Below are 55,084 nucleotides of genomic sequence, written 5' to 3' on the forward strand. Positions count from 1 at the left end.
AGCAGCGCCTGATAGTCGCTGGACAACGGCTGGGCGGCGGCCAAGGCATGGCTGGCTCGGCCGGCGTCGCGGCCCAGGCCGACCTGGATCTGCCGCACCAGGTACACCAGGCGTTGGCAATCTTCAGCGCAAGCATCGGGCGCAGTCACCAGCAGTTGCCAACGCGGGTCCTCGCCTGCAATGCCTATATCGGCGCGGCTCTCGCCATTGCCGATCATCGCGCCGTGGTAGCTGCGGCCTTCCGGCACCCAGAACTGGAGTTTGTACATGCAGGTGGCCAGGATCATTGGCCCGAGCACCACCAGCAGGATCAAGATCAGCTGCAAACGCCCGCGGGCTCTGGGCTTGCTACGTTCAGGCAGGTCCAGTGGAGTGGCGGTGGCCATGCTGTTTCTCCTTGTTGTTGTGCCAGCCGAAATAGAGGTAGAGCAGCACCAGAGCAATGGCCAGTGCGAACCACTGCACGGCGTAACCGAGGTGTTTTTCCGGGCCCATGGCGACAATCGGCCAGTCCAGCCGATACGTAGCCGGGCCGGGTTCCAGGCGTAACTCATGGGCAAAGCCTTCGCGATCGAGCTGCTGCCACACTTGAGCCGCGTCGATTGCATTGAGCAGGTGCGGCCATTGGCCCCCGACAGGGTCGGGGTGGAGCTGGAAACTGCTGCCTGGCGCCACATACACCGACGCGTTCAGCGCCAGGGCCTGCTCGGGGGTGTCGAAATGCACCGGCACGCGACGGTCCGGCCATGGCAACCAGCCACGGTTGACCAGCAGCCACAGACCACTGGCCTGGTCATGGAAGGGTTGCAACAGCTCGACGCCGGCCTGGCCGTCACGCATGCGGTTGTCCAGCAGCACGCTGTGCGCGGCGTCAAAACGGCCGTAGAGGTGGACCCGGCGGTAGGCCGAGTCAGGCGTCTGCAACAACTGGGTGGTGGCCAACGGGGCATCGACCTCACGCTGGGCATAGACCTCCAGCAGGACGCGCTTCTCTTCAGCCCGGCCAAGTTGCCAGCAGCCAAGCGCGATCAGCCCCGGCAGCAGCGCGAGCACTACCAGGGTCGGTATCCAGCCTGGGCGGAACCGCCTCATCGCAGCCTCGCCGGGCCAATCGCTATACTTATCCACATCACCGCATCCCCCCGGGAGTGTCGCCATGCTCAAGGCCGCGATTGTCCTGATGCTGTTGGCCACGGTCGCCAGTCTGTTCAGTGGCCTGGTGTTTCTGGTCAAGGACGACGAAAACTCGACCCGCTTGCTAAAAGCCCTGACCGTGCGAGTGACCCTCGCCACCCTGACCATCGGCCTGGTGGCCTGGGGCTTCATCAGTGGCCAGCTGGTGTCTCACGCACCGTTCTGATCACAGCACATACACAAAGATGAACAGCCCGACCCACACCACATCGACGAAGTGCCAGTACCAGCTCGCTGCCTCGAAACCGAAGTGTTTGTCGGGGTTGAAGTGCCCGCGCAGGATGCGCACGAACATCACGATCAGGATGATCGTGCCCAAGGTCACATGGGCCCCGTGGAAGCCGGTGAGCATGAAGAACGTCGCGCCATAGATGCCCGAGCCCAGGGTCAGCCCCAGCTTGGTGTAGGCCTCGTGGTACTCGTAGGCCTGCAGCGTGATGAAGCTGATACCCAGCAGGATGGTCAGCGCCATCCAGAATTTCAGCGGCCCACGATGGTCTCGGCGCAGGGCGTGGTGGGCGAGGGTAATGGTCACGCTGGAGCTGACCAGCAGGATGGTATTGATCAGCGGCAGGTGCCAGGGGTCGATCACTTCCTTGGGCGGCGGGAACAGTTTCGGGTCGGGCGTGTGCAACAGCGGCCAGGTAAACTCGAACGTCGGCCACAGCATGTGCGCAACCCCTTTGGCCCCATCACCCCCCAGCCACGGCCCGGCGAGCACCCGCACATAGAACAGGGCACCGAAGAAGGCCAGGAAGAACATCACTTCCGAGAAGATGAACCAGCTCATGCCCCAGCGGAACGAACGGTCCAGCTGCGGGCTGTACAGCCCGGCCCGGCTCTCGCGGACCACCGAGCCGAACCAGCCGAACAGCATGTAGGCCAGGAACAGCGCACCGACGAAGAAGATCAGCGGCCCGTGCGACGAGGGGTGGCCGGCCTTCATGTCGTTGAACCAGGTGCCAAGCCCGAACACCGTGATGAACATGCCGATGGTGGCGATGATCGGCCATTTGCTCTGCGCCGGAACGTAGTAGTGCTCATGACTTGCCATTGCTGTTCTCCTTCCCTCAACGGGCGCCCTGGACGTCCTGTACCGCGGCATGGGCGACCGGCGGGTGACGCGCAGTGATGTCGAACAAGGTGTAGGCCAGTGTCAGGTGTTTCACGCTGGTCGGCAGGTCGCGGTCGACGATGAAGCGCACCGGCATCTCGATGCGTTCGCCAGGCTGCAGCACCTGCTGGGTGAAGCAGAAGCACTCGGTCTTGTGGAAGTACGCCGCGGCCTCGGCCGGGGTGATGCTGGGTATCGCTTGCGCACTCATCGGCCGGTTGGTCGGGTTGTGCGCGATGAAGATCATCTGGTTCACCGCTCCCGGGTTCACCTCGAGCTCGTCAGCGGTGGAGTAGAAGTCCCAGACCATGTCGCTGGCGTTGGTCGACATGAACTGCACCCGCACCGAACGCGTCGGGTCGCTGACCTGGCTGCCCTCGTACTGCCCGCCCGTCTTGCCGTTGATGCCGAAGGCCTTGCACATCACGTCATACATCGGCACCAGGGCAAAGCCGAAGCCGAACATCACCACCGTCAGCAGCAGCAGGCGGGTGACCAGGCGCTTGAGCGACGAGCCCTTCATGGCGGCGCTCCTACTTCACGTCCGGCGGGGTCTGGAAGGTGTGGTATGGCGCTGGCGAGGGGATCGACCATTCCAGGCCCTCGGCGCCATCCCAGGGCTTGGCCGGGGCGGGTGCGCCGCCACGGATGCACTTGATGACGATGAACAGGAACAACAGCTGCGTAGTACCGAACAGGAAGGCGCCGATCGACGACACCATGTTGAAGTCGGCGAACTGCAGGTTGTAGTCGGGGATACGCCGCGGCATGCCGGCCAACCCCACGAAGTGCATGGGGAAGAAGGCCATGTTCATGCCGACGAACGAGAGCCAGAAGTGCAGCTTGCCGAGGGTTTCGTCATACATGTGGCCAGTCCATTTCGGCAGCCAGTAATAGGCCGAGGCAAAGATGCCGAAAATCGCCCCGGGCACCAGTACATAGTGGAAGTGCGCCACCACGAAATAGGTGTCGTGGTACTGGAAGTCCGCCGGGGCGATGGCCAGCATCAACCCCGAGAAGCCGCCGATGGTGAACAGGATGACGAAAGCGATGGCGAACAGCATCGGTGTCTCGAAGCTGAGCGAGCCCTCCCACATGGTGCTGACCCAGTTGAACACCTTCACCCCGGTGGGCACGGCGATGAGCATGGTGGCGTACATGAAGAACAGCTCGCCGACCACCGGGATGCCGACCACGAACATGTGGTGGGCCCAGACGATGAACGAGAGGAAGGCAATCGCGCCGGTGGCATAGACCATCGAGGTGTAGCCGAACAGTGGCTTGCGCGAGAACGCCGGGATGATCGAGCTTACCGCACCGAACGCCGGCAGGATCATGATGTACACCTCGGGGTGGCCGAAGAACCAGAACACATGCTGGAACAGCACCGGGTCACCGCCACCGGCGGCGCTGAAGAAGCTGGTGCCGAAATGGATGTCCATCAGCATCATGGTCACTACCCCGGCCAGCACCGGCATCACCGCGATCAGCAGGAATGCGGTGATCAGCCAGGTCCAGACGAACAGCGGCATTTTCATCAGGGTCATGCCCGGGGCGCGCAGGTTGAGGATGGTGGCGATCACGTTGATCGCGCCCATGATCGAGCTGATGCCCATCAGGTGGATGGCAAAGATGAAGAAGGTGACGCTGGCCGGCGCATAAGTGGTCGACAGCGGGGCGTAGAAGGTCCAGCCGAAGTTCGGCCCGCCGCCCGGGCTGAACAGGGTCGAGACCAGCAACAGGAAGGCCGCTGGCAATAGCCAGAAGCTGAAGTTGTTCATGCGCGGCAGGGCCATGTCTGGCGCGCCGATCATCAGCGGGATCATCCAGTTGGCCAGGCCGACGAACGCTGGCATCACCGCGCCGAAGACCATGATCAGGCCATGCATGGTGGTCATCTGGTTGAAGAACGCCGGCTCGACGATCTGCAACCCGGGCTGGAACAGCTCGGCGCGAATCACCATGGCGAACGAGCCGCCGAGCAGGAACATCATGAAGGCGAACCACAGGTACATCGTGCCGATGTCTTTGTGGTTGGTGGTCAGCACCCAGCGCATCAGGCCCTTGGCCGGGCCGTGGGCGTGGTCATGGCCGTGGGCGTGGTCGTCGATCACTGCACTCATGTCCTGTCTCCTGCAATCCACTGATTGCCGCGCAAAACCCGGTTCACTTGGCTTCTGCCTGCTTGAGCGCCAGCACGTCCTTCGGCGTGACCATGTCGCCCTTGTTGTTGCCCCAGGCGTTACGCTCGTAGGTGACCACGGCGGCGATGTCGACTTCCGAGAGCTGCTTGCCGAACGCGGCCATTGCGGTGCCGGGGCGGCCATGGAACACCACGCCCAGATGGTCTTCCTTCGGCCCGGTGGCCACTTTCGATCCCTTGAGCGCCGGGAACATCGGTGGCAGGCCCTGGCCCTCGGCCTGGTGACAGGCCACGCAGGTAGTGTGGTAGACCTTGTCGCCACGCTCGACCAGTTCTTCGAGGGTCCAGTCCTTGCTGGTCAGCTCCTTGAGCTTGGCCGCCTCGGCCTTGCGCTCGCCGAGCCAGGTGTCGTAGTCAGCCTTGGTCTTGACTTCGACCACCACCGGCATGAAGCCGTGGTCCTTGCCGCACAGCTCGGTGCACTGGCCACGGTAGATGCCGGGCTTTTCGATACGGGTCCAGGCTTCGTTGACGAAGCCAGGGATGGCGTCGCGCTTGACCGCGAAGGCCGGCACCCACCAGGAGTGGATGACGTCGGCGGCGGTCACCAGGAAGCGCACCTTGGCCCCCACCGGCAGTACCAGCGGCTGGTCGACTTCGAGCAGGTAGTGCTCGTCCTTGGGTGCCGTGTTGTGGATCTGATCAGCCGGCGTGGCCAGGTTGCTGAAGAACTCCACGTCCTGGCCCAGGTATTTGTAGTGCCACTTCCACTGGTAGCCGGTGACCTGGATATCGATGTCCGATTCGCTGGCGTCGTAAATGTCGATCAGGGTCTTGGTGGCCGGAATGGCCATGGCTACCAGAATCAGGAAGGGGACGATGGTCCAGAGGATTTCTACCCAGGTGTGCTCGTGGAAATGAGCTGGCTGCTGGCCGGTGGAGCGGCGGTGGATGACCATCGACCAGAACATCGCGCCGAAAACCACGACGCCGATGATCACGCAGATCCAGAAGATCGTCATGTGCAGGTCGAACACGGCGTTGGAGACTTCCGTCGCCCCCGGGTGCATGTTCACGGTCCAGGCGGCGTTGGCCTGACCAAGAACCGACCACAACAGCAGGCCCATCCAGACAGGTGGATGTCGCATCATTGCGGGTTCCCCTTCTCGTTCTTGTAGTCCCGGAGGCATGGCCTGCGGCAAGAGGGAACGGCGGTCAAGACTGCCTGGCTTCGACGACCGAGCCCCTGCAAAAAGCAGTCGGGCCTCATCAACGAATCACGTTCAACCGGAGTATAGACAGCGACCAATGGCACGCAACGACGCGGGTGAAATCAACCTCAAGAAACGCTGAAACGCGAGCAAAAGCCCGAGCTTGAGCGGCCATGGCAAAATAGTGGCGACCGCATATGCCGAACTGCGCACACGTTTGCGGAATTTATAACAAATGCGTCTTAGGTATTCTGTATACCGAGCTAACTTAGTGTCTTCCGTTTGAAACGTCTTGTCCCTGGAGTTGTCATGAACATCGCTGCTGTACGCGAGCAGATTAGCCAAGCCCACGATCACGAACGCCGCACCGGCCAACTGAAAGAGCGTCTCGAGCTGCAACTGCCTCACCTGCACCCCTCGATCCAACTGCCTGAGCAGGACGCCCAGGGTACTTTGGCGCGCTTCGTCAGCGCTTATATCGATCAGGTCCCGGAGCTGCTGGAGGCCGCCCACACTGTGGCGCGCGAAGCCGGGATCGAATCGCAGATCAAACCTGTACTGAAAATTGCAGAAGCCTATTTCCTGCAGCCACCGAACGTGATGCAAGGGCACGTAGGCCTCGACTGTCTGCTGGATGAGGCCTATCTGGCACACCGCCTGGTGGAGGAGGTCAACGACCTGTATATCCGCCACTTCCAGCAACCGCTGATCCCCGTCGATACCACGGTGGCCAACCTGATCGCCCACCAGCTGATCGGCGAAACCTTCGCCAACCAGCTGGATGAGGTGGTGCACCATTCGGTGGACGAGATGCTCGACGACGAGAGCTTTGCCGCAGAGTCGGTGGAAGCCTACCGCGAAACCCTCAGCAGCCCGCAGACCGGTGAGGCGTGGAAGCGCTGGCCGTGCCTGTCGCGCCAGCTGAACGTGGAGTTCGGTCAGGCCAGCGCCTGACCTGCAGCGCGGGCGAGGAAAACGCTCCCGCTGCTGCGCGCCGCCTTCGATCATTACTGTCATCGGGCCGCCTCAGGGCGGCCCTCTTCCATTTAGGTGATGACAATGACGATCAGAAGAAACAGGATTTTTACGGACCTGCTGCGAGGAACCTATCCAACGATATGGGGCAACTGGGGCCTCAATGCGTCCATCAAGCCAGGCGCGGTCGGCATCATCGACGCCGACACCGGCGATTTCAAGCTGGCCGTCGATTGCCTCCCCGGCGTCGAGATCAGCAAGAGTCAGCAAAGCCGCAAGTGGGATTTCAAATCGTCTGGCGTGACGTGCAACCGCATCAACGCCGATGTCAGCGGGATGATCTTGGACCCGAACACAGGTGCCGAAGTCAAACCCGAGGCCGCGCTTGAATGGACGTTCGACAAGGAGAATTCCATTACCTCGGAGTTCGCGATCAGCGGCGAGCACGCCATCAGCAACCTTGCCATCCTTGCCGATCAGTACGATTGGCTGCTCGGCCAGGCGCGCAAGTTGAACATGGCGACCAGCACTGGCATCTCCGAAGGTTTCGGCGTGGTGACCTCGGTCATCTACGCCAGCAGTGGCCTGAATGCGGTGGCAAAGAAGGGCAAAGCCAGCTTCACCGTCTCCGGTAGCGCAAGCGGGCTCAACCGCCTGCTGGGTGAAGACGGCATCAACGGCAGTGGCAAGGCGAGCTATGTGTTCACCAGCAACTCCAGTGAAGTCGAGATGCATACCTTGCCGGCAAAAAGCGGTGAGGTGGCAACCGAACCACTGCCTGTCGCCTATACCTTTGCCTCGTTCGCAGGCAGCCGAGTATTGATACCCAGCTGGGTCGGCAAGGTCGGTGTGCTGAACCTGCTGGTGGATAGCAAGGCGTCATCCTTTACCACCTACACCACCAAGGTCACACTGTCCTACCAGACCCCCGAAGGCCCGATCGAAGAGTCCAGGACGGTAATCGGCGGAAGCTCGACCAGCTTCGGGGAAATTCCCCTGACCGCCACCCAGATGGTATTGACGGCGGAATTCATCAACATCGGCTCCAATACCCGCAAGTCGATGACGTGGAACACGCCCGTCAGCGAGTGGCTGGGCGGCACCCGCACCGTGAACCTGACAGGAACATGGCCGGGTGCGCCGGAGATGATCGAGGTCAAGCGCTGACCTCAGGTGCCAGCAACGCTGCGCAAACGGCCCTCCACCCTGCGCTTGAGGCCTCGCTGCTCGATACGCAGGGTAGAGCCGCTGGTCTTGCTCCAATCCTCCAGCAGTTCCAGGCACGAATGGTCGATGTAGGTCAGGTTGGCCAGCGGAACATGCAGGGTGGTGCCGGCAGGCACGCTATCAAGTACCTGGGTCAGTGCCGGTACCTTGAGGAACGTAGCCGACCCGCTCAGGCGCAACTCCATATGGCCGCAGGGCTCGAGCTGGACGAGGGAGATTTTCAGGCGCGCGGCCTTGAACGCCAGCTTCAGCAATGTCAGGGCGAAGCCCAGCAGTACCCCCGTCAACAGGTCGGTGAAGATGATCGCCATGGCAGTCGCCACGTAGGTGAACATCGGCATCCGACCATAGCGGCTCAGGCCTCGCAGCGCCTTGAAATCGACCAGTTTGATGCCGGTGTACACCAGCACACCCGCCAGGCTCGCCACCGGAATCTGCTGCAGCACGCTGCTCAGCACCACCACGAACGCCAGCAACCACAGGCCATGCAGGATCGCCGAGGCACGGGTTTGCGCGCCTGCCTGGACGTTGGCCGAACTGCGCACGATCACGCCGGTCATCGGCAGGGCGCCGAGTACACCACAGAGCATGTTGCCGATACCCTGCGCCGACAGTTCACGGTCGAAGTCCGAGCGTTGGCCGCTGTGCATGCGGTCTACAGCGGCTGCCGACAGCAGCGTCTCGGCACTGGCGATGAAGGCCAAGGCGAATGCCGCCACCAGCAAAGTCGGATCAGCAAGCTTCAGCAGGTCGTCCGGACGTATCCAGTCGATGGCTTCGGACAGGTCTGCCGGTACTTGCACCCGATTCACCGGCAGCGCCAGCCACATGGCAATCGCGGTCATCGCCGTCACGCCCAGCAAGGCACCCGGCACGAAGCGCAACTTCTGCGGTCGCAGGCGCTCCCATCCCCACATGATGGCAATCGTGCCCAACCCCAGCGCGCCAGCCATCCAGCCGGAGCCGGCGCTTTCCTTGGGCAGGGCCGCAGCCACGGTGGATGGGAACTCCAGGAGATTCTGCAGGCCCGACGGCTGTGGCGCCGTGTCGAACATCACATGCACCTGCGACAATACGATCAGTACTCCAATACCGGCGAGCATGCCGTACACCACGGCGGGCGCCGTGACACGGAACCAGCACCCCAGGCGCAATCGCCCAGCCAGCAATTGCAGAATCCCCGCGAGTAGCAGGATAGGCCCGAGCATCGCCATGCCATGTTGACGCACCAGCTCGAACACCAGCACCGCCAGGCCGGCTGCCGGGCCGCTGACTTGCAGCGGCGAACCCGCCAGGAAGCCGACCACAACGCCGCCGATGATACCGGTGATCAGCCCCTTGGCCGGCGGCATGCCCGAGGCGATCGCAATGCCCATGCACAACGGCAGGGCGACCAGGAAGACCACCACCGATGCCAGCAACTCACGCGGCAGGGCCGCTTTCAACTGTGTAATGTTCACCGTGTTTCTCCTTTCTCTGACGCACGGCCATTCCCCTGGCCGTGGGCACATGTGGCCCCTGACGAGCGCGCAGGCGCGAGCCGCCAGCGGGGATCGCCGGCAGGGTAGTCAGGGCATTTTCAAGGCAGCCGAAGGCCGCGCCGCACCCGCGTTGGGTGCAGCCGGCTATTCAAGGTTCAGCTGTGGACGGGTCGCTTAGTAGCGGCCTCTCGGAGTGGCGCAGGGCACGGGCTCGCCTGCGGTCAGTGGCATGAAGCTGTCACTGGCGGCATCGTAGGCCTCGATCTTGCTGGTCTCGATGTCATAGACCCAGCCATGGATGAACAACTCACCCGCCGCCAGGCGCGAAGCCACCGAGGGGTGGGTGCGCAGGTGATGCAGCTGGGCGATGACGTTTTCCTTGGTCAGCACCTGCATGGTTTCGTGCTCGCTGCCGCAGGAGCAATTGTTCTCGACCACGGTGCGAGCCACTTCGGCATGACGCAACCAGGCGGAAACGGTCGGCATCTTGGTCAGCGATTGCGGGTTCAGCACGGCACGCATGGCACCGCAGTCGGAGTGGCCGCAGACGATGATGTGGTGCACCTTCAGCGCCAGCACCGCGTACTCGATGGCGCTGGAAACGCCGCCGTTCATCTGGCCGTAAGGCGGCACTACGTTACCGACGTTACGGGTCACGAACAGGTCGCCCGGCGAGCTCTGGGTAATCAGCTCGGGAACGATACGCGAGTCGGCACAGGTGATGAACATGGCGCGCGGGGTTTGCGCGGTGGCGAGCTTCTTGAACAGCTCCTGCTGCTCAGGGAAGACGTCATGGTGAAAGCGCAGGAAGCCGTCGACGATGTGCTTCAGGGCGGCATCGGCGCTCTCCGCTGGAGCTGGCGGAACGACCTTGGATGGGTCCTTTACGGGCATGATTCATCCTCTTGACGGTGTGTAGGTAAATCCATTTTACCGGTGAAAGATTCTGGCTATGCGCAGATTTAGATGACACGCACGGGCGATAAATCACAGTCTTCGTTGACTGGACTCCTACGCTAGCGAGGAAAACTTAACTGAAACTTAATTCGGAGGCTCTAGAACGGGTGTTCCAGATCGAAAAGGCGGGACCTGAATAATAGCAAAAAAGCATCAACTGCCAAGAGCCATTAGCACAATTATCATCTCGGATTAGTTGAGCTGGGGATGGCCCCGTTCATCAGAACAGCGCCATTTGCCCGCCCGGCGGGCAGAAGGCCGAGCAGTCAAGGGCCTGTGCCTCGCGCCCGGCAAAGTCCAGGCGCTTCATCGCCTTGGCAAAACGTTGTGCGAGCAATTCGGCAAAGACCCCTTCGCCACGCATCCGCGCACCAAAGCGGCTGTCATACAACTCGCCACCTCGGCTCTGGCGTATCAGGCTCAGCACATGGGCTGCCCGTTGCGGGTAATGGTCCTGCAACCACTGTTCGAACAATGGCGCCACTTCCAGCGGCAAGCGCAGCATCATGTAGGCGGCGCTCTGTGCACCCGCCTCCTTGGCGGCCTCCAGCAGCTGCTCCAGTTCGCTGTCGTTGATCATCGGAATCATCGGCGAACACAAGACGCCTACCGGCACGCCGGCTTCGCGCAAGACGCGAATGGCCCGCAACCTCGCCTTGGGTGAGGCCGCGCGCGGCTCGAGCACCCGCTTGAGATCATCGTCCAGGGTGGTGAGGCTGATCATCACCCGTGCCAGGCGCTGACTGGCCATCTCGGCCAGCAGGTCGAGGTCGCGCAAAACCAGCGCGCCCTTGGTGACGATGGTCACCGGATGGCGAAAACGCAACAGCACTTCCAGCACCTTTCGTGTCAGCTGTTGCTCACGCTCGATGGGCTGATAGGGGTCGGTGTTGGAGCCGAGGTTGATCGGCGCACAGACGTAGCCCGGTTTGCTCAACTGCTGTGCAAGCACCTCGGCGGCATTGGTCTTGGCTATCAGCTTGGTCTCGAAATCCAGGCCCGGGGAGAGATCCCAGTAGGCATGCGAAGGGCGGGCATAGCAGTAGATGCAGCCATGCTCGCAACCTCGGTAAGGATTGATGGAACGGTCGAAGGGCAGGTCCGGTGAGGTATTGCGGCTGATGACCGACTTTGCTGTTTCAATCCGCACCTCGGTACCCTGTGTCTGCGGAACTTCTTGATACCAACCGTCATCCTCGGCCACCGAATGGCTCGGCGCGAAGCGGTTGTGCGGATTGTGCGCCGTGCCACGGCCCTTTTGCGGTGCTGGAGGAATCATGGCCTACCCCGATACTGTATTCATATACAGTATCGGGTGCGCAACGATCTTTCCAGCACCTCCGGTCAGCGCATCCTCCTCAGGCCAAACCATGCCAGTGCAGGTAGGGCCCGAGGTCTACCGCTCGCCCGAGAAACGCTTCAATGCCTGTCAACAATGGACGCGCCGAGCCATGGGCGAGTAATTCTTCTTGCAGCGCCCGCCCCGTTGCACGGTCCAGCAAGCCGTTTGCCCTGAACCGCGAGAACAGATCGAAAGCATGCACATCGGACCACACGTACGCGTAGTAGCCGGCATCGTAGTGGTTAACCAGGTAATCGAATGCATGCGCCGGGCGCTCGAAATCCTCCAGAGGCCAGTAGCCACAAAGCTCCCGGGCAGCATCCAGCCTCTGCTGCAGGCTCTTGCCGTCATCCGGAGAGGCATGCAGGTCCAGGTCGAACAACGCCATCAGCAGATTCTGCGCGGCGCCTTCGACCTCTTCTCGTTGCAATGCAGCCAGCAGCGTCCTGGTTTCTTCCAGGCCCAGTTTCTCGCCGGAATCCTTGTGTGACGAGATATCGACCAGATAATCCGGCTCCCACGCCCAACGTTCCAGCAGCTTGCCGTACAGTTCCACACCATCGGTGCCCAACAGGCTCACCGCAGAGCCGACGTGGGTCGTGGTACGCACCAGCAGATGGTGCAAGGCGTGCCCGAATTCGTGATGGATCTTGCGCAGTGCGAGGTGGTCGAGCAGTGGCGACTCTTGGCCGAGACCAGCAGGCACATCGGTAAACACCATCACCACCGCCGCCTGATAGACACCTTCGGCATCGACCCGGCGATTGCGCACATAGCGGGTCTCGACCAGATCGGCCTGTTTACCAGGGTACTGAACGGCATCCAGATACAGCAGCCCAAGGTAGGCATGGTCTTGCCAGACTTCAAAAGCCATCACGCTCTCGTGCCAGGTCGCGATCGGGCTGGCGTCGTTACCAGCCTTGAGCGTCAAGCCAAACACCTGCTGCGCCATGTGTGCCAGGCTGGCGACCACATTGGCCAGCGGGAAATACTCGCGAAACGTTGCCATTGGCAGCGACGCCTGCGCGGTGTCGCCAGCCCTGTGTAAATACAGCCGATCCCAGGGCCGCACCTGGTCGATCCCGAGACCCTCGGCGCGAGCATCCAGCAGCTGGCGCAACTGGCCCATGGCGGGTTTGATGTTGCCGGCCAAGGTCTGCAGGAACCTTTGTACCTGATCAAGGCTGCCGGCACTTTTCTCGCGCAGGCTCAGCGATGCGTGATCGGAAAAGCCCAGCAATTTCGCTTTCTCTGCGCGAACGGTTGCCAGCTCTGCAAGGATTTTCCCGTTGTCCTGCGAATCGTCCGCGCTGACTCCACGCGTGTGATATCGGCGATAAACGGCCTCACGCAGTTCCCGATTGCTGGCCACGGCCATTACGTCACGGGTCCAGTGGTCGTCCGCCGGGATCAGCCAGCCTGGCATACCGGAAGCTTCGGCGTTGGCGCGCAGTTCTTCGCGCATGCGCGGGCTGAACCCACCCAGCAGTTGCTCATCCGACACATGGACGCCGTCCCGGGCGATGTTGGCCCGATAACGAGCTTCCAGATCCTGGATCCTGGCTTGCGCAGCCGCCAGCACTTGCAACTCGGCCTCATCGAGCAAGGCGCCCTTGAGCGTGAATTGCCTGATGTACCACTGGATGACTGCGCGTTCATGCGCATCCAGGTTCTGGCCCTGGGGGCTCTGCGCCAACTTCACGTAGCAAGCCCGCAGCGCCTTGTTCGACAGTTTCTGTTCATAGCGAAGTATCAGCTTGCCATACAGCTCACCCAGCAGCCCAGCCCAGGTGTCACCTTTGAAGGTAAGCGGGGAGGCAGCGAACAGCACAGCCTGCAGTTGCGCATCCAATGCATCCACCGCCAGCACCAGATCGTCCCAGGTCGGCAATGTTTGTTGTGCGGCGATGATCCGCTCGATGCCCTGCTGATGGGCATCGAGCGCCAAATCGAATGCAGCGCGCAGGTTATCCAGCGTCACCGCCGCATAATCGACCGGTGTACCGCTGCCTTGCAGCAATGGATTGGAGTTTTGCATGGCACATCACCTTGTTCTGTTCGAGGAACAAGCGAGTTTGCTATGCAGGAAAAAAGCGGGGGGCTGACTATCTAACACCCCGAGCACATGCCTGCCCGGGCACCAGGCCCGGGCAGCACGACGGCTTCACTCAGCCGGTTTCTTCAGCTTCGGGTTGGGGAAGAACTGCACGGTCTGGACCTTGGCCGGCGCAGCCTTGGGCGCCAGCTGGTTGACCCGCGTACCGAGCTCCTTGGGCACCGACAGGCCCTGCTCGTTGAGGGTGTCGGTGAAGCCGCAAGCCACGCACTCGCGATGCGGCACGTCGTCTTCGCTCCACATCATCAGCTTGTCGGGCTCGCTGCACGCCGGGCACACAGCCCCGGCGATGAAGCGCTTCTTGGTCTTGTTCACGGCTACCTCGCTCATGCTGCCGCGTCCTCGGTGAGGCCACTATGGCGCAGCAATGCATCAATGGAAGGCTCGCGCCCACGGAAGTCCACGAACAGCTCCATCGGTTCGCGCGAACCGCCGCGGGCCAGGATCGCTTCACGGAACGCGCGGCCGGTCTCGGCATTGAGCACGCCTTCTTCCTCGAAACGCGAGAAGGCATCGGCCGACAGCACTTCAGCCCACTTGTAGCTGTAGTAGCCCGCCGCGTAACCGCCCGCGAAGATGTGCGCGAAGCTATTGGGGAAACGGTTGTAGGCCGGTGGGCGCATCACCGAAACCTCGTCGCGTACGCCTTCAAGTACCTGCAGCACGCTGCGGCCATCACCGTGGCTGGCGTGCAGCTCGAAGTCGAACAGCGAGAACTCCAGCTGGCGCACCATCATCATGCCCGATTGGAAGTTTTTCGCGGCGAGCATCTTGTCCAGCAGGTCCTGAGGCAGGGCCGCGCCGGTTTCGTAGTGGCTGGAGATCAATGCCAGGCCTTCCGGCTCCCAGCACCAGTTTTCCATGAACTGGCTTGGCAGCTCGACCGCGTCCCAGGCCACGCCATTGATGCCGGACACACCGGCATGCTCGATGCGGGTCAGCATGTGGTGCAGGCCGTGACCGAACTCGTGGAACAGCGTGGTGACCTCATCATGGGTCAGCAGCGCAGGCTTGCCAGGCGCGGCCGGGGTGAAGTTGCACACCAGGTTGGCCACCGGGCTCTGCAGCTCGCCGCCTGCTGTACGGCGACGGTCACGGGCGCCGTCCATCCAGGCACCGCCACGCTTGTTGGCGCGGGCATAGAGGTCGAAGAAGAAGCGGCCGACGTGCTGGCCGTTTTCCTTGATCTCGAACAGGCGCACGTCCGGGTGCCAGCTGTCGAAGCCTTTCAGTTCAGCGATTTCAATGCCGTACAGGCGCTGGACGATGCTGAAGAGGCCGCTGAGCACCTTGTCGATCGGGAAGTAGGCACGCAGGGTCTCCTGCGACACGCTGTAACGCTGCTCGCGCAGCTTCTCGCCGAAATAACCGGCGTCCCAGCTGGCCAGTTCAGGGCAGCCCTGCTCGGCGGCGTAGGCCTTGAGCTGCTCCAGGTCCTGGGCGGCAAACGGCTTGGAACGCTTGGCCAGGTCGCGCAGGAAGCTCAGCACCTGGTCGCTGGACTCGGCCATCTTGGTCGCCAGGCTCAGTTCGGCGTAATTCTTGTAGCCCAGCAGCCCGGCCAGTTCCTGGCGCAGGTCGAGGATCTGCTGCATCACCGGGCCGTTGTCGAACTGGCCGGCGTTCGGGCCTTGGTCCGAGGCACGGGTGCAGTAGGCCGCGTACAGCTCTTCACGCAGGGCGCGGTCGCTGGCGTAGGTCATCACCGCATAGTAGCTGGGGAATTCAAGGGTGATCAGCCAGCCGTCGAGGCCCTTGGCCTGGGCGGCAGCGGCCATCTGCGCCTTGGCAGAGTCAGTCAGACCGGCCAGTGCGGCTTCATCGGTGACGTGCTTGGTCCAGGCCTGGGTGGCGTCAAGCAGCTGGTTGGAGAAGCGGCTGCCCAGCTCGCTCAGCTTGCTCTGCACCTCGGCATAACGCTGCTGCTGGTCAGCCGGCAGATCGATACCCGACAGGCGGAAGTCACGCAGAGCGTGGTCGAGGATAGTCTTCTGCGCCACGTCGAAGCCAGCAGCTTCCGGGCTGTTGGCCAGTGCCTGATAGGCATCGAACAGCGCACGGTTCTGGCCCAGTTCGGTAGAGTAGGCGCTCAGCGCTGGCAGGCAGGACTCGTAGGCCTCGCGCAGCTCTTGGCTGTTGCACACCGCATTGAGGTGACTGACCGGGCTCCAGGCGGCAGCCAGGCGGTCGTTCAGTTCGTCCATGGCCAGCACCAGGCCGGCCCAGGTCGGTTTGTCGCCCTGCTGTTCGAGGATCTCGGCAATGGCTTTACGGTTGTCGGCCAGGATCGCTTCGATCGCCGGCAACACGTGTTCGGCACGGATTTGCGAGAAGGGCGGCAGATCGTAGGACTGCAGAAGTGGGTTGTTCGCACTCACGGTTTGGATACCTTGGCAGAAGAAACACTGCCCCATCTTAATTACAATCGACGCCGACCGCAGCAGGCAGCCAGCCTATCGGCACAGATGAGAGACGCTATCATGGCCATCCGCAGCTTCCAGCAACACACTCCGAAAGTGGGACCCAGGGCGTTTGTCGACCGTTCGGCGGTGGTCCTGGGCGACGTCGAGATCGGCGAGGACAGCTCTGTCTGGCCGCTGACGGTGATCCGCGGCGACATGCACCGCATCCGCATCGGCGCGCGCACCAGCGTGCAGGACGGCAGCGTGCTGCACATCACCCACGCAGGCCCGTTCAACCCCGACGGCTTCCCGCTGATCATCGGCGACGAGGTGACCATTGGTCACAAGGTCATGCTGCATGGCTGCACCCTGGGCAACCGCATCCTGGTCGGCATGGGCAGCACGATCATGGATGGCGCCATCGTCGAAGACGAGGTGATCATCGGTGCCGGCAGCCTGGTGCCGCCCGGCAAGCGCCTGGTCAGCGGTTACCTGTACATGGGCAGCCCGGTGAAGCAGGTGCGCCCGTTGAACGATCAGGAGCATGCCTTCCTCCCCTACAGTGCCGGCAACTACGTCAAGCTCAAGGACCAGCACCTGGCCGAAGGCTACGACCAACCTGAATGACCCTCTTCGCGGTAAACCCGCGAACACGGCCACGCACGATTCAAGTGGAACCCATTACATGCACCAGCAGAATATCCTCTTCGACCTCGACGGCACCTTGACCGACCCGCGCCTGGGCATCACCCGCTCGATCCAGTACGCCTTGGCCAAGCTGGGCATCGACGAGCCTGACCTGACCCGCCTGGAACACTTCATCGGCCCGCCACTGCTACAGGCCTTCATGCAGTTCTACAGCTTCGATGAAGCCAAGGCGTGGGAAGCGGTGAACTTCTACCGGGAGCGTTTCCGCGTCACTGGCTTGTACGAGAACCTGGTGTTCGAAGGCGTGCCTGAGCTGCTCGAAGCCCTGAATGGCCAAGGCCGGACGCTGTATATCGCCACTTCCAAACCCTGGGAATTCGCACGGGAAATTGCCCGGCATTTCGCGTTCGATCACCATTTCAAGGTGATCTATGGCAGCGAACTGGATGGCACGCGGACCAACAAGGTCGAGCTGATCCGCCACCTGCTGAATGAGGAAGGGCTGGATCCGGCACAGACGCTGATGATCGGCGACCGTAAACATGACCTGATCGGTGCGCGCAGCAATGGTGTGCAGGCAGTGGCGGTGGGGTATGGGTTCGGTAGCCGGGAAGAGCTGGTGGCCGAAGCCCCGGCCTTCCACTTCGCGACAGTTGCAGAACTTCATCACGCCTTCTGCAACATCTGAGGGCCAGGGGGCTGCTCTGCAGCCCCGACGTTTCACAGATCACATCAACCGCTGCAATGCGGCCTTCCTGTCAGCAGCCGGCAACCGTCCAAGCTGCTCGACCCGCTCGTAAAACCGCCGCCAATCCCCGCCTGCTTCGCGGAACAGCGCAGCAAACGCCGGCACCCACTGGTCATAAAGCCCGAACGGCAGCAGCTTGGCATTGCTCAAGGGCGCATAGATCCAGGCGTCATAGCGCTTGTCCCCGTTCCACTGGCTGTCCCTCAGCTGCTTGTACTCACTGCGCAAGCGCTCGAACTCAGCCTGCTTGGCCGCCCGTTTGTGCGCATCGTCCAAGGGCCCTGCATAAATCGCCTGCAACCGCTCGCGGCTGGCCAGCACCAACCGGGTGAACTGTTCGCTCTGCTGCGACTGATGCTCGCCCACTACCGCAAGCCCACGGGCTGCGCGCCATTGCCGCGTGCCCTCCTGCTCGACGAAGGTGGCAAACGACTCGTTGAATTCGGTGTCGTCCTGCACGTAAAAACGCTGATGAGCCAACTCATGGAAGATCAGCGTGGCCAGCCGCTCATCCCCCCAGCCGACCATCGAAGACAGAATCGGGTCATCGAACCAGCCCAGCGTCGAATAGGCTTCGACACCGCTCACGTAGACGTCCAGGCCTTGCTGACGCATCAACGCCGCCGCACCACGGGCCGCACCCTGGCGGTAGTAGCCGCGGTAAGCGACGCAGCCGGCAATGGGGAAACAGTGCGTCACCGGCTGCAGCGACAGCTCAGGAGTGGCGAACACATTCCACACCACGTAAGGGCGGTGCAGATCAGCGTAGAGCCGATAGCTTCGGTTATCAGGCAGTTTCAGCTGATCGCTGGCAAAAACCCGCGCTGCTTCGGCATGGGCGAGACGGGCGCGCAGTTGCGGGCTGCTGGCCGGGTCGGCGATCACTTTGTCCACAGGCTGGCGCGCCCGCAGCAGCTGCAATTGGCCTTCGGCCAGTTGGCCGTAATAGCCCACGGTGCTGCAACCGTTCAGCAGAAAGGCGCACAGCAGGGGAACCAAACGCCTGAAAACGCAGTCGAGTGGCCCAGGGCCTGAGCGCTTGAGAAGAACAAAGAGATCCATCTGGGGCTATCCAACCTGCTCATGGCCAATGCGCTCCAAGACTATCTCGCCGAGGGGGAGTTTCGCCATGCGTGCACTGTTGGTCGCCGGCTCACTGCTGCTGGTTTCTGCCTGTTCAACCCTGCCGGACCCAGACCCGAATCTGGCCTGGGTCGATCTGACCCCCTATGACGAAGCTTCGCTGGACGCCAAGCAGGTGGACGAGCGCGACTGGGCTGACACTCGCTATTTCGAGGTGCCGCCCGGCAGCCACGAGCTGACCGTGCGCTATCAGTTCCCGGTCGCGCCGAGCAACATCGGCCCGGTTGACGCGCCATTGTGGCGTGATTGCCAGGTCAAGCTGACCTTCAAGGACTTCAGCGCCGGGCAGCGCTACCAGCTGCAAGCCGGCAGCATCGGCTTCCGCCCCTGGATCAAGCTGTACGACCACCAGCAGAAACTGCTCGGCCAGGGCCTGCCAGCGGGTTGCCAACGCACCTGAAACGCACAAACGGCGCTATGCTTGTAACTCGTGTATCGCGAGTGGGAGTTTTGCCATGCGCCAGCCCATGATGCTGATCGCTCTCAGTGCCCTGGGGGCCTGCGCCAGCCCCTTGCCACCCGTCGACCCCGCCAAGGCCTGGGTCGATCTCTACACTGTCACCCCTGGCCGCATACTCATGGCCGACCGCCTTGACGGCCAGCGCCTGGACGACGGCCGCTACTTCCAGCTGACCCCAGGCAAGCATGAACTGGTGGTGCGGTTCGACTATGAAATCTATGCCGGCGGCATGCTGACCAGCCCCAAGGAGCGGACCTGCTACCTGACGGTGCGCTTCGACGACTTCAAGGCCGGTGAGCGTTATCGCCTGGAGGCGCGGGCACCGGTGATGGACCCGCAGGTGCTGCTCTACGACGCAAGCCGCAAGGTGGTGGTGAACGAGCCGAGCGACGTGTTCTGCATCCCGTAAGCATTGGGGCCGCATCGCGGCCCCAATCATTTATCGATCATTCTTCTGGTAAATGATCTTCTTCGTCCCGGCATCACAGCTGCCGACGATCATGTTCTGATCCTTGACCTCACTGTTGGGCACGATTTCCAGCGTGTAGGACGTCACACCCTGGGCCTGGATCTTGGCTTCGATCTCCGCCTTGAGTTCTTCGCACGGTTTTACCGCCGCCAATGCAGAAGTGGCCACAAGTGAAGCCAGCATGGCGATTGCTACGCGAATCATGGAACGGCTCCTGGTAGGGCAGCAGCGCTGCCGACGCTGTTTAGACTACAGCAAACCGCCGCCGTTGCGCCGCCTAGCCCACCAATGCAGCGTCCAGGCTGATCTTCGCATTGAGCACTTTCGACACCGGGCAACCCGCCTTGGCCTTGTTGGCGATTTCGAGGAACTGCGCCTCATCGGCACCCGGCACCTTGGCCTTGAGGATCAGGTGCACGGCGGTGATGGCAAAGCCGTCGGGTTGTTTGTCCAACGTGACTTCGGCGGTGGTGTCGATGCGTTCGGCGGTGAACCCTGCCTCGCCGAGCATCATCGACAGCGCCATCGAGAAGCAACCGGCATGGGCTGCGCCGATCAGCTCTTCCGGGTTGGTCCCCGGCGCGCCCTCGAAACGGGTGTTGAAACCATAAGGGTTCTGCTTGAGTGCGCCGCTTTCGGTAGAAAGCAGGCCTTTGCCATCCTTCAGACCGCCTTGCCAGATCGCCGATGCTGTCTTTTTCATGATGCCTCCGGGTCATAGGGTGATTTACCTAGGTTTTCGAGGCCAGCGTCCTACATCAAGTTCAGAGCAATCGCACTGTGAGCATTGAATCCGGCGAATGTGCCCATACAGAGTCTGAAAGGCCTCCGGGCCAACCACTCTTGCGGAGGCTCCAATGACGCAGCTGCGTGACCTGAAGATATCCACCCTCGACCTGGTGCCGGTGCGCGCCGACCAAGGCCCGGCGCAATCGCTGCACAACTCGCTGGACCTGGCCCGGCATGTCGAGCGGTTCGGCTACAACCGCTTCTGGGTGGCCGAACACCACAACATGGACGGCATCGCCAGCTCGGCCACCTCGGTACTGATCGGCTACCTTGCCGGCGGCACGTCGACCATTCGCGTAGGCTCCGGCGGCATCATGCTGCCCAACCATGCGCCGCTGGTGATCGCCGAGCAGTTCGGCACCTTGGCCAGCCTGTATCCGGGGCGAATCGACCTGGGCCTGGGCCGGGCGCCAGGTTCCGACCAGATGACCGCCTACGCCCTGCGCCGTGACCGCGCCGGCAGCGCCGATGACTTCCCGGATGATGTCGAGGAGCTCTCGCGTTACCTTGGCCCGCGCACCGATGATCAGAAGGTGATCGCTGTGCCCGGCCATGACACCGACGTGCCCCTGTGGCTGCTCGGTTCGAGCCTGTTCAGCGCCCAGCTGGCCGGCATGCGCGGCATGCCGTACGCCTTTGCCTCGCATTTCGCGCCGCGCTACATGCACGAGGCGATCCGCATCTATCGCGACCACTTCAAGCCGTCGACCACGCTGGACAAGCCCTATGTGATGCTGGGGATTCCGATGGTGGTGGCGGAAACCGACGAAAAGGCCGAATACCTGGCTACCTCGGTGTATCAGCGCATCCTGGCGCTGATCCGTGGCCAGAGCCTGATGCAGAAACCGCCTGTACCGAGCATGGACGGGCTATGGCTGCCCCATGAGCGCGATGCCGTGGCAAGTTTCCTGGGCCTGGCGATGATCGGCAGCCCGCAGAAGGTGCGGGCCAAGGTCGAAGTGCTCCTGGAGCAGACCGGGGCGGATGAGCTGATCTTTACCTGTGATTTGTATGAGCACGCGGACCGGATTCGGTCCTATGAGCTGATGGCGCAGGCCCTCAAGTCCGAGTGAGCTTCTTCGCGGGCATGCCCGCTCCCACAGGCATAGCGTCGCCATCAAGGCCTGCGCAGCACCTGTGGGTGCGGGCGTGCCCGCGAAGAATCGAACGCATCAGCTACGGCGGTAGACGATTTCCTTGCGACCCGCTTCACAGCTGCCAACCACCTTGCCAGCCGGCTCGCCCTTGTTTACGATCTCCAGCTTGTAACCCTTCACACCCTTGGCATCGAGCTTCGAGGCGATCTCGGCCTTGAGTTCTTCACAGGGTTTGCCAGCGGCCATTGCCCCACCTGCCAGTACCATCAAACCCACCGCCAGCATCAGTTTCTTCATCGATCGCATTCCTTGTACAGATGAGAAAGACCAGAAGGGCGCCGCCAAGGCGCCCTCCGGTGTTATAACGCCATCACGCCGGGCTGTTCCAGCCCAGGAATGTTTCAGCTGTTGGCGATGCGGAAGCCAACCTTCAGCGTGACCTGGAAGTGCGCCGCCTTGTTGTCGCGGATGTGGCCACGGGTATCGACCACTTCGAACCATTCCAGGTGCTTGATGCTCTTGCCAGCTTCGGCCAATGCATTGTTGATCGCTTCTTCGATGCTGGTGGGCGACGAACCCACCAGCTCGATCTTCTTGTAAGTGTGATGATCGGTCATGAACGCTCTCCTGAGTGACAGTGATAATGAGCCTAGCAGCGCAAGCCCGGTTTACCTGCGAGCCGCTGCCGTTCGGTAAAGTTCGATCGCACTTTCCAGCCGCTCAGGAGTCGCAATCCTTACAGTCCATACTGCAAAGGAGAGTCAACATGCCCCGCAACTCGCTGCGTAAAACGTCCCTGGAGAGCATGGAAGCAGAGATTGAAAGCCTCCTGAAAAGCCTGGAGAACCTGAAGCACGATGCGTCCGAGGAAACCCAGAAGTCAGTGAAGGCGATGCGCAGCAATGCCGAAAGCGCGCTGCGTCATTCGCGCAGCCTGATCAGCGATGCCTATGAGGAAGTGAAGGAGCGCACCCGCCAGACCGGAATCGCCACCCGCGACTACGCCCAGGAGCACCCGTACACCACCGCAGGCGTTGCCATCGGTGCACTTGGCCTGTTGGCAGCGTACCTGCTGTGCAAGCGCAACTAAGCGCTCTGCCTGGCCAGCTCGGCACGTAGCCACTGCGCCAGTTGCTCGGCGCGCCCGTCCGCGGCGCGCCGAGGCACCCACAACGCCAACGCGGCCGGCGTCGGCGAAAAGCCCCACGGTGCGCTCAAACGCCCCGCTCGCAGATCGTCGGCAACCAGGGGCTGTGGGGCGATCGCCACCCCTAGGCCGGCAACTGCCGCTTCCAGCAAGTAATACAGGTGTTCGAACGCCTGACCATACTTCAAAGCCCCAACCTCGATGCCCTGCTCAGCAGCCCAGGTGGGCCAGGCCTGCGGGCGCGAGGTGGTGTGCAGCAGGGCTTCGTCCAGCAAGGCTTTGGCGGGTGCCGCTTGCAAGCGGTCGAAGCCGGCGAAGTGCGGGCTCAGCACCGGGCCGATACGCTCCTGTGCCAGCACGTGGACCTGCATGTCCGCTGGCCATGGCGGTTCGGCGTATACCAGCAACGCATCCAGCCCAGGGCGGCGCGGATCGAGGTCACCTTCACCCGCCGACAGATGCAGGCGCAGCTCGGGCAGGTCAGCCTTCAACCGCCCCAGGCGGGGGATGAACCAGCGCGCCAGCAGGCTGCCGGAACAGCCCAGCACGAACGGTGCCTCGCTCACATCCCGGCTCAACTCGGCGCATACGCTGCGCAAGCGGTCGAATGCCTCGCCGCTGGCATCGCGCAGGCGGATGCCGGCATCTGTGAGTTTGATGCCACGCCCGTCCTTGACGAACAGAGCCACGCCGAGGTGCTCTTCAAGCACCTTGATCTGCCGGCTGACAGCGCCATGGGTAACGTGCAGCGCCTCGGCCGCCTGGCTGACGCTGTTGAGCCTGGCAGTGGCCTCAAAGGCGCGCAGGGCGTTGAGGGGAGGGAGGTCGTGGGCCATTTTACCTGTGAGTTTTTTTGACAAGTTTGCGCAATCTTATCGGTTTTCAGCCGGGCTTGCCGTGGTTACAGTAAAGCCCATCACTCATTGATCACGCCCTGGAGCGCCCCATGACCCAGTCCCAATACCGCCCCGGCCCGGATGCCAACGGCCTGTTCGGCTCGTTCGGTGGCCGCTACGTGGCTGAAACGCTGATGCCGCTGGTGCTCGACCTGGCCCGTGAATACGAAGCGGCCAAGGCCGACCCGAAGTTCCTCGAGGAACTGGCCTACTTCCAACGCGACTACATCGGCCGACCGAACCCGCTGTATTTCGCCGAACGCCTGACCGAGCACTGTGGTGGCGCGAAGATCTTCTTCAAGCGTGAAGAACTCAACCACACCGGCGCGCACAAGGTGAACAACTGCATTGGCCAGGTGTTGCTGGCCAAGCGCATGGGCAAGAAGCGCCTGATCGCCGAAACCGGCGCTGGCATGCACGGCGTGGCCACCGCCACCGTGGCGGCGCGCTTCGGCCTGCCTTGCGTGATCTACATGGGCGCCACCGACATCGAGCGCCAGCAGGCCAACGTGTTCCGCATGAAGCTGCTGGGCGCCGAGATCGTCCCGGTGACTGCCGGCACCGGCACCCTGAAAGACGCCATGAACGAGGCCCTGCGCGACTGGGTCACCAACGTCGACGACACCTTCTACCTGATCGGCACCGTGGCCGGCCCGCACCCGTACCCGGCGATGGTCCGCGACTTCCAGTCGATCATCGGCAAGGAAACCCGCGCCCAGCTGCAAGAGAAGGAAGGCCGCCTGCCAGACAGCCTGATCGCCTGCGTCGGCGGTGGCTCCAACGCCATGGGCCTGTTCCATGAATTCCTCGAAGAACCGAGCGTGCAGATCATCGGCGTCGAAGCCGGCGGCCACGGCGTGCACACCGACAAGCACGCTGCCAGCCTGAACGGCGGCGTACCGGGTGTGCTGCACGGCAACCGCACCTACCTGCTGCAGGACGAGGACGGCCAGATCACCGACGCCCACTCGATTTCCGCCGGCCTCGACTACCCGGGCATCGGCCCTGAGCACGCCTACCTGCACGAAGTGAAGCGCGTCGAGTACGTCAGCATCACCGACGACGAAGCACTGGATGCGTTCCATGCCACCTGCCGCCTGGAAGGCATCATTCCGGCACTGGAAAGCTCCCATGCCCTGGCCGAAGCGATCAAGCGCGCACCGAAACTGCCCAAGGATCACCTGATGGTGATCTGCCTGTCCGGCCGCGGCGACAAAGACATGCAAACCGTGATGAACCACATGGCAGCCCAGGAGAAACAGGCATGAGCCGTCTTGAACAACGCTTCGCCGAGCTGAAGGCCGAAGGCCGCTCCGCGCTGGTCACCTTCGTCACGGCTGGCGACCCAGGTTATGAGGCTTCGCTGCAGATCCTCAAGGGCCTGCCGGCAGCGGGTGCCGATGTGATCGAACTGGGCATGCCTTTCACCGACCCGATGGCCGATGGCGTGGCCATCCAGCTCGCTACCCTGCGGGCCCTGGAAGCCGGCCAGACCCTGGCCAAGACCCTGCAGATGGTTCGCGAATTCCGTGTGGATAACCACACTACGCCGATCGTGCTGATGGGTTACTACAACCCGATCCACCGCTTCGGTGTGGCCAGGTTCGTCGCCGAAGCCAAGGAAGCCGGGGTAGATGGCCTGATCATCGTCGACCTGCCACCTGAGCACGACGCCGAACTGGCCACCCCGGCCCAGGCCGCAGGCATCGACTTCATCCGCCTGACCACCCCGACCACCGACGATGCACGCCTGCCACGCGTGCTGGAGCGCAGCTCCGGGTTTGTCTACTACGTGTCGGTGGCGGGTGTGACCGGTGCCGGTTCCGCGACTACCGAACACGTGACCGAGGCGATTGCCCGCCTGCGTCGGCATACCGACCTGCCGATCAGCGTTGGTTTCGGTATTCGTACACCGGAGCAGGCCGCTGCGATCGCACGCCTGGCCGATGGTGTGGTGGTAGGTTCGGCGCTGGTCGACAAGATTGCCCAGGCCAAAGCGCCAGCTCAGGCAGTGAACGATGTATTGAGCCTGTGCTCGGCACTGGCTGAAGGCGTGCGCTGCGCCCGTCGCTGAACCGCGTCGCCTGCTTCGCGGGTTCACCCGCTAAGCAGGCCGTTAAAGGCGATAGTGTCCTAGCCCCCGAAGATCGACAGATCCAGCGGCCGCACAGCGCCCATCCAGATCGCATGATCCCGGTGATCCGCCAGTTCATCCCCGGTCAGCGGATGCAGAAACACCACCAGGCCCTTCCGATACAGCGCCAGCCAAGGCAATATCACCCCCACGAACTCCGGCTCGAAAGCCAGCTGGCAGCTCCAGTCCGGGTGCGGGCCGACCGGTTTCTGGTGCATGCGCCCCATGGTCACGGGAAACAGCCGCGCTGCCTCCTCGCAGAGTTCACGGGCCTGCTCGATGGTCGAGGCGTCGTAATAAACGTGGGCGTGGTAGCCCTTGATCCGCTGCACGATAACTCCTGAATCCTGACAGTCCGCAAGACTATACGCCGAACGCGCCGCTATTGGCCTCGCTCCTGCTCCAGCCAATCAACAAACCGCTCGATCAACGCCCCACGCCGTTTACGCGGCGGCAGCACCGCGTAATAGCCCCGCGTCGAGCGCAAACTTCCCGCCAACGGCCGGCATAGCAACCCTTGCTCCACCAGCCCATCCACCAGGTGCCGCCAGCCAATCGCCACGCCTTGCCCGGCAATCGCCGCCTGGATCAGCAAGGTGTAGTTATCGAACCGCAACTGCCCCGGCGGTGCTGGGCTGGCCACGCCAAAGCCACGAAACACCCCCGCCCAGTCAAACCAGCGGCTGGCCTGCTCACCGCGCAAATGGAGCAGCGGCAATCGTTGCAAAGCCACGGCCGACAAGGGTTTGCCATGGATCAGCCGAGGGCTGCAGACCGGGAAAACTTCTTCATCGAACAACCAGCGGCTCTCGCCTTGATGGAAACGCCCATCACCAAACAGCACCGCCACATCGATATCCGGGCGCAGCATTCCCTGGCTGCGCTCACCGGTCACCAAACTCACGTCGACCTGTGGATAAGCTTCATGAAAGCGCTGCAGCCGGGGCATCAGCCAGAACGCCGCGAACGCAAAGTCGGTGGCCACTTGCAACACCTCACGCTGGCCGCGCCCGCTGGCCTGGGCAATGCCGTCATCCATCGCCTGCAGGCCCAGATGCACCTGCTCGAAAAGCAACTGGCCCGCTTCGGTCAGCTCAATACCGCGGTATATCCGGTCGAACAACCGTGTGCCCAGCTGTGCCTCCAGGCGCTTCACCTGCTGGCTCACCGCCGGCTGCGTAGTGCCCAGTTCCAGCGCCGCTGCGGTAAAGCCACGCAAGCGCGCCGCAGCCTCGAACACGCGCAAGGTATCCAGCGACAACTCGGCAAGGTGCTCAAACATAAGTTCAGCTAATCCCAGACATTGCCCGCCATGGGCTTTACCCATGTTATCCACAGTCGCATCTTGGTAGGCAAGCGGTTCGCATAACCCTGAACGATGGAAGCTACCATGACGCGCCCGAATATCCTGTTCATCATGGCCGACCAGATGGCCGCGCCCTTGCTGCCGATCTACGGCCCCTCGCCGATCCAGATGCCCCACCTCAAGCGCCTCGCCGAGCAGGCAGTGGTGTTCGACGCTGCCTACTGCAACAGCCCACTCTGTGCACCGTCACGCTTCACCCTGGTCAGCGGCCAGCTGCCGAGTCGCATTGGAGCCTACGACAACGCGGCCGATTTCCCTGCCGACGTGCCGACTTATGCACACTACCTGCGCCGCCTGGGCTATCGCACCGCATTGTCGGGCAAGATGCACTTCTGTGGTCCGGACCAGCTGCACGGCTACGAGGAGCGCCTGACCAGCGACATTTACCCCGCCGATTATGGCTGGGCGGTGAACTGGGATGAGCCAGACGTGCGCCCGAGCTGGTACCACAACATGTCCTCGGTGCTGCAAGCCGGGCCCTGCGTGCGTACCAACCAGCTGGATTTCGACGAGGAAGTCGTCTTCAAGGCGCGCCAGTACCTATACGATCATGTGCGCGAAAACGATGGCCGGCCGTTCTGCCTCACCGTGTCCATGACCCATCCGCACGACCCGTACACCATCCCCAAGCGCTACTGGGATCGCTACGAGGCTGTGGATATCCCGATGCCCCGCGCCGAATTCAGCCAGACCGAACTCGACCCGCATTCGCAACGCCTGCTCAAGGTCTACGACCTGTGGAACAAGCCGCTGCCTGTGGACAAGATCCGCGACGCCCGCCGCGCCTACTTCGGCGCCTGCAGCTACATCGATGACAACATCGGCCAGCTCTTGCAGACCTTGGAGGAGTGCAACCTGAGCGACAACACCCTGATCGTGTTCTCCGGCGACCATGGTGACATGCTCGGCGAGCGTGGGCTCTGGTACAAGATGCACTGGTTCGAGATGTCGGCGCGTGTCCCGCTACTGGTTCACGCCCCCAAACGCTTTGCACCGCGCCGGGTCGCAGCCTCGGTATCGACCTGCGACCTGCTGCCAACCCTGGTGGAACTGGCCGGTGGCGCTGTGGATAACCGCCTTGAACTGGATGGCCGTTCGTTGCTCGGCCACCTGCAAGGGCAGGGCGGCCACGATGAGGTGATCGGCGAGTACATGGCCGAAGGCACCGTCGGCCCACTGATGATGATCCGCCGTGGGCCGCACAAATTCGTGTACAGCGAAGATGACCCCTGCCTACTCTATGACCTGAGCCGCGACCCGCACGAGCGGGAGAACCTCACCGGCAGCCCGGACCACCAGGCGCTGCTGCAGGCATTTGTCGATGAAGCACGCCAGCGCTGGGATATCCCCGGCCTGCGCCAGCAAGTGCTGGCCAGCCAACGCCGCCGTCGCCTGGTGGCCGAGGCGCTGGCCATCGGCAAGCTGAACAGCTGGGACCACCAACCCTGGGTGGACGCCAGCCAACAGTACATGCGCAACCATATCGATCTCGACGACCTCGAGCGCAAGGCACGTTATCCACAGCCCGCACCCCTGGATTGAGAAGAGAGTCCGACATGCACAAGTTCTCCACCGTCGTATTCGCCCTGGCTCTGCCGTTGGGCCTGGCCACCGCCATGGCCCACGCCGCCGACAGCGACGCACAATGCAGCACCGTGAGGATGGCCGACCCCGGCTGGAGCGACATCGCCTCGACCAACGCCATCGCCCGGCTGTTGCTGGAAAGCCTGGGCTACCAGGTAAAGATCGACAGCCTGGCGGTGCCGATCATCTACGGCGGCCTCAAGGATGGCCGTGTAGATGCCTTTCTTGGCAACTGGATGCCGGCGCAGCAGGGCTTCCATGACAAGTTCATCGCCAATGGCGATGTGCAGCAACTGTCGCGCAACCTCGAAGGCACCGAATTCACCCTGGCCGTGCCGGATTACGTATGGAATGCCGGCGTGAAGGATTTTGCCGATTTGCACAAGCATGCCGATCATTTCGACAAGAAGCTCTACGGCATCGGCTCCGGCGCACCCGCCAACCTCTCGCTGAAAGAAATCATCGACAAGAACGAATTCAACCTGGGTCAGTGGAAGCTGGTGGAGTCCAGCGAGCAGGCGATGCTGGCGCAGGTTGACCGCGCGGTGAAAAAGCAGCAGTTCATCACCTTCCTCGGCTGGACGCCGCATCCGATGAACGTGAAGCTGAAGATGCATTACCTGACGGGCGGGGAAAAGTGGTTCGGCAGCAAGGGCGAGGTGTACACGCTGACCCGCAAAGGTTATCCACAAGCTTGCCCGAATGCGGCGAAGTTGCTGAGTAACCTGAATTTCACCCTGGACATGGAAAACACCATCATGGCCGAGGTTGTGGATAAGAAGATCAGCTTCGATGAAGCGGCCAAGGCGTGGGTGAAGCAGCATCCAGAACGGCTGGAAGAGTGGTTGGCGGGGGTGACTACCAAGGCCGATGGCAATGCACTGGAGGCCGTCAAAGCCAAGCTCTGATTACCGCCCCGGCACATTCCCCCCGCTCCCACAGGGGGTTTGTGCAACCTTGGGGAGTAATCAACCCCGAGCGAGTTGCCGGCGGAGCTCTGCAAGCACCGGCGCCGTATCCGGCCGTACGCCACGCCAGATCAAGAAGGCCTCCGCCGCCTGCTCAGCCAGCATTCCCAGGCCATCCAACACCTTGGCCGCCCCCAGCTTCTCAGCCCACTGACAGAACGGTGTCGGCGTCTTGCCATACATCATGTCGTAGCACACCGTGCGCCCCGCCTCGACCAGGCTGTCGGCAATCGGCGGCAGCTCACCGGCCAGGCTTGCCGAGGTGGCGTTGATGATCACGTCTACCGGCTCCTGCAACCAGGCAAACCCACTGGCCACCACCGGCCCCAGTTCATCGAACTCACGCGCCAGCTGCTCGGCCTTCTCCACGGTACGGTTGGCAATCACCAGCGACTGCGGCTGGTGCGCCAGGATCGGCTCCAGCACCCCGCGCACGGCACCGCCAGCCCCAAGGATGAGAATGCGCTTGCCGGCCAGTTCGACCCCGGCGTTCACCGTCAGGTCGCGCACCAGGCCAGCGCCGTCGGTGTTGTCGCCCAGCAGCGTGCCGTCGGCCAGCTTGCTCAGCGTATTCACCGCACCTGCACGTTGGGCTCGCGGAGTCAGGCTGTCGCACAGGCGGTAGGCCTCTTCCTTGAACGGCACGGTGACATTGCCGCCGCTGCCTTGCTTGAAGAAGCCGCGCGCGCAATCACTGAACTCGTCCAGCGGTGCCAGCAAGGTGGCGTATTCAAGATCCTGGCCGGTCTGTTCGGCAAACAGGCGGTGGATCAACGGCGACTTGCTGTGGCCGATGGGGTTTCCGAAAACGACGTACTGGTCCATGACGATTCCTTGTTTATCCACAGGCTTACTGTCCGAGCCAGTCGCGATCCTGCAGGAAGTATTCGGTCAGGCGTGCTTCCTCGCTGCCGGGCGCAGCTTTCCAGTCGTAGCCCCAGCGCACTTGTGGCGGCAGCGACATGAGGATCGACTCGGTGCGGCCACCGGACTGCAGGCCGAACAGGGTGCCACGGTCATAGACCAGGTTGAATTCCACGTAGCGGCCACGGCGGTATTCCTGGAACTCGCGCTGCTGCGGGGTGAAGGGGGTGTTCTTGCGGCGCTGGACAATCGGCAGGTAGGCCTCGACATAGGCATCGCCGATGGCGCGCAGGAAGGCGAAGCAGGTGTCGAAGTCCCACTCGTTCAGGTCGTCGAAGAACAGCCCGCCGATGCCACGCGGCTCGCCGCGGTGCTTGAGGTGGAAGTAGCGGTCGCACCAGGCCTTGTAGCGCGGGTAGACATCAGCGCCGAACGGCGCACAGGCCTGTTCGGCCACGCGGTGCCAGTGGATGCAGTCTTCCTCGACGCCATAGTAGGGGGTCAGGTCGAAGCCACCACCGAACCACCAGACTGCCTCTTCACCTTCCTTCTCAGCGATGAAGAAGCGCACATTGGCGTGGGACGTCGGCACATGCGGGTTGTGCGGGTGGATCACCAGCGACACGCCCAAGGCCTCGAAGCCTCGGCCCGCCAGCTCCGGCCGGTGGGCACTGGCCGACGGCGGCAAGCCGGCGCCGAACACGTGGGAAAAGTTTACCCCGCCTTTTTCGATCAGCTTGCCGTCGCCGATCACCCGCGTGCGGCCACCGCCACCGGCTTCGCGCACCCAGGCATCCTCGACGAAGCGAGCACCACCGTCTTCGGCTTCGAGGGCAGAGCAGATGCGGTCTTGCAGGTCGAGCAGGTAGGCTTTCACGGCCTCGGTGCGGCTAGTCATCGGGTCACCAGGAACGGGCATGGAAGAATTCGCCGCGTAGCATACCACCGCCGGCGCGTGCGCCGCAGTTGACGGCGATCAAGCAAAGGCGTCCGATAGAAGGCCTTTTCCCGATCCCGACAACAGGAGTGCGAGATGGCCAAGCGTATCCAGTTCAGCCAGCATGGCGGCCCGGAAGTGCTGCAGCTTGTGGAGTTCGAGCCTGCCCCACCGGGGCCGCAGCAGGTGCGTGTGCGTAACCATGCGATCGGCCTGAACTTCATCGACACTTATTTCCGCAGCGGGCTGTATGCACCGCCATCCCTGCCGTCTGGCCTGGGTACCGAAGCGGCGGGCGTGGTCGAAGCCGTGGGCGAGGGCGTGACCCGCCTGAAAGTCGGCGACCGCGTGGCCTATGGCACTGGCCCGCTGGGCGCGTACAGCGAGGTGCATACGCTGCCAGAGGCCAACCTGGTCAAGCTGCCCGACAACATCAGCTTCGAGCAGGCCGCAGCGGTGATGCTCAAGGGGCTGACCGTGCAGTACCTGCTGAAGCAGACCTATGAGGTAAAACCAGGTGACGTGATCTTGTTCCACGCCGCCGCGGGTGGCGTGGGGTCGCTGGCGTGCCAGTGGGCCAAGGCCCTGGGTGCCAAGCTGATCGGTACCGTCAGCTCCGCCGAAAAGGCTGAACGGGCCAAGGCGCTAGGGGCTTGGGCGACCATCGACTACAGCCGCGAGGACGTGGCCAAGCGGGTGCTGGAGCTGACCGATGGGCACAAGTGCCCGGTGGTGTATGACGGCGTTGGCGCTGACACCTGGCTGACCTCGCTGGACTGCCTGCGCCCACGTGGCTTGATGGTGAGCTTCGGTAATGCTTCGGGCGCGGTGAGTGGGGTGAATCTTGGGATCCTGGCGCAGAAGGGCTCGCTGTACGTGACCCGGCCGACGTTGGCGACCTATGCCAACAATGCCGAGAACACCCAGGCCATGGCGGATGACCTGTTTGCGATGATTGGCAGTGGCAAGCTGGTTGTGGATATCCAGCAGCGGTATCCGTTGAGCGAGGCGGCGAAAGCGCAGGCGGAATTGTCGGCGCGCAGGACTGTGGGGTCTACCGTTCTGCTGCCTTGATTAGTGCTTGCCATGAGGTTTTCAGCGCCTGTGAGATCGAGTGCCGCGCGGGCGGCGCTCGATCTGATAGGCGATAAATCACCATCGGCGAAAGCCTGGCAGCCCCAAATAATCACCAAGGACTGCCAGCGGGATCAACCCGGCCGAACAACCTCGCCAGTGGCCAGATTCCGAATCACGCTCGGATTCTTCCGCCCGCCCAGCGCCCCGCCGAGCACCAGGTCCAGCTGGCCATGGAAGTACTGCTCCACCCGCAACCGGCTCTTTGCCGCCGGGCGCCCGCCTGGGTTGCACGAGGTGGAAATCAAAGGCCCGACCAACGCGCACAGTTCACGCACCAGCGGATGATCGCTGACCCGCAATGCCACAGTGTCATGCTGCCCGGTCACCCACTCCGGCAGCAGGTCCTGGTGCGGCACCAGCCAGGTGTTCGGGCCGGGCCAGGTACTGCCCATGCGATCGATCCAGTCCTGGGGAAAATCTTCGAACAGGAAGTCGAACTGGCGGATGTTGTCGGCGATCAGGATCAAGCCCTTATCCACAGGCCGCGATTTCAGCGCCAGCAGGCGATACACCGCGTCCTCGTTCCATGGGTCGCAGCCCAGGCCCCAGACCGCTTCCGTCGGGTAGGCGATGACTGCGCCTGCCCGGATCTCACGTGCGGCTTGTTGCACACGAAAACTGCTCACCATTTACGTCTCTCCGCCTATTAACCTTAGCTTGCGCGCAGTTTACTTAGCCAGCGCGGGCAAACCAACGCCCGGCAACATTGCTGACCCGGCCTTCAAGCTCCAGTTCCGTCAGTTGCGCCAGCACCTCGGCCAGCGGCAGGTCGCCGAAATGGGCCAGATTCTCGCTAGTCTGTGGGGCGGCATGCAGCAGGGCAAGCAGCGGATGCTCTGGTTTATCCACAACCGCTGGCGGCAAATTCTGCCAACCGCGCAGGCTTTCCAGAATCTGCTCCACGCTTTCCACCAGCAGCGCGCCATCACGGATCAGCTGGTGGCAACCCTTGGCCGCCGGGTGGTGGATGGAACCAGGAATCGCGTAAACCTCGCGGCCTTGCTCCGCCGCCAGGCGGGCGGTGATAAGCGAGCCACTGGCAAGGCTGGCCTCGACCACCAGCACGCCAAGCGACAGGCCGCTGATAATGCGGTTGCGCCGCGGGAAGTTGCCAGGCAATGGCCCGGTGTCCAGCGGATACTCGGACACCAGTGCGCCGCCCCTGTCGATCATCATCCGGGCCAGGTCGCGATGGCGCTGTGGATAAAGTTTTTGCAAGCCTGTGCCGAGCACCGCGATCGTACCTCCTCCGACCTCCAGTGCCGCCCGATGAGCGGCACCATCGATGCCGAGGGCGAGCCCACTGGTGATGGTGAAGCCGGCCTGCGTCAGGCAGCGGGAAAATGCCCTGGCGGTGTCGAGCGCGGGAGGTGTGGCACGCCTGCTGCCCACGATGGCCAGTTGAGGTCGGTCGAGCAGGGCTGGATTGCCCGCCACGAAAAGCAGCGGTGGAGCATCGTCGATTTCTGCCAGCAGCGCCGGGTACTCAGGGCCGTCCCACATCAGTAAATACTGGCCCGGAACCTCTAGCCAGGCCATTGCAGCCAGTGCGCCCTCACGCACTTCGGCACTGCGCCGAGCATCGATGGTGGCTTGAGGAATGCCTAACGCGCGCCAGGCGGGGCCGGGTGCGCTGAGCGCAGAACTGGCGCTGCCAAATGCATCGATCAAGGTGCGAAAACGTCGCATCCCCGTCTCGGGCAGACGATGCAAGCGCAACCGTGCCTCCAGTTCGGCAGGTGGGTAATTCGACGAATGGTAAATCGGCATGGGATCATCCTTGATCGAAAAGCGGGCCATCTACGTGGCACAACCTGTGGATAAGTTTGTGAGTAACACTTTGAAAAGCTGTCCATGATTTGGCGGCTATCAGGCCTATAGAGACCCTAGCCGAGCTTTCACAGGTGCTGAAATCCCCGTTTCCCTTTATTATGTGTGCTCAGTTTTCAACCGACCGCACAGTGACTGCCTGACCTTATGGCCATCTTGAACATTCTCGAATTCCCGGACCCGCGCCTGCGCACCATTGCCAAACCGGTAACGGTGTTTGACGACGCCCTGCGTCAGCTGATCGACGACATGTTTGAAACCATGTACGAGGCCCCTGGTATCGGCCTGGCCGCCACCCAGGTCAACGTGCACCAGCAGGTCGTGGTCATGGACCTCAGCGAAGACCGCAGCGAGCCGCGCGTGTTCATCAACCCGACTGTCGAAGAACTGACCCACGACATGGGCCAGTACCAGGAAGGCTGCCTGTCGGTTCCTGGCTTCTACGAGAACGTCGACCGCCCCCTGCGCGTGCGGGTCAAGGCCCAGGACCGCGACGGCAAGCCGTTCGAGCTGGAATGCGAAGGCCTGCTGGCGGTGTGCGTGCAGCACGAATTCGATCACCTCAACGGCAAGCTTTTCGTCGACTACCTGTCGCAGCTCAAGCGCGACCGGATCAAGAAGAAGCTGGAAAAGCAGCACCGCCAGCAAGCCTGACCCCCACCTCCCAGAAGGCTTGCTCCGGCAAGCCTTTTTCTTTTTGCAAGCGAGAACTCCATGCGCATCGTCTTTGCAGGCACTCCAGAGTTTGCCGCCGAACACCTCAAGGCCCTGCTCGACAGCCCGTACGAGATCGTGGCCGTCTACACCCAGCCCGACCGCCCTGCCGGCCGGGGCCAGAAGCTCATGCCGAGCCCGGTCAAGCAGTTGGCCGTGGCCCATGACATTCCGGTATTCCAGCCGCCAACGCTGCGCAACGCCGAAGCCCAGGCCGAACTGGCCGCGCTGAAGCCAGACCTGATGGTGGTGGTCGCCTATGGCCTGATCCTGCCGCAAGTGGTCCTCGACATCCCGCGCCTGGGCTGTATCAACAGCCACGCCTCGCTGCTGCCACGCTGGCGCGGAGCGGCGCCTATCCAGCGCGCCGTAGAAGCCGGCGACGCCGAGAGCGGCGTGACGGTGATGCGCATGGAAGCCGGCCTGGACACTGGCCCGATGCTGCTCAAGGTGGTCACCCCGATCAGCGCCGACGACACCGGCGGCAGCCTGCACGACCGCCTCGCCGAAATGGGGCCTCCCGCTGTGGTCCAGGCCATTGCCGGCCTGGCCGACGGTTCGCTGCACGGTGAAGTCCAGGACGACGCCCTGGCCACCTATGCCCACAAGCTGAACAAGGACGAAGCGCGCATCGACTGGAGCCGCCCGGCCGTCGAGCTGGAGCGCCTGATCCGCGCCTTCAACCCGTGGCCGGTGTGCCACAGCACCCTGGATGGCGAAAGCGTCAAGGTGCTGGCCGCCAACTTGTCCACAGGCAAGGGCGCCCCCGGCGAGATCCTCTCCGCCAGCAAGGACGGGCTGGTGGTCGCTTGCGGTGACCAGGCTCTGAGCCTGACCCGCCTGCAGCTGCCCGGTGGCAAAGCGCTGAGCTTCAGCGACCTGTTCAACAGCCGCCGCGAGAAGTTCGCCGCCGGCAAGGTGCTGGGCCAATGAATCCACGCCTCGCCGCCGCCCGTGCCCTTGCCGCTGTGCTCAGCGGCAAGGCCTCACTGAACAGCTCGCTGCCAGCGCAGCTGGACAAGGTCGATGAACGCGACCGGGGCCTGACCCAGGACCTGGCGTTCGGTACCGCCCGCTGGCAGCCTCGCCTCGATCTGTTGGCGGCACAACTGCTGCAGAAGCCGTTCAAGGCCGCCGATGCCGATGTGCAGGCGCTGCTGCTGGTCGGTCTGTATCAACTGTTCTACACCCGCATTCCGGCCCACGCCGCTATCGGCGAGACCGTCGGCTGTGCCGACAAGCTGAAGAAGCCTTGGGCCAAAGGCCTGCTCAATGCCGTGCTGCGCCGCGCCCAGCGCGAAGGTGAACCATTGCTCGCCGGCATGGAGCGCGATCCGGTGGTGCGCACCGCGCACCCGCGCTGGTTGCAGAAATCGCTGAAGGCCTTCTGGCCGGAACAGTGGGAGGCCATCTGCGCCGCCAACAATGCCCACCCACCCATGATTCTGCGCGTCAACCGTCGCCACCACAGCCGTGACGCCTACCTGGCGCTGCTGGCCGAAGCCGGCGTCGCCGCCACCGCTTGCCAATACAGCCGTGACGGCATCGTCCTCGCCGAGGCCTGCGATGTGCGGGGGCTGCCAGGCTTCACCGAAGGCTGGGTCAGCGTACAGGACGAAGCGGCGCAGCTGTCCGCCGACCTGCTCGAACTGGCTCCCGGCCAGCGCGTGCTCGACGCCTGCTGCGCTCCAGGCGGCAAAACCTGCCACCTGCTCGAAGCAGAACCGGGCCTGGCCCACATGACGGCCATCGACCTCGAAGCCAAGCGCCTGACCCGCGTGCGCGAGAACCTGGACCGCCTGCAGTTGGACGCCGAGCTGATCGCCTGCGACGCCCGCGACACCGCCAACTGGTGGGACGGCAAACCGTTCCAGCGCATCCTGCTCGACGCACCGTGCTCGGCCACTGGTGTGATCCGCCGCCACCCGGACATCAAGCTGACCCGCCAGGCCGAGGACATTCCGGCCCTGGCCACACTGCAAGGCGAGCTGCTCGATGCCCTGTGGCCAACCCTGGAAGTGGGCGGCATGCTGCTGTATGCCACCTGCTCGAGCCTGCCGACCGAAAACACCGAAGTGATCGATGCCTTCCTCGCCCGCACCCCGGGCGCCCGTGAGCTGGACCTGGCAACCGAAGCCGGCCTGCGCCAGCCCCACGGCCGCCAGCTGCTGGCCCGGGAAGGCGGCCACGACGGTTTCTACTATGCCAAGCTGATCAAGATCGCCGCCTCGCGCGGGTAAAGCACACAGGGTAGGGAGTAGCGGATGAAGATCATCATCCTCGGCGCAGGGCAGGTGGGCGGCACGCTGGCTGAACACCTGGCCAGCGAAGCCAACGACATCACCGTGGTCGACACCGATGGCGACCGCTTGCGTGACCTCGGCGACCGTCTGGACATCCGTACCGTGCAGGGCCGCGGTTCGCTGCCGACGGTGCTGCGCCAGGCCGGTGCCGACGACGCCGACATGCTGGTGGCAGTGACCAACAGCGACGAAACCAACATGGTCGCCTGCCAGGTGGCCTACACGCTGTTCCACACCCCGACCAAGATCGCCCGGGTGCGCGAGTCGGCCTACCTGACCCGCGAGGAACTCTTCGACAACGACCATATCCCGGTCGATGTGCTGATCAGCCCCGAGCAGGTGGTGACCAACTACATCAAGCGCCTGATCGAGCACCCAGGCTCGCTGCAGGTGATCGACTTCGCCGAAGGCAAGGCCCAGCTGGTGGCGGTGAAGGCCTACTACGGCGGCCCGCTGGTGGGCCAGCAGCTGCGCCAGATCCGTGCACACATGCCCAACGTCGACACCCGCGTGGCAGCAATCTTCCGCCGTGACCGGCCGATCACCCCACGTGGCGACACCGTGATCGAAGCCGATGACGAAGTGTTCTTCATTGCCGCGAAAAAGGACATCCGCGCCGTGATGGGCGAGCTGCGCCGCATCGACGAGACCAACAAACGGATTGTCATCGCCGGCGGCGGGCAGATCGGCGAGCGTCTGGCCGAAGCCATCGAGAGCCGCTACCAGGTGAAGATCATCGAGATGAGTGCGGCCCGCTGCCGGCACCTCTCCGATACCCTAGAGAGCACCGTGGTACTGCAGGGCAGCGCTTCGGACAAAGACCTGATGCTGGAGGAGAACATCGCTGACGCCGATATCTTCCTGGCCCTGACCAACGACGACGAGGCCAACATCATGTCGTCGCTGCTGGCCAAGCGCCTTGGCGCGGGCAAGGTCATGACCATCATCAACAACCCTGCCTATGTCGACCTGGTGCAAGGCGGCGAAATCGACATTGCCATCAGCCCGCAGCTGGCCACCATCGGCACCTTGCTGGCGCACGTGCGCCGCGGCGATATCGTCAGTGTGCACTCGCTGCGACGCGGCGCGGCCGAAGCCATCGAGGCGGTGGCGCACGGTGATTCGAAATCGAGCAAGGTGGTCGGCAAGGCTGTGGAAAACATCGCCTTGCCCCCGGGTACTACCATCGGCGCCATCATCCGCGACGAGGAAGTGCTGATCGCCCATGACGACACGGTGATCGAGTCAGGTGACCATGTGATCCTGTTCGTTGTGGATAAAAAGCACATTCGGGATGTGGAGAAGCTGTTCCACGTCGGCTTGAGTTTCTTCTAGGAGAAGACGGCATGCGTGAATCGCTGGAGAAGATGCTGGCCAAGGGTGTGGATAACCCGCTGCTGAGGTTTGGCCTGGGCAAAGCCTGGCTGGACGAGGGCAATGGCGCGGAGGCGGCGGTGCACCTGGCGCGCTGCGTGGAGCAGGATCCGAAGTATTCGGCGGCCTGGAAGCTGCTGGGCAAGGCCTATCAGTTGGTCGGTGACCTGACAGCGGCGCGCAAGGCCTGGGAGGACGGGATCGTTGCGGCCCAGGCCCACGGGGACAAGCAAGCCGAGAAAGAGATGACCGTGTTCCTGAAGAAGCTCAACAAGGCATCGGGTTGACGCGGCCCTGTAGGAGCGGGTTTACCCGCGCCTACAGGGGACGGTGAAAGGCTCAATACCAGCGCGGTTCGCCAGCCGGGCGCTTCTTGAAGCGCTTCATGCTCCACATGTACTGGCTCGGGTACTCACGCACATACCGCTCGACCACCTTGCTCATGGCCGCCGCCGACACGTTCACGTCGGTGCTGTACATCGCTTCCGGAGCCGCTTCCAGGAACACCTTGAAGCCCGAACCGTCCGGCAGCCGCAGCGCATGCAGGAACACCCCGACCGCCTTGCCACCGGCCAGCATGTTCGGCACGAACTTGCTGGTCAGCGCCTGGGTCCCCAGGAACGGCACGAAAACCCCAGCCGACTCTGCCGGCTCCGGGTCGGCAGGGATACCCACTTGCCCACCGCGACGCACCTCCTTGATCACGCTGAGGATGCCTTCCTTGGTGGAAGGCGCCACACGGTTGCCCATCTGGACACGCTGCTCGCGCAGCAGATCATCCACCGCCTTGAGCTTCGGTGGCCGGTAGAAGATGATCGGTTTGCACTGGTTGCAGTAGAAGTGGTTGAGCACTTCCCAGTTGCCGAGGTGGCTGGTGATGCCGACCACGCCCTTGCCCGAGGCCAGGGCCTGCTCCAGCACTTCCAGCCCATGCACTTCCTTGACCAGCTCAAGCGAACGCTGCGGCGGCCAGATCCAGGCGCAGGCACTTTCGACGAAGGATTTACCGATATCCTTCAGCGCACGGCCGACCAACTGCTCGCGCTCGACCGGATCCATCTCCGGGAAGCACTTGGCCAGGTTGATGCGCACGACATTGCGCGAGCCGTTGGGGATTTTCCACATCAGCCAGCCGATACCGGCGCCAACGCGCTGCACAGCGCCCCAGGGCAGCTTGGCAAACAGACGCAGCACCCCGACCATCAGGGCGCCCTTGAACTTTTCCACAGGCAATTCCTTATTTCAGCAAGGCGCGCATTGTAACCCTTCAGCGCGACAAGGCGGCGTAGCGATCGCAATCGGTGGTGTGGTCCATGACCATGCCAGTGGCCTGCATGAAGGCGTAGCAGATGGTCGGGCCGACGAAGGTGAAACCCGCTTTCTGCAGGGCCTTGCTCATGGCCTTGGCTTCGTCGGTGACCGCTGGCACGTCGCCACGGCCCTGGAAGTGGTTGATCTTCGGCTCGCCGCCGACGAACGACCACAACCACTCGGCAGGGTTATCCACAGCCAGCCAGGCCTGCGCGTTACGCCGCGCAGCCTTGAGCTTGAGACGGTTGCGGATGATACCGGCGTCCAGCATCAGTGCCTCGATGCGTTCGTCGCTCATGGCCGCCAGCTTCACCGGATCGAAGCCGTGCATCACCTCGCGATAACGCTCGCGTTTGCGCAAAACGGTGATCCACGAAAGCCCCGCCTGGAACCCTTCGAGCAAAAGCATCTCGAACAGCAACGCCGGGTCACGCTGTGGCGTTCCCCACTCCTGGTCGTGGTAGGCCTGGTACAACGGATCGTCGGTACACCAAAAGCAGCGTGGCATAAGGCTCCAATGAGTAGAGGGCGAGGCGAATCAGGTTATACTCCCGCTCTTTACATCCGCATCCCCAGATACAGGTGAATTTCGTGAGCCAGCCTACGCCAGCCGTGCGTACCTTCCAAGACCTGATCCTCGCCCTGCAAAACTACTGGGCGGCTCAAGGTTGTGTGGTGCTTCAGCCCTACGATATGGAAGTAGGCGCCGGCACATTCCACACCGCTACATTCCTGCGCGCCGTGGGTCCAGAAACCTGGAACGCCGCCTATGTGCAGCCTAGCCGTCGCCCTGCCGACGGGCGGTATGGCGAAAACCCCAACCGTCTGCAGCACTACTACCAGTTCCAGGTGGTCCTCAAGCCGAACCCGGCCAACTTCCAGGAGCTGTACCTCGGCTCGCTGAAGGCCATTGGCCTGGACCCGCTGGTCCACGACATTCGCTTCGTCGAAGACAACTGGGAGTCGCCGACCCTGGGCGCCTGGGGCCTGGGCTGGGAAATCTGGCTGAACGGCATGGAAGTCACCCAGTTCACCTACTTCCAGCAGGTAGGTGGCATCGAGTGCTACCCGGTCACCGGTGAAATCACCTACGGCCTCGAGCGCCTGGCCATGTACATCCAGGGCGTCGACTCGGTCTACGACCTGGTGTGGGCCGACGGCCCGTTCGGCAAGGTCACCTATGGCGACGTGTTCCACCAGAACGAGGTGGAGCAGTCGACCTACAACTTCGAACATGCCAACGTCGACAAGCTGTTCGAGCTGTTCGATTTCTATGAAAGCGAAGCCAACCGCCTGATCAAGCTGGAGCTGCCGCTGCCGACCTATGAAATGGTCCTGAAGGCCTCGCACACCTTCAACCTGCTGGACGCCCGCCGCGCCATCTCGGTAACCGAGCGCCAGCGTTACATCCTGCGCGTACGTACCCTGGCCCGGGACGTGGCGCAAAGCTATCTGCAAGCTCGCGCACGCCTGGGCTTCCCGATGGCCACCCCTGAACTGCGTGACGAAGTGTTGGCTAAGCTGGAGGCTGCACAATGAGTGCTCAAGATTTCCTGGTAGAACTGGGCACCGAAGAGCTGCCACCAAAAGCCTTGGCCAGCCTCGGCGACGCTTTCCTGGCCGGCATCGAAAAAGGTCTGCAGGCCGCTGGCCTGAACTACACCGGCAAGCAGGTGTACGCCGCACCACGCCGTCTGGCCGTACTGATCCGCCAGCTCGACGTGCAGCAGCCTGACCGCAGCATCAACATCGACGGCCCCCCCCTGCAGGCGGCCTTCAAAGACGGCGAGCCGACCCAGGCAGCCCTGGGCTTTGCCAAGAAGTGCGGTGTAGAGCTGGCCGAAATCGACCAGAGCGGCGCCAAGCTGCGCTTCTCGCAGCACATTCCGGGCAAGGCCACCGCCAGCCTGTTGCCGACCATCGTCGAGGATTCGCTGAACGACCTGCCGATCCCCAAGCGCATGCGCTGGGCCGCCAGCCGTGAAGAGTTCGTGCGCCCGACCCAGTGGCTGGTGATGTTGCTCGGCGACCAGGTGGTCGACTGCACCATCCTGTCGCAGAAGGCCGGCCGTGAATCCCGTGGCCACCGCTTCCACCACCCACAGAACGTGGTCATCACCACGCCGGCCAACTACGTCGAAGACCTGCGCAAAGCTTATGTGCTGGCCGACTTCGCCGAGCGCCGCGAGCTGATCAGCAAGCGCACCGCCGAGCTGGCCATGCAACAGGAAGGCAGCGCCATCGTGCCGCCAGCGCTGCTGGACGAAGTGACTGCCCTGGTCGAGTGGCCGGTGCCGCTGGTGTGCTCGTTCGAGGAGCGTTTCCTCGAAGTGCCGCAAGAAGCCCTGATCACCACCATGCAGGACAATCAGAAGTACTTCTGCCTGCTGGACAGCGAAGGCAAGCTGCTGCCGCGCTTCATCACCGTGGCCAACGTCGAGAGCCGTGATCCCAAGCAGATCGTGCAGGGTAACGAGAAAGTCGTGCGCCCGCGCCTGACCGATGCCGAGTTCTTCTTCAAGCAAGACAAGAAGCAGCCGCTGGAAACCTTCAACGAGCGCCTCAAGAACGTGGTGTTCCAGGCGCAGCTGGGCACGGTCTACGACAAGGCAGAACGCGTTTCCAGGCTGGCAGCCTTCATCGCCCCGCTGATCGGCGGCAACGCCCAGCGCGCTGGCCGTGCCGGCTTGCTGTCGAAGTGCGACCTGGCCACCGAGATGGTGGGCGAATTCCCTGAAATGCAGGGGGTTGCCGGCTACTACTACGCGCTCAACGACGGTGAGCCGGAAGACGTTGCCCTGGCCCTGAACGAACAGTACATGCCGCGCGGTGCTGGCGCCGAGCTGCCGCAGACCCTCACCGGTGCCGCGGTGGCCATCGCCGACAAGCTCGACACCCTGGTCGGCATCTTCGGCATCGGCATGCTCCCCACCGGCAGCAAGGACCCGTACGCCCTGCGTCGTGCGGCCCTGGGCGTGCTGCGCATCCTGATCGAGAAGCAGCTGGACCTGGACCTGACCGCTGCGGTCGAGTTCGCGGTCAAGCAGTTCGGTGCCAAGGTCAAGGCCGCTGGCCTGGCCGAGCAGGTACTGGAGTTCATTTTCGATCGCCTGCGTGCACGCTATGAAGACGAAGGCATCGACGTTGCCACCTACCTGTCGGTACGTGCCCTGAAGCCGGCTTCGGCCTTGGACTTCGACCAGCGTGTGCAGGCTGTGCAGGCCTTCCGCAAACTGCCGGAAGCCGAAGCCCTGGCCGCGGTGAACAAGCGCGTGTCGAACCTGCTGAGCAGGGCCGAAGGCGCCATCGCCGACCAGGTCGAGCCGAAATACTTCGACAACGCCAACGAGTTCTCCCTGTACTCGGCCATCCAGCAGGCCGACCAGGCCGTGCAACCAATGGCAGCTGCCCGCCAGTACAGCGAATCGCTGGCCCGCCTGGCGGCCCTGCGCGACCCGGTCGACGCCTTCTTCGAGGCGGTGATGGTGAATGCCGAAGACGCCAAGGTGCGTGCCAACCGTTATGCCCTGCTCAGCCGCCTGCGCGGCCTGTTCCTGGGCGTGGCCGACATTTCGCTGCTGGGGTAAGCCTTGAAACTGCTGATTCTCGATCGTGACGGGGTCATCAACTACGACTCCGACGCCTACATCAAGACGCTGGAAGAGTGGATCCCGATCCCTGGCTCGGTCGAGGCCATCGCGCAGTTGAGCAAGGCGGGCTGGACGGTGGCTGTGGCCACCAACCAGTCCGGCATCGCCCGTGGCTACTACCCGCTGGCTACCCTCGAGGCCATGCATGCGCGCTTGCGCGAGCTGGTGGCCGAGCAGGGCGGCGAAGTCGGCCATATCGTGTATTGCCCGCACGGGCCTGACGAAGGCTGCGATTGCCGCAAGCCCAAGCCAGGCATGCTGCGGGCGATCGCCGAGCATTACCAGACGGGCCTTGAAAGCGTCTGGTTCGTCGGCGACAGCAAAGGTGACCTGGAGGCCGCCCTGGCCGTCGGTGCACAACCCGTGCTGGTGAAAACCGGCAAGGGCGAGCGGACTCTGGAAAAAGGCGTCCCGGAAACTACACTGATTTTCGACGATCTGGCAGCCATCGCCAGAGAACTAATTTAAACAGTGCGCCCCCAGGGGCGCATTTTTCCTAGGCGGGCACGCCCCGCAACGGTACTTGCCACTATGTCGATCCTGCAGGCGATCAGAATCGTTCTTTTTTACCTGCTGCTGGGCACCAGTTCGCTGCTGTGGTGTTCGCTGAGCTTTTTCGTCGCGCCATTCCTGTCGTTCCCCAAGCGCTACACGTTCATCAATGTGTACTGGTGCCGTTGCGCACTGTTCCTGGTGCGCACCATCCTAGGTATCGACTACAAAGTCACGGGTGCCGAGAACGTACCGGATGAGCCCTGCGTGATCCTGTCCAACCACCAGAGCACCTGGGAAACCTTCTTCCTTTCCCAGTACTTTTCGCCGCTGAGCCAGGTGCTCAAGCGCGAGCTGCTGTATGTGCCATTCTTTGGTTGGGCCATGGCCATGCTGCGGCCCATCGCGATCAACCGGGACAACCCCAAGGAAGCACTGCGTCAGGTGGCCAGCAAGGGTGACGAGTTGCTCAAGCAGAAAACCTGGGTGCTGATCTTCCCGGAAGGTACCCGTGTACCGTTCGGTACCGTGGGCAAATTCTCACGCGGCGGTACCGCGCTGGCGGTGAATGCGGGCTTGCCAGTGCTGCCGATTGCCCATAACGCTGGCAAATTCTGGCCGAAGACTGGCTGGGGCAAGCGCTCAGGCACCATCGAGGTAGTGATCGGCAAGCCGATGTACGCCGAGGGCTCCGGGCCGCGGGCCATTGCCGAGCTCAACGACCGTGCCGCCGCGTGGAACGAAGCCACCCAGCGGGCCATGGGATCGCTGCCGCCAGTGGATGAGAAACCGCAAGAGCAGATGGCTTGACGATCTGTGGATAACTTGTGAGCAATTTTTTGACCGAGTGCCTGAATTCAACGCTAAGTATATGAATTAGCTATTTATTTCTGCGCATGACATTTTTCTGGAAAACGTGCATAAGTTTTTTCGAGGCATAAAAAAACCGGCTTTTACAGCCGGTTTTTTTATGGCTCGGTGATAGCGTCAGACTTTGTCGATATCCACGTCCCTGGTTTCTTTCAAGCAGAACATTCCCACCACCAAGCTGATGCCGGTCACCAGCACCGGATACCACAATCCATAGAAGATATCCCCGGTATACACCACCAACGCGAACGACACGGTGGGCAGGAAGCCACCGAACCAGCCGTTGCCGATGTGGTAGGGCAGCGACATCGAGGTGTAGCGGATACGGGTCGGGAACAGCTCGACCATCACCGCCGCCAGCGGACCGTAGGTCATGGTCGCGATCAGGATCATTGCCACGATCAGCACCACGACCATCACTTGGTTGACTTGCGCCGGCTCGGCCTTGGCCGGGTAGCCCGCCTGCTCGATCGCCGTGCGCATGGCCGCTTCGTCGAAGCCGTTGATGGTCTTGTCGCCAATGTTCACCACCACATCACTGCCGGCCACGTTCACCGAGCTGTATGGCAGGCCCTGCTTGACCAGGAAGGTTTTGACCTTGTCGCAGGGGCTGTCGAAACGTGCCTTGCCAACCGGGTCGAACTGGAAGGTGCAGCCTTGCGGGTCAGCGGTCACCACGATGGGGGCCTGGCGGCTGGCGGCGTCGATCTGTGGGTTGGCGTAGTGGCTCAGGGCTTTGAACAACGGGAAGTACAGCACGGTGGCCAGCAGCAGGCCGAGCATCAGGATCGGTTTGCGCCCGATGCGGTCGGAAAGCCAACCGAAGAAAACGAAGAACGGTGCGCCGATCACCACGCTGATGATCAGCAGGGTATTGGCCTGAGCAGGGTCCATCTTGAGCATCTGGGTCATGAAGAACAGCACGTAGAACTGCGCCGTGTAGAAGGTCACAGCTTGCCCGGCGTTGATGCTGAACAGCGCGGTAAGCACGACTTTCAGGTTGGGCCAGGAAGTGAACGACTCACGGATCGGTGACTTGCTGACCTTGCCCTGGGCCTTCATTTTCACGAAGGCCGGCGACTCGTGCATGCTCATGCGGATCCAGGTGGATATCCCCAACAGGATGATCGACAGCAGGAACGGCAGGCGCCAGCCCCAGGTTTCGAACTGGTCACCACTGATGTAACGGCTGCCCAGTACCACCAGCAATGACAGCAGCAAGCCCAAGGTCGCGGTCGACTGGATGAAACCGGTATGGAAGCCACGCTTGCCGGGTGGCGCGTGCTCGGCCACGTAAGTGGCGGCACCACCGTATTCACCGCCCAGCGCCAGCCCCTGGAGCATCCGCAGGATCACCAGGATGATCGGCGCCGCGATACCAATGCTGGCGTAGGTGGGCAACAGGCCAACAGCGAACGTCGACAGGCCCATCAACACGATGGTCACCAGGAAGGTGTACTTGCGCCCGATCATGTCACCCAGGCGGCCGAACACCAGCGCACCAAACGGCCGCACCAGGAAGCCAGCAGCAAACGCCATGAGGGCGAAGATGAAGGCCGTGGTGTCGTTGACCCCAGCAAAGAACTGCTTGCTGATAACGGCGGCCAAGGCGCCATAGAGAAAAAAGTCATACCACTCGAAAACTGTCCCGAGGGATGACGCGAAAATGATCTTGCGTTCTTCACGACGGCTGGAGGTGCTCGCCGTCGCACCCTGCTCTTGGATGTAATCCGACATCGTTGCTGTCCTCGGCCCGCAGGCCACAGTGATTATTCTTGTTGTTCCACTGTCGGCAGCTTGTGACCGCGAGCTGCCGGTGTTGCATGCTCCCGGTCAGGGGGTCGGTATGGCGTCTTCGTTCAGGTAAGCCTGGGTTGCCGCTCCTTTGAGGATCAGTTGCGCCGCCTTCTCGGCGATCATCAGGGTGGGGGAACAGGTATTGCCGGAAGTGATTTGCGGCATGATCGAAGCGTCGGCCACGCGCAAGCCAGGTATGCCGTGCACGCGCAGCTGGTTATCCACAACGTCCAGGTCGCTGTTGCCCATGCGGCAGGTGCCGACGGGGTGGAAGATGGTGGTGCCGATCTTGCCGGCCGCCTCGAACAGTTCTTCCTCGGTTTGCAGCGTCGGGCCTGGCAGATACTCCTGGGGATCGAAAACGGCGAGGGCAGGGGCCTGGACGATACGCCGAGTCAGGCGAATGGCATCGACGGCAACGCGCAGGTCCTGGGGGGCGCTCAAGTAGTTGGGGTTGATCCGCGGCGCGCTGTGCATGTCTGCACTGCGGATATCGATGCGCCCCCGGCTGGCCGGGCGCAGGTTGCACACCGAAGCGGTGAACGCCGGGAACTGATGCAGAGGCTCGCCGAAGCGCTCCAGTGAAAGCGGCTGCACGTGATACTGCAGGTTCGGTGTGGCCTGCTCCGGGCTCGAACGTACGAAGGCACCCAGTTGGCTGGGCGCCATGGCCAGCGGGCCACTGCGGTCATAGAGATAGCGCAGGCCCATGCCCAGCTTGCCCCACAAGCTATTGGTCATCTGGTTGAGGGTTCGCGTATTGCGGATCTGGTAGATCAGCCGCAGCTGCAGATGATCCTGCAGGTTGCCGCCAACGCCGGGCATGTCGTGGCGTACGCCGATGCCCAGGCTTTCGAGCAGCTTGCGCGGGCCAATGCCGGACCGCTGGAGAATACCGGGCGAGCCCACGGCGCCAGCACAGAGGATGATCTCGCGACGCGCAGCAAACTCATGCCAGGTGCCCTGCCACTGCGCCTTGACCGCACGGGCACGGGTGTTGTTCAACAGTACCTGGTCAACCTGTACGCCGGTCAGCACGGTGAGGTTGGGGCGGTTTTTGATCGGCCGCAGAAAAGCCTTGGCAGCGTTCCAGCGCACGCCGCTGCGCTGATTGACCTGAAAGTACCCACAGCCCTGGTTGTCGCCGGTGTTGAAGTCATCGACCTTGCCAATGCCACTCTGCTCGGCTGCATCACGGAAGGCATCGAGGATCGGCCAGTTATAGCGCTGGCGCTCGACTCGCCATTCCCCGTTACCGCCATGGTGCTCGCTGGCGCCGGCAAAGTGGTTTTCACTGGCCTTGAACAACGGCAGCACATCCTTCCAGGCCCAACCCTCGTTGCCTTGCTCGGCCCAATGGTCGTAGTCGGCGGCCTGGCCACGCATGTAGATCATGCCGTTGATCGATGAACAGCCACCGAGCACCTTGCCCCGTGGATAGCCCAGTGCGCGGCCGAGCAGGCCGGGCTGTGCTTCGGTCTTGAAGCACCAGTCGGTGCGCGGGTTGCCGATGCAGTAAAGGTAACCGACGGGGATATGAATCCAGGGATAGTTGTCGCGACCGCCGGCTTCAAGCAGCAGGACGCGGCTGGAAGGGTCAGCGGACAAACGATTGGCCAGCAGGCAGCCGGCGGGGCCAGCGCCTACGACCACGTAGTCGAAGACAGAATCGGCTGATGGCATCTGCAACCTCGCGCCTGATTATTATTCTTGTCCCGATCCATCTTAGTGCGTAATTTCGCCAGGGAAACACGAGATTTCACGCAGCCGCTGTGCGTTTTAGCACAGCCATAAGGATCAGCATGTTCGACTGGAACGATCTGCGGTTTTTCCTCGAGTTGCAGCGCAGTGGCCGCCTGCTCAGTGCGGCCAAGCGCCTCAATACCACCCACAGCACGGTCGCCCGACATATCGAGAGCATCGAAAAGAGCCTGGGCACGCCACTGTTCGTGCAGCACGCCCAAGGCTATGAACTGACCCCGTCAGGCCAGGCTCTGCTCAAGCACGCCGAAGCCATGGAGAACGTCGCCCTGCTGGCTCAGGAAGAAATCACCCAGGCCATCACTCCGCTGGGCAAGATTCGCCTGGGTGTCACCGAAGGCATCGGCATCATGTTCTTTACCCCGCGCATGAGCGAGCTGTTCGCCCGCTACCCGGGGCTGGAGGTGGAACTGGTGGCGGTACCGCGCTTCGTCAGCATCCTCAACCGCGAAGCCGAGATCAGCATCCATCTGGAGCGTCCCAACGCCGACCTGCTGATCACCCGCAAGCTCACCGACTACCGCCTGGCGCTGTACGCCAGCCAGAGCTACCTGGACCGGGCACCGCCTCTGCGTAACCGCGAAGACCTGGCGCGGCATAGCTGGATCGGCTATGTCGATGACTTGCTGTTCAGCCAGGAACTGCTGTTTCTCAACAGCTTTTGCCGTGCACCGAACGTGGCCTTCCGCAGCACCAGCGTGATCGCCCAGCAAACCGCCGCGCGTGCGGGACTCGGCATCGCTGTGCTGCCCAACTACATGGCTCGTCATGATCCGGCACTGGTTCGGGTGCTGCCCAGCGAGACCATCCAGCGCAGCTACTGGATCTGTACCCGCCGCGAGTTGCACAAGTCGGTACGCCTGCGGGTGGTCTGGGACTACCTCCTGGCACTGTGCGCGGCGGAACAGGACGAGCTGCTAGCCGAATAGCGCCTTGCCGGCCAGCAGCAGAGCCGCCAGCCAGCCAGCCACGGCAAACAACTGCTGCAGGCGTGGGCCGGCGATCCGGGTGGCAAGCGGCCTGGCCAGCAACAGGCCGAGCACCGCCCCCATGGCAAAGGGTGCGCCGATCCGCCAATGCATCACACCGGCCAAGCTGGCGCTGACCACACTTCCCGTGGAAACCAGCGCGATGACGGCCAGAGATGTCGAGACAATGCTCTTCATGCGCAGGTTGGTGTAGCGGTTCAAGGCCGGGATGATCACAAAGCCCCCGCCCACTCCCAGCAGGCCAGAAAGCAAGCCGGAGAGGGCCCCGGTGAACGCCAGGGCGCGTGCGCAAGGTAACGTCCAGCGCAATCGCCCTTGCAACGGGTTCAGCACGCAGGGTTCGATGTATCGATGGGCTTCGCTGCCTTCACCCCGCAGCGCTTTGGCCGCCTTGTGCCAGATGCGCAGGCAGGCGTAGATCAGCACGGCAGCGAACACCAGCGCCAAGGGTGTATTGGGCAAGCGGTGGGCCAGCATCAGGCCGAACGGTGCCGCCGCAATACCGATCAGGGCGATGAACAGGGCGGCGCGATAACGCACCAGCCCTTCGCGCAAGCCCAGTACCGCACCCACCGCCGCGGCGAGCCCCACGGCGAGCAGGCCGATGGGCGCCGCTTCGACCATCGACAGCCCAAGCCCGAACACCAGCAGCGGTACGGCCAGGATGCCACCCCCGGCGCCGGTCAGCGCCAGCACCGCACCGATGATCGCACCCAGGCCTGCGCCCAAGAGTTGATGTTCGATCACTGTGCGCCCTCGGCGTCCAGCGGTTGTGGGCGCGCCAGCCATTCTCGGCCTTTGAGCATGCCCTGCCAATACAGCGGCGGCAGCACTCGTGCCTTGAGCAGCCAGGCCAGGCGTGTCGGCTGGCGCCCATCGAGCAGCCAGCGGGGGAAGCTCGGCGCGACCTTGCCTCCATAGGTGAACTCGGCCAGGACGATCTTGCCGCGCTCGACGGTCAGCGGGCAGGAACCATAGCCGTCGTACTGCGCCAGGGTAGTGAGACGGCCCAGCGCTACCAGCACGTTGTTGGCTACCACTGGCGCCTGCTTGCGCGCCGCCGCGGCAGTCTTGGCATTACTGGTGTTGGCCACATCGCCCAGTGCGTGGATGTTGGCGAACTGGCGGTGGCGCAAGGTATGCGGATCGACATCGACCCATCCGGCTGCATCGGCCAAGGGGCTCTGGCGGATAAAGTCCGGGGCGACCTGTGGCGGTACCACATGCAACAGGTCGAAGGATTCGGCACGGGTTTCGGTGCTACCGTCGGCCAGTGTACGCACGAAGGTGGCACGCTGATTGGGCCCATCCACGGCCACCAGGCGATGGCTGTAATTCAGGTCCACGCCGTACTTGTCGATGTAGGCCATCAACGCTGGCACATAATCGGGAACGCCGAACAGCACTGCACCGGCATTGAAGAAACTGGCTTTCACGTCGCCCAGCCGTCCACTGCGCAGCCAATGGTCGCAGGACAGGTAGAGGGCCTTTTGCGGCGCGCCAGCGCACTTGATCGGCATCGGCGGCTGGGTGAACAGCGCACGGCCTTGCTTGAGCTTTTGCACCAGCTCCCAGGTGTAAGGTGCCAGGTCGTAGCGGTAGTTGGAGGTGACACCGTTGCGCCCCAGGGTTTCGCCAAGCCCGTCGATCGCGTCCCAGTCGAGCGTGAGGCCCGGGCAGACCACCAGCTGTTCATAACTGATGGCGCGGCCACCCTCCAGGGTGACCAGCTGGGCAGATGGGTCGAAACCCTGGACACGCGCCTTGATCCAACGGACGCCGCGCGGGATGGCCGAGGCCATGGTACGGGCGGTGCTCGGCGCTTTGAACACGCCGGCGCCGACCAGGGTCCAGCCGGGCTGGTAGTAGTGCACTTCGGCAGGGTCGATCAGGGCGATGTCCAGCGACGGATCACGGGCAATCAGGCTGGAGGCAGTGGCGATACCGGCGGCACCGGCACCGACGATGACCACCTTGTGGTGGTCGGCATTGGCAGGCATGGCAGTCAATCCTGGAATTTCTGGTGAGAGGGCAGGGCAGTCAAAGCTTGTTCAGCGGGATCTTCAGGTAGCTCACGCCATTTTCCTCAGGCTCCGGAAGCTGGCCGCTGCGCATGTTGACCTGCACCGAAGGCAGGATCAGCACGGGCATGTCGAGGGTCTTGTCGCGGGCTTCGCGCATGGCCACGAAGCTGTCCTCATCGATGCCTTGGTGGATGTGGATATTGCTGGCGCGCTGCTCGGCCACCGTGGTGACGTAGCGCATCTCGCGCCCGCCTGGCAGATAGTCGTGGCACATGAATAGCAGCGTCTGGTCGGGGAAGGCCAGCAACCGACGGATCGAGCGGTACAGCGTGCGCGCATCGGCGCCGGGGAAGTCGCAACGGGCGGTGCCGTAGTCAGGCATGAACAGGGTATCGCCGACGAACACCGCCGTCTCACCCGCGTCCACGACCATGTAGCTGAGGCATGCCGGTGTATGCCCGGGGGTATGCAACGCACGGGCCTGCAGGTTGCCGATGCGGAAGCCCTCTTCATCTTCGAAGAGCACATCGAACTGGCTGCCATCACGGGCGAAGCCAGGCTCGGCGTTGAACAGCGTGCCAAAGACTTTCTGCACCTGGGTGATGTGCGCACCGATGGCGGTATGGCCGCCAAGCTTGCCCTTCAGGTAAGCCGCCGCCGAGAGGTGGTCGGCATGCACGTGGGTTTCCAGCACCCATTGCACGGTGGCCTTGAGCTCTTTCACACGGTCGATCAGGCGATCCGCCGAAGCGGTGCAGGTGCGCCCGGACTTGGGGTCGTAGTCCAGCACGCTGTCGATCAGTGCGCACTGAAGGGTTTCACGATCCATGACCAGGTAGCTGATGGTCGAGGTCGCCTCGTCGTAGAAGGCGTCCACGTGAAGGTTGTTGCCGATGATCATCACGTTCTCCAAATGGTCTGCCTCAGCTTGTATGGGCGCAGGCAGTGGGAGGAGGTTTATCAAGATGCATGCCAGGCGCTTTTGCACATCCGGCCCCATGAACACGGCCCGTTGATCACCGCTGTGCGTGCCGGTGGCAGTACCATTGGCAGTCGACTGTCAGCCAATGGCAGTGTTTGGCAGTCCTTGTTACCCTGCGCCAGGTTATCCAATCGGTGCCGTCATGCCTGAATCCCATCCACTCATCCTAGCCCTGGTTTCCTACCTTGAGCACGATGCCGTGCCTGCCATCGTGCTGGACACCGGCTACAACATCCTTGCGGCCAACGCGGCTTATCGGCGGCAGTTCGGTCGAAACGAGCAGGCCCCGCTGGGTGAGAAATGCCACCGGGTGTCGCATCACTACGCTGTGCCGTGTGACCAGGCCGGTGAGCACTGCCCGATGCGCAAGGCTTGGGACAGCAAAGTGCCGGAGCGAGTGCTGCATATTCATCACACGCCGCGTGGCCCTGAGCATGTGGATGTAGAGTTGCGGCCGATCCTGGATGAGCAGGGCAGGGTGGTGGCTTTCGTCGAGCGGCTGACCAGCATCACCCTGGCTTCCGCACAACCTCAGGAACAAGGGCTGGTCGGGCGAGCGCCCGCTTTCAAGGCCGCGCTGGCCAGCCTTCAGCGTGCGGCACCCGCGCAGATTCCAGTGCTGCTGCAGGGCGAGTCGGGTACCGGGAAGGAGCTGTTTGCACGTGCCATTCACATGGGTAGCCCACGGGCTAATGGTCCGCTGGTAGTCGTCGACTGTACCGGCCTGACCGAGTCGCTGTTCGAAAGCGAGCTGTTCGGCTATGAGAAGGGGGCATTCACCGGCGCCAATCAGCGCAAGATCGGCTTGGCCGAGGCCGCCCATGGCGGCACATTGTTCCTCGACGAAATCGGCGAAGTGCCGTTGGCGATGCAGGTCAAACTGCTGCGCCTGATCGAGTCCGGGAGCTTCCGCCCGGTTGGCAGCCTGCGCACCGTGCATTCGGATTTCCGCCTGGTTTCGGCGACCCATAAGCCGCTGAAGAAAATGGTGGCTGAGGGAACGTTCCGAGAAGACCTGTATTACCGCATCAGCGGTTTCCCCATCCGCTTGCCGGCGTTGCGCGAGCGCGTGGAGGATTTGCCGCTGCTGGCCGAGAGTCTGCTGCAACGCATGACTGGCAAGCCGACACCGAGCCTGACCGAGGCGGCGCTGAAGCAACTCAAGCTGCATGCCTTCCCTGGCAACATTCGCGAGTTGCGCAACATCCTGGAAAGGGCTCGGTTGTTTGCCGATGATGGGCTGATCCGACCCGAGCACCTCCCCGAAGAGGTCGGGCGACAGCAGCCAGTGGCCATGCGCAGAGGGCGAAACGATCTGGGTGATCTCGCGCACGCACTGGAGCAGTTCCAAGGATCACGCAGCGAGCTGGCCCGTCACCTTGGCATGAGTGAGCGAACCCTCTATCGCCGCTTGAAAACGCTTGGTTTGTAGCCCGTAGACCTTTACCGGACCTTTACCTCTGCCCTGACATTAAGCGGAAAAGTTTGTGGTCTGATCAGTTAACCGCAACAGGCAGACCGTTTTACCTGCCGGGCGTTAACAGTCAGAGGTTCCGCAAATGAAGAAAGCCCTAACCGTACTCTGCGCCGCGCTTGTGCTCAGCACACCCTTGGCCAGTTTTGCTCAGCCAGGGCCGGACCACCATGACGGTGGTCCGGCCCATCAGGGCTTACCGTCACATGGCCAACCCGAGCGGCATGACCGTCATGACAACGGCCGCTACCCGGCCTACCGCAACCCGAACTTCCGACCTGAAGCCGGCATGCCGATGCCGCATCAGCAATGGCATCGTGGCTATGTGGTGGAACCGCGTTATCGCGCAGACCGCTACTGGGTGACCGACTGGCGTGCGCGCCATCTGTACGCGCCACCTCGTGATCACCGCTGGTTGTACGTGAACGGGGACTATGTGCTGGTGGCGATTGCCTCAGGCGTGGTCGTCAGCGTTCTCTCCGGCTACTGAGTCTCACAGAAACAACAAAGCCCGCGTCAGCGGGCTTTGTTGTTTCTGGCGATCTACACCGGATGTAGGCTCACAAAAAAGCTGACATCTGCGGTCCAGTGTTTTCAGCTAAAGCTGCATCTTTTTTGTGACTCATCAGTAGAAATTTCACAGAAAAAATGAGAATTGCCTACCGCATTCACAAATAAGCTGATGCATCCAAAACGGCGGATCGTCATCTGCAACCTCAGCGTCGATTCTACCTAGCTTGGTACTGACGGCCTCGGCAACAACGCGCGCAAAAAAGGCCCCCCCGGGTGCCTTTTCAATATGTCCGAGGAGTAGTCGCAGCGATCCTTTAGCTCCCAGTCTAATAACCTTGGGTTCAGAATCCGACAGGCTAGACCTGTCGTCACTACTTCAGAGAAACCAGCTTTCTCTGCTGCCAAAAATGTCGGGGGGCCTTTGCTGGTACCCAGTCACGACGAATGCGCG

The 55,084-nt window shown here is 62.7% G+C and carries 57 protein-coding genes (1 of these 57 only partly in view); 26 read left to right on the plus strand and 31 right to left on the minus strand.

Going from position 1 to position 55,084, the window contains the following annotated elements:
- Both HU738_RS04515 and HU738_RS04520 read right to left on the minus strand, forming a co-directional pair.
- Positions 1–386: the 5' portion of a PA_0111/PP_0108 family redox-active disulfide protein gene (locus tag HU738_RS04515; RefSeq protein ID WP_176508416.1), read on the minus strand. It extends 196 nt beyond the left edge of the window; only the first 386 of its 582 coding nucleotides appear in the window; it begins with the start codon at positions 384–386; the stop codon falls past the left edge of the window.
- The gene (locus HU738_RS04520) at positions 355–1,092 is read right to left on the minus strand and encodes an SURF1 family protein (RefSeq protein WP_186601592.1); all 738 of its coding nucleotides are present in this window, start codon (positions 1,090–1,092) and stop codon (positions 355–357) included. The genes HU738_RS04515 and HU738_RS04520 overlap by 32 nt, the downstream gene beginning before the upstream one ends.
- A gap of 64 nt (positions 1,093–1,156) precedes the next feature.
- On the opposite strand from HU738_RS04520, the gene HU738_RS04525 reads away from it, so the two are divergent.
- Entirely contained in the window at positions 1,157–1,360 is a 204-nt protein-coding gene (locus HU738_RS04525; RefSeq protein ID WP_186601591.1) for a twin transmembrane helix small protein, read from the plus strand.
- On the opposite strand, the gene HU738_RS04530 is transcribed toward HU738_RS04525, so the two are convergent.
- The 4 genes from HU738_RS04530 to coxB are packed head-to-tail and all read right to left on the minus strand — an operon-like array spanning position 1,361 to position 5,602.
- The gene (locus HU738_RS04530; protein ID WP_186601590.1) at positions 1,361–2,248 is read right to left on the minus strand and encodes a cytochrome c oxidase subunit 3; all 888 of its coding nucleotides are present in this window, start codon (positions 2,246–2,248) and stop codon (positions 1,361–1,363) included.
- 16 nt (positions 2,249–2,264) lie between these two features.
- Positions 2,265–2,831, minus strand: coding sequence for a cytochrome c oxidase assembly protein (locus tag HU738_RS04535; RefSeq protein WP_186601589.1), 567 nt, complete (start codon positions 2,829–2,831; stop codon positions 2,265–2,267).
- A gap of 10 nt (positions 2,832–2,841) precedes the next feature.
- The gene (ctaD, locus tag HU738_RS04540) at positions 2,842–4,431 is read right to left on the minus strand and encodes a cytochrome c oxidase subunit I (protein ID WP_054884384.1); all 1,590 of its coding nucleotides are present in this window, start codon (positions 4,429–4,431) and stop codon (positions 2,842–2,844) included.
- Between the two features lie 43 nt (positions 4,432–4,474).
- Complete coding sequence (gene coxB / locus HU738_RS04545; RefSeq protein ID WP_186601588.1) at positions 4,475–5,602, minus strand: cytochrome c oxidase subunit II; 1,128 nt, start codon at positions 5,600–5,602, stop codon at positions 4,475–4,477.
- A 369-nt stretch (positions 5,603–5,971) separates the two neighbouring features.
- Between coxB and HU738_RS04550 the strand changes: the two genes are divergently transcribed.
- Positions 5,972–6,616 carry a hypothetical protein gene (locus tag HU738_RS04550; protein WP_186601587.1) on the plus strand — a complete coding sequence of 215 codons (645 nt, stop codon included), beginning with the start codon at positions 5,972–5,974 and terminating at the stop codon, positions 6,614–6,616.
- Between the two features lie 105 nt (positions 6,617–6,721).
- Positions 6,722–7,804, plus strand: coding sequence for a hypothetical protein (locus tag HU738_RS04555; RefSeq protein WP_186601586.1), 1,083 nt, complete (start codon positions 6,722–6,724; stop codon positions 7,802–7,804).
- A gap of 2 nt (positions 7,805–7,806) precedes the next feature.
- On the opposite strand, the gene HU738_RS04560 is transcribed toward HU738_RS04555, so the two are convergent.
- The 6 genes from HU738_RS04560 to prlC form a co-directional block, all read right to left on the minus strand.
- Complete coding sequence (locus tag HU738_RS04560; protein ID WP_186601585.1) at positions 7,807–9,324, minus strand: SulP family inorganic anion transporter; 1,518 nt, start codon at positions 9,322–9,324, stop codon at positions 7,807–7,809.
- A 195-nt stretch (positions 9,325–9,519) separates the two neighbouring features.
- Positions 9,520–10,239 (minus strand): carbonic anhydrase, encoded by a 720-nt coding sequence (locus tag HU738_RS04565; protein WP_176508424.1) that lies wholly within the window; start codon positions 10,237–10,239, stop codon positions 9,520–9,522.
- Between the two features lie 283 nt (positions 10,240–10,522).
- Entirely contained in the window at positions 10,523–11,581 is a 1,059-nt protein-coding gene (locus HU738_RS04570; protein WP_186601584.1) for a PA0069 family radical SAM protein, read from the minus strand.
- Positions 11,582–11,660: 79 nt separating this feature from the next.
- Positions 11,661–13,664: a M3 family metallopeptidase gene (locus HU738_RS04575; protein WP_367616155.1), complete on the minus strand. Its 2,004-nt coding sequence runs from the start codon at positions 13,662–13,664 to the stop codon at positions 11,661–11,663.
- Between the two features lie 144 nt (positions 13,665–13,808).
- Positions 13,809–14,090, minus strand: coding sequence for a YheV family putative zinc ribbon protein (locus tag HU738_RS04580; protein WP_054884391.1), 282 nt, complete (start codon positions 14,088–14,090; stop codon positions 13,809–13,811).
- Positions 14,087–16,138 (minus strand): oligopeptidase A, encoded by a 2,052-nt coding sequence (gene prlC / locus HU738_RS04585; protein ID WP_367616157.1) that lies wholly within the window; start codon positions 16,136–16,138, stop codon positions 14,087–14,089. The genes HU738_RS04580 and prlC overlap by 4 nt, the downstream gene beginning before the upstream one ends.
- Positions 16,139–16,240: 102 nt before the next feature.
- Here prlC and HU738_RS04590 point away from each other — a divergent pair, with 102 nt between their 5' ends.
- Together HU738_RS04590 and HU738_RS04595 are read left to right on the plus strand one after the other, a co-directional pair.
- Positions 16,241–16,789, plus strand: a complete 549-nt coding sequence (locus tag HU738_RS04590) for a gamma carbonic anhydrase family protein (RefSeq protein ID WP_186601581.1) — start codon at positions 16,241–16,243, stop codon at positions 16,787–16,789.
- A gap of 58 nt (positions 16,790–16,847) precedes the next feature.
- A complete protein-coding gene (locus HU738_RS04595; protein WP_186601580.1) occupies positions 16,848–17,498 on the plus strand; it encodes an HAD family hydrolase in 651 nt (216 codons plus the stop codon).
- A 39-nt stretch (positions 17,499–17,537) separates the two neighbouring features.
- Here HU738_RS04595 and HU738_RS04600 read toward each other — a convergent pair whose 3' ends face one another.
- Positions 17,538–18,620, minus strand: a complete 1,083-nt coding sequence (locus tag HU738_RS04600; protein WP_186601579.1) for an aminopeptidase — start codon at positions 18,618–18,620, stop codon at positions 17,538–17,540.
- A 67-nt stretch (positions 18,621–18,687) separates the two neighbouring features.
- Between HU738_RS04600 and HU738_RS04605 the strand changes: the two genes are divergently transcribed.
- Both HU738_RS04605 and HU738_RS04610 read left to right on the plus strand, forming a co-directional pair.
- A complete protein-coding gene (locus HU738_RS04605) occupies positions 18,688–19,101 on the plus strand; it encodes a PA0061/PA0062 family lipoprotein (protein WP_176508431.1) in 414 nt (137 codons plus the stop codon).
- 55 nt (positions 19,102–19,156) lie between these two features.
- Positions 19,157–19,570 carry a PA0061/PA0062 family lipoprotein gene (locus HU738_RS04610; protein ID WP_054884397.1) on the plus strand — a complete coding sequence of 138 codons (414 nt, stop codon included), beginning with the start codon at positions 19,157–19,159 and terminating at the stop codon, positions 19,568–19,570.
- Positions 19,571–19,600: 30 nt separating this feature from the next.
- On the opposite strand, the gene HU738_RS04615 is transcribed toward HU738_RS04610, so the two are convergent.
- A complete protein-coding gene (locus tag HU738_RS04615; protein WP_186601578.1) occupies positions 19,601–19,834 on the minus strand; it encodes a DUF1161 domain-containing protein in 234 nt (77 codons plus the stop codon).
- Between the two features lie 73 nt (positions 19,835–19,907).
- A complete protein-coding gene (locus HU738_RS04620; RefSeq protein WP_054884399.1) occupies positions 19,908–20,333 on the minus strand; it encodes an OsmC family protein in 426 nt (141 codons plus the stop codon).
- Positions 20,334–20,487: 154 nt separating this feature from the next.
- Here HU738_RS04620 and HU738_RS04625 point away from each other — a divergent pair, with 154 nt between their 5' ends.
- Positions 20,488–21,492, plus strand: a complete 1,005-nt coding sequence (locus tag HU738_RS04625) for an LLM class flavin-dependent oxidoreductase (protein WP_186601577.1) — start codon at positions 20,488–20,490, stop codon at positions 21,490–21,492.
- A gap of 99 nt (positions 21,493–21,591) precedes the next feature.
- Here HU738_RS04625 and HU738_RS04630 read toward each other — a convergent pair whose 3' ends face one another.
- Together HU738_RS04630 and HU738_RS04635 are read right to left on the minus strand one after the other, a co-directional pair.
- Positions 21,592–21,813, minus strand: a complete 222-nt coding sequence (locus HU738_RS04630; protein WP_186601576.1) for a DUF1161 domain-containing protein — start codon at positions 21,811–21,813, stop codon at positions 21,592–21,594.
- A gap of 104 nt (positions 21,814–21,917) precedes the next feature.
- Entirely contained in the window at positions 21,918–22,133 is a 216-nt protein-coding gene (locus HU738_RS04635) for a dodecin (protein WP_003253076.1), read from the minus strand.
- A gap of 149 nt (positions 22,134–22,282) precedes the next feature.
- On the opposite strand from HU738_RS04635, the gene HU738_RS04640 reads away from it, so the two are divergent.
- Positions 22,283–22,606: an ElaB/YgaM/YqjD family protein gene (locus HU738_RS04640; RefSeq protein ID WP_054884402.1), complete on the plus strand. Its 324-nt coding sequence runs from the start codon at positions 22,283–22,285 to the stop codon at positions 22,604–22,606.
- Here HU738_RS04640 and HU738_RS04645 read toward each other — a convergent pair.
- Positions 22,603–23,499 carry a LysR family transcriptional regulator gene (locus tag HU738_RS04645; protein ID WP_186601575.1) on the minus strand — a complete coding sequence of 299 codons (897 nt, stop codon included), beginning with the start codon at positions 23,497–23,499 and terminating at the stop codon, positions 22,603–22,605. The genes HU738_RS04640 and HU738_RS04645 overlap by 4 nt on opposite strands.
- A 110-nt stretch (positions 23,500–23,609) precedes the next feature.
- Between HU738_RS04645 and trpB the strand changes: the two genes are divergently transcribed.
- Together trpB and trpA are read left to right on the plus strand one after the other, a co-directional pair.
- Entirely contained in the window at positions 23,610–24,827 is a 1,218-nt protein-coding gene (trpB, locus tag HU738_RS04650; RefSeq protein ID WP_110743523.1) for a tryptophan synthase subunit beta, read from the plus strand.
- Positions 24,824–25,633, plus strand: a complete 810-nt coding sequence (gene trpA, locus HU738_RS04655) for a tryptophan synthase subunit alpha (RefSeq protein ID WP_186601574.1) — start codon at positions 24,824–24,826, stop codon at positions 25,631–25,633. The genes trpB and trpA overlap by 4 nt, the downstream gene beginning before the upstream one ends.
- A gap of 59 nt (positions 25,634–25,692) precedes the next feature.
- On the opposite strand, the gene HU738_RS04660 is transcribed toward trpA, so the two are convergent.
- Both HU738_RS04660 and HU738_RS04665 read right to left on the minus strand, forming a co-directional pair.
- A complete protein-coding gene (locus HU738_RS04660; protein ID WP_186601573.1) occupies positions 25,693–26,025 on the minus strand; it encodes a DOPA 4,5-dioxygenase family protein in 333 nt (110 codons plus the stop codon).
- A gap of 50 nt (positions 26,026–26,075) precedes the next feature.
- The gene (locus HU738_RS04665) at positions 26,076–26,975 is read right to left on the minus strand and encodes a choline sulfate utilization transcriptional regulator (protein WP_186601572.1); all 900 of its coding nucleotides are present in this window, start codon (positions 26,973–26,975) and stop codon (positions 26,076–26,078) included.
- A 108-nt stretch (positions 26,976–27,083) separates the two neighbouring features.
- Between HU738_RS04665 and betC the strand changes: the two genes are divergently transcribed.
- Positions 27,084–28,601 carry a choline-sulfatase gene (gene betC, locus HU738_RS04670; RefSeq protein ID WP_176508439.1) on the plus strand — a complete coding sequence of 506 codons (1,518 nt, stop codon included), beginning with the start codon at positions 27,084–27,086 and terminating at the stop codon, positions 28,599–28,601.
- Positions 28,602–28,615: 14 nt separating this feature from the next.
- Positions 28,616–29,551 carry a choline ABC transporter substrate-binding protein gene (choX, locus tag HU738_RS04675; RefSeq protein WP_186601571.1) on the plus strand — a complete coding sequence of 312 codons (936 nt, stop codon included), beginning with the start codon at positions 28,616–28,618 and terminating at the stop codon, positions 29,549–29,551.
- A 60-nt stretch (positions 29,552–29,611) separates the two neighbouring features.
- On the opposite strand, the gene aroE is transcribed toward choX, so the two are convergent.
- A complete protein-coding gene (aroE, locus tag HU738_RS04680) occupies positions 29,612–30,436 on the minus strand; it encodes a shikimate dehydrogenase (protein ID WP_186601570.1) in 825 nt (274 codons plus the stop codon).
- A gap of 25 nt (positions 30,437–30,461) precedes the next feature.
- The gene (gene hemF / locus HU738_RS04685) at positions 30,462–31,373 is read right to left on the minus strand and encodes an oxygen-dependent coproporphyrinogen oxidase (RefSeq protein WP_060483844.1); all 912 of its coding nucleotides are present in this window, start codon (positions 31,371–31,373) and stop codon (positions 30,462–30,464) included.
- 135 nt (positions 31,374–31,508) lie between these two features.
- On the opposite strand from hemF, the gene HU738_RS04690 reads away from it, so the two are divergent.
- Positions 31,509–32,486, plus strand: coding sequence for an NADPH:quinone reductase (locus HU738_RS04690; RefSeq protein ID WP_186601569.1), 978 nt, complete (start codon positions 31,509–31,511; stop codon positions 32,484–32,486).
- Between the two features lie 134 nt (positions 32,487–32,620).
- On the opposite strand, the gene tsaC is transcribed toward HU738_RS04690, so the two are convergent.
- Together tsaC and dprA are read right to left on the minus strand one after the other, a co-directional pair.
- Positions 32,621–33,178, minus strand: a complete 558-nt coding sequence (tsaC, locus tag HU738_RS04695; RefSeq protein ID WP_176508443.1) for an L-threonylcarbamoyladenylate synthase type 1 TsaC — start codon at positions 33,176–33,178, stop codon at positions 32,621–32,623.
- A gap of 43 nt (positions 33,179–33,221) precedes the next feature.
- Positions 33,222–34,319, minus strand: coding sequence for a DNA-processing protein DprA (gene dprA / locus HU738_RS04700; RefSeq protein ID WP_186601644.1), 1,098 nt, complete (start codon positions 34,317–34,319; stop codon positions 33,222–33,224).
- A gap of 207 nt (positions 34,320–34,526) precedes the next feature.
- Between dprA and def the strand changes: the two genes are divergently transcribed.
- Genes def through HU738_RS04725 form a run of 5 tightly spaced genes read left to right on the plus strand, consistent with a single transcriptional unit; the run spans position 34,527 to position 39,057 of the window.
- On the plus strand, positions 34,527–35,033 hold the full coding sequence (gene def / locus HU738_RS04705) for a peptide deformylase (RefSeq protein ID WP_054884415.1): 507 nt from the start codon (positions 34,527–34,529) through the stop codon (positions 35,031–35,033).
- Between the two features lie 60 nt (positions 35,034–35,093).
- Positions 35,094–36,026: a methionyl-tRNA formyltransferase gene (gene fmt, locus HU738_RS04710; protein WP_186601568.1), complete on the plus strand. Its 933-nt coding sequence runs from the start codon at positions 35,094–35,096 to the stop codon at positions 36,024–36,026.
- The gene (gene rsmB / locus HU738_RS04715; protein ID WP_186601567.1) at positions 36,023–37,333 is read left to right on the plus strand and encodes a 16S rRNA (cytosine(967)-C(5))-methyltransferase RsmB; all 1,311 of its coding nucleotides are present in this window, start codon (positions 36,023–36,025) and stop codon (positions 37,331–37,333) included. The genes fmt and rsmB overlap by 4 nt, the downstream gene beginning before the upstream one ends.
- Positions 37,334–37,357: 24 nt before the next feature.
- Entirely contained in the window at positions 37,358–38,731 is a 1,374-nt protein-coding gene (trkA, locus tag HU738_RS04720; protein ID WP_099816075.1) for a Trk system potassium transporter TrkA, read from the plus strand.
- Positions 38,732–38,742: 11 nt separating this feature from the next.
- Positions 38,743–39,057, plus strand: coding sequence for a tetratricopeptide repeat protein (locus tag HU738_RS04725; RefSeq protein WP_186601566.1), 315 nt, complete (start codon positions 38,743–38,745; stop codon positions 39,055–39,057).
- Between the two features lie 52 nt (positions 39,058–39,109).
- Here HU738_RS04725 and HU738_RS04730 read toward each other — a convergent pair whose 3' ends face one another.
- Positions 39,110–39,997 carry a lysophospholipid acyltransferase gene (locus tag HU738_RS04730; protein ID WP_176508447.1) on the minus strand — a complete coding sequence of 296 codons (888 nt, stop codon included), beginning with the start codon at positions 39,995–39,997 and terminating at the stop codon, positions 39,110–39,112.
- Between the two features lie 40 nt (positions 39,998–40,037).
- Positions 40,038–40,589, minus strand: coding sequence for a DNA-3-methyladenine glycosylase I (locus HU738_RS04735; RefSeq protein ID WP_176508448.1), 552 nt, complete (start codon positions 40,587–40,589; stop codon positions 40,038–40,040).
- Between the two features lie 83 nt (positions 40,590–40,672).
- Between HU738_RS04735 and glyQ the strand changes: the two genes are divergently transcribed.
- From glyQ to HU738_RS04755, 4 genes are all read left to right on the plus strand, one after another.
- Positions 40,673–41,620 carry a glycine--tRNA ligase subunit alpha gene (gene glyQ, locus HU738_RS04740; protein ID WP_003253126.1) on the plus strand — a complete coding sequence of 316 codons (948 nt, stop codon included), beginning with the start codon at positions 40,673–40,675 and terminating at the stop codon, positions 41,618–41,620.
- The gene (gene glyS / locus HU738_RS04745; RefSeq protein ID WP_186601565.1) at positions 41,617–43,668 is read left to right on the plus strand and encodes a glycine--tRNA ligase subunit beta; all 2,052 of its coding nucleotides are present in this window, start codon (positions 41,617–41,619) and stop codon (positions 43,666–43,668) included. The genes glyQ and glyS overlap by 4 nt, the downstream gene beginning before the upstream one ends.
- 3 nt (positions 43,669–43,671) lie before the next feature.
- Positions 43,672–44,199 (plus strand): D-glycero-beta-D-manno-heptose 1,7-bisphosphate 7-phosphatase, encoded by a 528-nt coding sequence (gene gmhB, locus HU738_RS04750; RefSeq protein ID WP_054884423.1) that lies wholly within the window; start codon positions 43,672–43,674, stop codon positions 44,197–44,199.
- Positions 44,200–44,262: 63 nt separating this feature from the next.
- Positions 44,263–45,033, plus strand: coding sequence for a lysophospholipid acyltransferase family protein (locus HU738_RS04755; RefSeq protein ID WP_054884424.1), 771 nt, complete (start codon positions 44,263–44,265; stop codon positions 45,031–45,033).
- Between the two features lie 177 nt (positions 45,034–45,210).
- On the opposite strand, the gene HU738_RS04760 is transcribed toward HU738_RS04755, so the two are convergent.
- Together HU738_RS04760 and HU738_RS04765 are read right to left on the minus strand one after the other, a co-directional pair.
- Positions 45,211–46,830 (minus strand): MFS transporter, encoded by a 1,620-nt coding sequence (locus tag HU738_RS04760; RefSeq protein WP_186601564.1) that lies wholly within the window; start codon positions 46,828–46,830, stop codon positions 45,211–45,213.
- Positions 46,831–46,926: 96 nt separating this feature from the next.
- Positions 46,927–48,573: a GMC family oxidoreductase gene (locus tag HU738_RS04765; protein ID WP_186601563.1), complete on the minus strand. Its 1,647-nt coding sequence runs from the start codon at positions 48,571–48,573 to the stop codon at positions 46,927–46,929.
- 119 nt (positions 48,574–48,692) lie between these two features.
- Between HU738_RS04765 and HU738_RS04770 the strand changes: the two genes are divergently transcribed.
- A complete protein-coding gene (locus HU738_RS04770; protein ID WP_176508453.1) occupies positions 48,693–49,580 on the plus strand; it encodes a LysR family transcriptional regulator in 888 nt (295 codons plus the stop codon).
- Here the strand turns inward: HU738_RS04770 and HU738_RS04775 are convergent.
- The 3 genes from HU738_RS04775 to HU738_RS04785 are packed head-to-tail and all read right to left on the minus strand — an operon-like array spanning position 49,569 to position 52,565.
- Positions 49,569–50,387, minus strand: coding sequence for a sulfite exporter TauE/SafE family protein (locus HU738_RS04775; protein WP_186601562.1), 819 nt, complete (start codon positions 50,385–50,387; stop codon positions 49,569–49,571). The two genes, HU738_RS04770 and HU738_RS04775, sit on opposite strands and share 12 nt — an antisense overlap.
- Entirely contained in the window at positions 50,384–51,640 is a 1,257-nt protein-coding gene (locus HU738_RS04780; protein ID WP_189660502.1) for an NAD(P)/FAD-dependent oxidoreductase, read from the minus strand. The genes HU738_RS04775 and HU738_RS04780 overlap by 4 nt, the downstream gene beginning before the upstream one ends.
- A gap of 40 nt (positions 51,641–51,680) precedes the next feature.
- Positions 51,681–52,565, minus strand: coding sequence for an MBL fold metallo-hydrolase (locus HU738_RS04785; RefSeq protein ID WP_186601561.1), 885 nt, complete (start codon positions 52,563–52,565; stop codon positions 51,681–51,683).
- A gap of 223 nt (positions 52,566–52,788) precedes the next feature.
- Here HU738_RS04785 and HU738_RS04790 point away from each other — a divergent pair, with 223 nt between their 5' ends.
- Together HU738_RS04790 and HU738_RS04795 are read left to right on the plus strand one after the other, a co-directional pair.
- Entirely contained in the window at positions 52,789–54,078 is a 1,290-nt protein-coding gene (locus HU738_RS04790; protein WP_186601560.1) for a sigma-54 interaction domain-containing protein, read from the plus strand.
- 127 nt (positions 54,079–54,205) lie between these two features.
- Positions 54,206–54,610 carry an RcnB family protein gene (locus HU738_RS04795; RefSeq protein ID WP_186601559.1) on the plus strand — a complete coding sequence of 135 codons (405 nt, stop codon included), beginning with the start codon at positions 54,206–54,208 and terminating at the stop codon, positions 54,608–54,610.
- Positions 54,611–55,084 lie beyond the last annotated feature (474 nt).

The organism is Pseudomonas vlassakiae, from assembly GCF_014269035.2.
GTDB lineage: Bacteria > Pseudomonadota > Gammaproteobacteria > Pseudomonadales > Pseudomonadaceae > Aquipseudomonas > Aquipseudomonas vlassakiae.

Excerpts from the sequence above, each read along its gene's own strand:
- HU738_RS04520 (WP_186601592.1), bottom strand. The coding sequence starts at position 1,092 with ATGAGGCGGTTCCGCCCAGGCTGGATACCGACCCTGGTAGTGCTCGCG.
- HU738_RS04525 (WP_186601591.1), top strand. The coding sequence starts at position 1,157 with ATGCTCAAGGCCGCGATTGTCCTGATGCTGTTGGCCACGGTCGCCAGT.
- HU738_RS04530 (WP_186601590.1), bottom strand. The coding sequence starts at position 2,248 with ATGGCAAGTCATGAGCACTACTACGTTCCGGCGCAGAGCAAATGGCCG.
- HU738_RS04535 (WP_186601589.1), bottom strand. The coding sequence starts at position 2,831 with ATGAAGGGCTCGTCGCTCAAGCGCCTGGTCACCCGCCTGCTGCTGCTG.
- ctaD (WP_054884384.1), bottom strand. The coding sequence starts at position 4,431 with ATGAGTGCAGTGATCGACGACCACGCCCACGGCCATGACCACGCCCAC.
- coxB (WP_186601588.1), bottom strand. The coding sequence starts at position 5,602 with ATGATGCGACATCCACCTGTCTGGATGGGCCTGCTGTTGTGGTCGGTT.
- HU738_RS04550 (WP_186601587.1), top strand. The coding sequence starts at position 5,972 with ATGAACATCGCTGCTGTACGCGAGCAGATTAGCCAAGCCCACGATCAC.
- HU738_RS04555 (WP_186601586.1), top strand. The coding sequence starts at position 6,722 with ATGACGATCAGAAGAAACAGGATTTTTACGGACCTGCTGCGAGGAACC.
- HU738_RS04565 (WP_176508424.1), bottom strand. The coding sequence starts at position 10,239 with ATGCCCGTAAAGGACCCATCCAAGGTCGTTCCGCCAGCTCCAGCGGAG.
- HU738_RS04570 (WP_186601584.1), bottom strand. The coding sequence starts at position 11,581 with ATGATTCCTCCAGCACCGCAAAAGGGCCGTGGCACGGCGCACAATCCG.
- HU738_RS04580 (WP_054884391.1), bottom strand. The coding sequence starts at position 14,090 with ATGAGCGAGGTAGCCGTGAACAAGACCAAGAAGCGCTTCATCGCCGGG.
- HU738_RS04590 (WP_186601581.1), top strand. The coding sequence starts at position 16,241 with ATGGCCATCCGCAGCTTCCAGCAACACACTCCGAAAGTGGGACCCAGG.
- HU738_RS04595 (WP_186601580.1), top strand. The coding sequence starts at position 16,848 with ATGCACCAGCAGAATATCCTCTTCGACCTCGACGGCACCTTGACCGAC.
- HU738_RS04600 (WP_186601579.1), bottom strand. The coding sequence starts at position 18,620 with ATGGATCTCTTTGTTCTTCTCAAGCGCTCAGGCCCTGGGCCACTCGAC.
- HU738_RS04605 (WP_176508431.1), top strand. The coding sequence starts at position 18,688 with ATGCGTGCACTGTTGGTCGCCGGCTCACTGCTGCTGGTTTCTGCCTGT.
- HU738_RS04610 (WP_054884397.1), top strand. The coding sequence starts at position 19,157 with ATGCGCCAGCCCATGATGCTGATCGCTCTCAGTGCCCTGGGGGCCTGC.
- HU738_RS04615 (WP_186601578.1), bottom strand. The coding sequence starts at position 19,834 with ATGATTCGCGTAGCAATCGCCATGCTGGCTTCACTTGTGGCCACTTCT.
- HU738_RS04620 (WP_054884399.1), bottom strand. The coding sequence starts at position 20,333 with ATGAAAAAGACAGCATCGGCGATCTGGCAAGGCGGTCTGAAGGATGGC.
- HU738_RS04625 (WP_186601577.1), top strand. The coding sequence starts at position 20,488 with ATGACGCAGCTGCGTGACCTGAAGATATCCACCCTCGACCTGGTGCCG.
- HU738_RS04630 (WP_186601576.1), bottom strand. The coding sequence starts at position 21,813 with ATGAAGAAACTGATGCTGGCGGTGGGTTTGATGGTACTGGCAGGTGGG.
- HU738_RS04635 (WP_003253076.1), bottom strand. The coding sequence starts at position 22,133 with ATGACCGATCATCACACTTACAAGAAGATCGAGCTGGTGGGTTCGTCG.
- HU738_RS04640 (WP_054884402.1), top strand. The coding sequence starts at position 22,283 with ATGCCCCGCAACTCGCTGCGTAAAACGTCCCTGGAGAGCATGGAAGCA.
- HU738_RS04645 (WP_186601575.1), bottom strand. The coding sequence starts at position 23,499 with ATGGCCCACGACCTCCCTCCCCTCAACGCCCTGCGCGCCTTTGAGGCC.
- trpB (WP_110743523.1), top strand. The coding sequence starts at position 23,610 with ATGACCCAGTCCCAATACCGCCCCGGCCCGGATGCCAACGGCCTGTTC.
- trpA (WP_186601574.1), top strand. The coding sequence starts at position 24,824 with ATGAGCCGTCTTGAACAACGCTTCGCCGAGCTGAAGGCCGAAGGCCGC.
- HU738_RS04665 (WP_186601572.1), bottom strand. The coding sequence starts at position 26,975 with ATGTTTGAGCACCTTGCCGAGTTGTCGCTGGATACCTTGCGCGTGTTC.
- betC (WP_176508439.1), top strand. The coding sequence starts at position 27,084 with ATGACGCGCCCGAATATCCTGTTCATCATGGCCGACCAGATGGCCGCG.
- choX (WP_186601571.1), top strand. The coding sequence starts at position 28,616 with ATGCACAAGTTCTCCACCGTCGTATTCGCCCTGGCTCTGCCGTTGGGC.
- aroE (WP_186601570.1), bottom strand. The coding sequence starts at position 30,436 with ATGGACCAGTACGTCGTTTTCGGAAACCCCATCGGCCACAGCAAGTCG.
- hemF (WP_060483844.1), bottom strand. The coding sequence starts at position 31,373 with ATGACTAGCCGCACCGAGGCCGTGAAAGCCTACCTGCTCGACCTGCAA.
- HU738_RS04690 (WP_186601569.1), top strand. The coding sequence starts at position 31,509 with ATGGCCAAGCGTATCCAGTTCAGCCAGCATGGCGGCCCGGAAGTGCTG.
- tsaC (WP_176508443.1), bottom strand. The coding sequence starts at position 33,178 with ATGGTGAGCAGTTTTCGTGTGCAACAAGCCGCACGTGAGATCCGGGCA.
- dprA (WP_186601644.1), bottom strand. The coding sequence starts at position 34,319 with ATGCCGATTTACCATTCGTCGAATTACCCACCTGCCGAACTGGAGGCA.
- def (WP_054884415.1), top strand. The coding sequence starts at position 34,527 with ATGGCCATCTTGAACATTCTCGAATTCCCGGACCCGCGCCTGCGCACC.
- fmt (WP_186601568.1), top strand. The coding sequence starts at position 35,094 with ATGCGCATCGTCTTTGCAGGCACTCCAGAGTTTGCCGCCGAACACCTC.
- rsmB (WP_186601567.1), top strand. The coding sequence starts at position 36,023 with ATGAATCCACGCCTCGCCGCCGCCCGTGCCCTTGCCGCTGTGCTCAGC.
- trkA (WP_099816075.1), top strand. The coding sequence starts at position 37,358 with ATGAAGATCATCATCCTCGGCGCAGGGCAGGTGGGCGGCACGCTGGCT.
- HU738_RS04725 (WP_186601566.1), top strand. The coding sequence starts at position 38,743 with ATGCGTGAATCGCTGGAGAAGATGCTGGCCAAGGGTGTGGATAACCCG.
- HU738_RS04735 (WP_176508448.1), bottom strand. The coding sequence starts at position 40,589 with ATGCCACGCTGCTTTTGGTGTACCGACGATCCGTTGTACCAGGCCTAC.
- glyS (WP_186601565.1), top strand. The coding sequence starts at position 41,617 with ATGAGTGCTCAAGATTTCCTGGTAGAACTGGGCACCGAAGAGCTGCCA.
- HU738_RS04755 (WP_054884424.1), top strand. The coding sequence starts at position 44,263 with ATGTCGATCCTGCAGGCGATCAGAATCGTTCTTTTTTACCTGCTGCTG.
- HU738_RS04760 (WP_186601564.1), bottom strand. The coding sequence starts at position 46,830 with ATGTCGGATTACATCCAAGAGCAGGGTGCGACGGCGAGCACCTCCAGC.
- HU738_RS04765 (WP_186601563.1), bottom strand. The coding sequence starts at position 48,573 with ATGCCATCAGCCGATTCTGTCTTCGACTACGTGGTCGTAGGCGCTGGC.
- HU738_RS04770 (WP_176508453.1), top strand. The coding sequence starts at position 48,693 with ATGTTCGACTGGAACGATCTGCGGTTTTTCCTCGAGTTGCAGCGCAGT.
- HU738_RS04780 (WP_189660502.1), bottom strand. The coding sequence starts at position 51,640 with ATGCCTGCCAATGCCGACCACCACAAGGTGGTCATCGTCGGTGCCGGT.
- HU738_RS04785 (WP_186601561.1), bottom strand. The coding sequence starts at position 52,565 with ATGATCATCGGCAACAACCTTCACGTGGACGCCTTCTACGACGAGGCG.
- HU738_RS04790 (WP_186601560.1), top strand. The coding sequence starts at position 52,789 with ATGCCTGAATCCCATCCACTCATCCTAGCCCTGGTTTCCTACCTTGAG.
- HU738_RS04795 (WP_186601559.1), top strand. The coding sequence starts at position 54,206 with ATGAAGAAAGCCCTAACCGTACTCTGCGCCGCGCTTGTGCTCAGCACA.